Genomic DNA, 57671 nt, shown 5'->3' with positions numbered 1-57671 from the left:
TTGAACTGCTGATTCTAACGAGCTTAAAAAAGACGAATGCTCATATAGTTTTTTGTGCTTATTTACAGCAAAGTCAAAAAATCTTTCGTAAGTACTTAACAGTGAACCATGGTCGGAAGTCAATACTGGTTTCGGATTTTCAACTTTATGAATTAAATCAGACAATTGTAGTTCATAGGTACGTTTATTGGGTTTAATATGAGAACTTTCAATTCTTAGTTTATTTTTTTCAGCAAATTCAGGGATTAAATTTGATACAACTTGGCGTATTAGGAAATCTTTATTTGATTTACAACCGTAAAACTCTGGGAGAACCATTTCGCAAAAATCACTTACTTCTTTATAGAAAAATGGAGTGTCGATATAGTTCGATATTTTACTTCGCAAATAGTGCTTTAGCCTATCCTTAGTTTCATAGGTTACTTCAGAGAACTCATCAGAAACACCAAAAATAGCATCATCGCCTTCCTCAAAACAATAGTCACTATCATTTTGTATCGAGTTAAGACTGTCTAGTGAAATTTTTTCAAAGCCTTTAATATGATCTTTATCATCCATTTTTTGGACATAGAACTCACCATTGCTCTCAAATATTGGAGTCAAGAATGAAGGAGATACGCGCGCAGGTGAACTAAATCCATATAATTTGTATTTAGTCATTATTGAAATACCCCTTGATCTTCATAATATTTTCTTACTTCAGTAATAATTGTAGAAGTTACTGAACTCGGAGAGCAGCGTGTTGTATGATAAATAATAGGCTCAACGTCATTATCTAATAAAAATGAACTTATCTCAGGATCACTTGCAATTGGTGATGGTAGTACCATTGCTTTTATCCCCCCTGAAGTCAAACCTATAGCTTGATCGGTTTGAATTTCAATTGTGTGACATCTATCATCAAATTCTTCAGTCGTCTGGGAAGTGATCATTTGATGGAGTGTCTGCAACTCAAAAGCCATTGCTGGCAAATTACTATTACTAATTGTTGAAACCCCATCATAATAGCTACTATTACTTGAATAAAAATAACCCACAAATTTTTGGAGAAATTCCAACTCACCAACTAATTTATAATCTGAAACCTCCGCTTTGGGATGAACATATCGAGAAAACATACCAGCGCTAAAAGCTCCAGTATCAAATGGGTAAGCATCACTGATTGAAGTAATTTGATTCGGTTCAAGAATAAAACATATAGGAAACATGCTCATTGAATTAGAGGTGCTATCCGCACTGCCAACTCGATAGGAAGGTCTACCATAAAAGAAGTAACTGAGCTCCTTGTCAAACACTTCACAAAGTGTAGGAGCAATCACACCAGTAGCTAGGATTTTTCGAAAAGTGAAACAATCACACACATGCACTAACGGCATTGCTTCCAACATACGCTGTGAATCTTCTATGTGCTTGTGGTAATAATTATCTCTTACAGCGTCCACGCAAACTACTCCTAAGCTATTGATTGAACAAATTATATAGAACCACAAACTACAATGCTATCGAATTGCATATAATAGTATATTCTTACTTTCGCGCAAAAATATACTCATGAAATACCTTAACCATACTCGATATAATCGTTGCATATTATGAACTTGCTAGCATTTTCTTACATTCACCGATTTAAAAGAGGATGTAAAAAAGTAAGAAATGTAATTAATAAGTCTTATTAATTACAGAACTCATGCAATAAAATCACCACGGCTCATTAAACTGTTTATATATACAGTAAATAAAACTAATCCAAAATCACGTTAATACGATATGAATGAGCTTTTACTCTGAATGATAAAGGGGCAATTACTAGTTAGCAGAGACGCTAACTCATATATACCTCACCTATCTCAATCCAATTCCCTCTCTACCCATAGTTTTAATCAATAGGTTAAAGTTCTGTTCTATTGTTTTGCAGTTGGCAGTCTTTAGTTGATAACCAATATAGTTGTTTTCTAAAAAATAAATTGGTCATCACGTAATGACGCCATAGTTTGAATGTTAAAAGACCGCCTCGTTAGACGATCTTTTAACGTAATCAGATTTTGTGTTCGCTGACAACATTAAAGCAAATATTTAGATATTAGCTATTTAATTACTTATAACTTACTTTAAGCGTTTGAATTTCCTTTGCGTATTTATTAGTTATTTCTTTTATTTCCTTGTCTCTCTTTTGCTCAATTTCTTTAATTTTTTGCTCTAATTCAGGGTTGTTCTTGACCTCTAAGTCACATTTATCAGCAATCAACTGCAATGCCTTAGACGACCCTGATAAACTAAAGGTTGTATCCAATTTTTGAGTGTTATAAACATAGATATGAACAAGCAGTTTATTGCCACTTTTCATATTATTTAACAACTGTTCAGGAATATCACTAATAACACCGGAATTATATGAGTTTGAGTATGTCATTCCTTTTAAGCTATAGACTTCACCATCATCAACACGCATTTTAATTTCGATGTTTGGATTACTTGGTGTAGCTATAGTTTCCTTACTGTCGAAAGTAAGTAAAAAATCTTTTTTTTTGCCTTTTATAACATTACATCTGAAGCCAATAGAACTCCCCCAAAAAGAAGTATATTGTTCATACACTTTTACATCGTTCATTTCATCAGTCCAGTTTTTGGACTTAAACTCAGCCAATGCTGATTGCGGCACTAGTAATGCTAATATCAATACAACTAACTTTTTTTTCATGATTAGAATAATTCCTGAGGACTATAAAAGAAAAGAATGTTAAAACAGATTTAACTACTGATTTTTATACGTTTTTCAGGAGGTCGCATCAATATAAAAGATATGATTCATTTGTAATCAATGTAACAAAAAATATCTATAATTAGTTTTTTGTCTAGAAAATTAGATATACGTCAGGTTTTATAAATCATTGACTATATTATGCGCTACAAGCGGTTTTAGGCTTATAAATTACTGCTTTCGCTTGTCTAGTTGGTTGGAAAGGGAATAGTGGCAGGGCAATTATAAGAGAAATAAACAAAAAGCCAGCATTGTATATGCTGGCTTTTTGTCGTGTTGGAAAGGCGGTGATATGAACGGCTTGGTGTTTTATCCGCGCTATGCTGGCGATATTGCTTAGATGAGAGTGTTTAACATGCCTACATCGTACGGTGTTAGGTTTTTGTTTTGACGTGTTTTTTCAACGTAATCAGGGTTAGCAATTAACGGGCGACCGATAGCCACTAAATCAGCATCGTTATTGAGTAGTGCCTCTCTCGCACTCTCTGATTTATAGCCGCCGCAGGCAATAACGTTGCCATGATAATGTTGACGAATATAGTGTGTAACAGTGCTTTGTAAATGTTCTTGATAACTATCATCGAACATACCGGTATGTACGTACGCCAAGTCATATTGATTTAACTGCTCTAATACATAATCAAAAACGGGTTTATCGCGATCGTCATGTTCAATATTCAAATAAGCAACAGGTGATAAGCGTATACCCACGAATTGAATTTGCTGTTTAACGGCATTGATGACATCAAATAAAATACGGCTCATATTTTCGGGGCTTTGTCCCCAATGATCGTTACGACGATTCGTATCCCAATGGAGAAATTGATCTAATAAATAGCCATTAGCAGCATGTATTTCAACACCATCAAACCCTGCTTCTTTGGCATATTTTGCGGCTTTGGAAAAATCGTTAATTACAGTCTGAATATCAGAAGGTGTCATTTCTTTTGGTTCTTCATACTGCAAATTATCAGTCCGCTTTACACGCCCTGTAAGAGCAACCGCAGAAGGGGCTAATGGCTTGTTTCCATTTAGGTAAATAGGGTGTGATACTCGGCCTGTATGCCATAATTGGGCAAATATTTTACCGCCATTTTCATGCACTTTTTGTGTAACTTGCTTCCAGCCTGCAACATGTTCTTGGTTAAAAATAGCGGGCGAATTAGGGTAACCCTGTGCGGTTGGCGATATCATTGTACATTCAGTAATGATCAATCCCGTATTGGCTCGACGAGCATAATAGTCAGCCATCTCAGGTGTTGGAATGAAATCGTCTGTCGCCATGCACCGGCTCATTGGCGCCATAACAATACGATTTTTTAAGATCAGATCCTGACTAAGTTGATAGGGGCTAAATAAAATATCTTGTGTCATTACAGGTTACCTTTCTCGCTTTTATATCGTTCACAGTAGGCACATCGGTTTTATGTTGGATGATGATTGCGTGTGGTTACTGGGTGAGGGGGTGACTATATACCGACACAGAAAGGAATGTCAGACCGATAAAATGAATACCATCTATTCTATTTTGGAATGAAAAAGAACCAGAAAGTGTGCCATTATGTCTTTATCTTGAATAAGGGTTTAATGCATGGGGTAGGTAATGGATCAATTAGGCGCAATGCGAGCCTTTATTCGTGTTGTACAAACCGGGAGCTTTTCGGCTACTGCGCGTGAGCAAAATACAACTCAAGCAACAATAAGTAAAAAAATAGCTGCGTTGGAGCATAAGCTAGAAGGTAAATTGCTGACAAGAAGCAGTCGAGACCTTGCTTTAACTGAGGTTGGCGCTGAATATTATGAACGATGTGTTGCTATTATTAGTGAATTAGATGAGGCGGAATCTAATGTGCGGGCACATCGAGCATTACCTCAAGGGTTAATTAAAATCGCAGCACCTATTACTTTCGGCAATATTTTTATTGCGCCTATTATTTCTGAATTTTTAGCGCGTTATCCTGATATAAGCGTGGATTTAACATTAAGTGATAAACATGTCGATATTATTAGTGAAGGTGTTGATGTTGCAATTCGAGCCAAAGAATTAGAAGACTCTTCATTAATAGCGAGACATTTATTTGATAACCCTAATATTCTCGTTGCCTCTTCAGCTTATATTGCGAAATACGGAGAGCCCGTAACACCAGAAGATCTTAATCAACATAATTGCATTATTTATTCCCTTTCTTCGACCATGAATAATTGGAATTTTTATAATAAAAAGATCAAAAAATCGGTCACGGTAAGTGGTAATTTTAAGAGCGATAGTTGCGATGCTATTTTACGCTCTGTACTTGATGGTGTTGGCATTGCGTTATTACCTGTTTGGATGGTAGAAAATGAAATAAAAGCTGGTCGATTAAAACAGTTAATGCCGTCTTATAAAACTCAACCATTACCTTTTCATGCTATTTATACTAACAATCGTTATGTTTCATTAAAGATCCGATGCTTTATTGATTTTATAAAAGAGAAGATTGAAAGCTCAGAGCGACTTAATTAATCCTTAATTTTAAAAATGGGGTATGTGTTTTTGTTATTACAGTATTTTACTCGATAAGAGTAAGGTAACGATTAAGTCACCAATAGCTAAATAAACAAAAAGCCAGCATGGTATAGGCTGGCTTTTGTGAGGGTAATTTCGCTTAAATAGTAAATCTATTTATTTGAACTTACGAAGTAATCATTCAGTACGATTAATTTGTACACATATCACTATCTTTACCCACTATACGCCATACACCCCAATTAGCAGATGCTTCAGGTGTTGGTTCTTCACCTGTGGTATACCATTGGTTATGGTATGACAGGCCATCATGCATGACTTTTTCACATGGCTTATCATAGACTTTAGCTGGATCCCACTCACCTTCAGGTACCGGTGGTACTGGAACGTCTGGTGTGTAATCGCCAATAGAAATCATACAGCTATTGTTTTGGAAATTAACATTAATTTGCTGTGGATGTTCTGGATCAGCCTCGCTTGCAAGCTTAGCAAAAGCACTTTGTGCTTGCGCTGTACAGTCGACGCCGCTGTCTTTCATTTGGTCGATACTTGCGTCAACGGGTAGTGAAATATGGGTATTTGGTGTCATCCAGTTATTAACGATATTTGCTCCTGCTTTAGAAGCAGAAAGGAACATCTGACCCTGTATTTTTGCATCAGTATAAATCTGGATTTCACTTGTTGGATCAATAGGACCTTTATCCGTTACCGCATTAAAATCACTTCCAATCGCTTTTTCAACATTGCCAATCGCAACATCAAGTAACTGGTAAATAGCTTTACGATCAGAATCATTACTTAACGTAAATGAGTCTGTAGACTTAATGTCTAACTGCGCTAGCGCATCTTTAAATGCTCTGTCAGCTTGAGATGCCGTGACAAAAGTCAGTGCTTCTTTGTCTTTATTTGGCTTGTATGACAACTTAGTAACTGCGAATGCAAATACTCGATTAAATTGCCCTGCTAATAATGACACCTGATTATTAATATTTAATCCTGCATCTTCAAGATTCACGCCGAATAATTGGTCGATATAAAAGGAGACTTGGCGTGGGTAACGGTAATAAGTATCACCCGTTGTATCAGAAGAACCAATTGCGTCTCGGTAATCTTGTGGGCTTAAATTGTAGTTATTCCTATAGTATTTAGTAGATTGACAGACATTACGTGATTCCAGTTATCACTAACGGAAGTGAGCATTATCTGATCCTCGATTTTATATATACTCAGAAAGTTCAGCTGTTTTATGTTTTATAAGCAGCGATACCTCCATATTAAATAAAGTCAAATTAAAGGCTCGGTTTCGTATTAATATCGAAACCAAGCCTTATCAGTCCTTAAATTAAATGCTCCATTTTATATGGGCCATTTAATTATATTTTTTGATGTTCTATTAAGCATTATTTAGTTATTAATATTTGAACTATTTAGGGGCTGGAAACCCATCCAAATCATCGAACGGCATTATTTTCCCGTTCCATTTCCCATCTTCTTGTTTTGCGACAACAATGAACTGACCATATGTTGTACCGGGTGATCTGTATTTTAAGGGGACGACAACACCATCATCCATATGAATCGCGCCATCGATCCTTGCAAGCATGCAAATTCCTCTGGTTATATTATCCTGCCTTAATTCAGAAGGTTGTATCTCGCCGAGAAAGTGCTGTTCACAAAATGGTCCTTCTAAAACAAGGTCAACCGTACCTGGCGTACTGTTTAGCACTGTATAGTTTGTATAAGCAGCGAATGATGGAGCTGAAAATAGTAAAAAAGAGAGTGCAACAAAAAGAAGTTTTTTCATCACGTAGCATCCTTAATCAAGATTAGAGAATGGGCGACATGTGTCAAATATACGCAATAAATATAATACATAAATGGCATATAAAATATATGTTTAGGTTTTATATTTGTAGCAAAAATGAGACACCCTAAAGAAAAACGATTGATGAGTGCTATGTTGCTTAGGCTTTTGGTTGTCTTTTGATGATAAGTCGGTGGGGGTGAATCGATGAGGTTGAATCGTTTTTGATGAAAAATTCAATGCGTATTGAAGAAATGGTAACCGATTCATAGCTTGAGAGCGCTGAATCGGTTTATAAATTACCTGCGTTATAACAAGGTTATATTGAGAAGCATAGCTTAATGAGATTGTTCATTAGTCGTGAAAATTTGACTATTAATTATATCTTCAACATTGCCGGTTAATGTTCCCACATGTTTTTTTGCACTCTGAGGATGCCAAAGCTTGCACTCAAGTTGTGACTCCTTAAATAAACCTATTGTGGGTATATTGTAAGCACTCGCTATGTGAATAATCGCGGTATCAACAGAGATCACGCCTTTTGATTGTTTAATCAAATAAATCGCGTCTTGTATAGAATCTACACAGCAAACACGAGAAACGGGCGCTAATTGGCTTTCCCATTCATCTTTATTTTTTATATAGGAAGGCAAAATAAAGACACAGTTAAATCCATCGTTTTTTAATTTTGTAAGTATATCTATGCTTTTCTTTATACTTAGTGATCTACTGTTACGAGAAGCAAATGGATTAAAAACTAAATAGTCTTTAAGGTTTTTACTATTGATCAGCATGTCCATTTTATCGTTTTCTTTAGCAAAAACCTTAAACAGAGCAGGGGGCTGAGCAAAACCATATGCGGCCATTAGTTTTGACCAGCATTCAGGCTTACTTATGTTATCGTTATTAAATTGTATCGGTGGGTTCTGTATACAATTATGCTGGTAACAATCGTGACCGATAGTTAAGTCGGGCTTTAATGTAAAACCGACGATGCTCCGGTGGGGTTTTTCTATAGAAGACACTTCTATTAGTAAATCGACATTACAATTGATCTTCTCTTTTAATATCTTAGGGTATTTATACCATTCTCTTTCTTTGGGTAAGCAAATGTAATTAACCCGAGTGTCATATTTTACAACATCTTCATTTTTCTTCGTACATAAAACAACCACATTGGCTTCTGGCCACTTGGCTTTAACTGCTTCAATAATAGGTGACATTGCGAAGTAGTCGCCTATCTGAAATGTGGCATTAATAAATACATTCGGTTTTTCTGGAAGGCTATTTATTGATGATAATTTGTTTACTCTTCTATTTAGTATGCTAGATATAAGCTTTTTAAGCATAAAATGTTACCGCCCGTAGTAAATATTTATCTACTTCCATTTTGATGACTTTACCTTACTAATGTATATATTGTGCTTTGAAATTTAGGCGTATTCAAAGCGTATTACGTTTTACCAATTTGGGCTTAAATCAGCCAGCTTTTAGCAGCATACGATCATGATGGCCACGCTTTTATCTGCACTTCTAAAATACGCTATTTTAACGCTATGATTCTAAGCATAAAATCATCAATTCGCTCTAAGTATATAGATGATTTGTGATGTACTGCGAAGATTGCTGATTAAATTTGATATTAAAGTTTGTTGACACATTTATAGAGTTGTATTTTTAGACGTTTTAGCTGAATTTTTCTTTCTCTTTACTTCGTTTATTTCTTTCCTGTAATACGACTTCCATCCGATACATTTGATTGTTTTATGAGCGAAATATTTCGTTGTTAATAAAACCATCATGATTACCTTATATGTTGAAATCGTGATTTTGTTCTTGATAGGTATATTTTACTGGCAACATATTCCATTTATTAACACTAACTAAACCTTTGTCACAGAAATTTAATTTGATATCCATACAATCCACTTGTTTTCGCTTGTGAGCGAAAATGTTCGTTTTAAGTAATGTATGGATAACAATGAGGCTCTGATGTTTGGGATATTCAAACCGAAGGCGCATATCGCACCTTTAGAAAATAGTAAGGTCGATAGCACCTATTCTCGCCTGCGATGGCAGTTATTTTTCGGTATTTTCTTCGGCTATGCAGGTTATTACCTCGTCCGTAAGAACTTTAGTTTGGCAATGCCATATTTAATTGATGAAGGCTTCAGCCGCGGAGAGCTTGGTGTTGCTTTGGCTGCGGTGTCTATTGCTTATGGTTTATCGAAGTTCTTAATGGGGAATGTGTCAGACCGTTCTAACCCAAGATACTTTTTAACGGCGGGACTGGTTATGTCCTCGTTGGTCATGCTCTGTTTTGGCTTTATGCCATGGGCGACGGGAAGTGTGGCTGCCATGTTCATTTTATTATTCCTAAATGGTTGGTTCCAAGGAATGGGCTGGCCTGCGTGTGGACGTACCATGGTGCATTGGTGGTCTCGTAAAGAACGTGGCGAAATAGTGTCGGTGTGGAATGTTGCTCATAACGTGGGTGGCGGTTTAATCGGCCCTATGTTTATTCTTGGCCTTTGGGCATTTAATGACGACTGGCGAACTGCTTTTTATGTTCCCGCTCTTTTTGCTTTGCTGGTCGCATTTTTTGTTTGGTTAACCGTGCGTGATACGCCTCAGTCATGTGGTTTACCACCAATTGAAGAATATAAAGATGATTACCCTGATGGATATGATAAGTCGTTTGAAACGGAAATGACGGCGAAAGAAATCTTCTTTAAGTATATCTTTAATAACAAGTTACTTTGGTCAATCGCGATTGCTAATGCCTTTGTTTATCTGATCCGCTACGGGGTGCTAGATTGGGCGCCAGTATATCTAAAAGAAGCGAAAGGCTTTTCTGTCGATAAAACATCATGGGCTTACTTCTTGTATGAGTGGGCTGGTATTCCGGGCACCTTATTGTGTGGTTGGATTTCCGATAAGTTCTTTAAAGGACGTCGAGCACCAGCCGGTATCTTGTTTATGGTGCTGGTAACGCTGGCGGTATTGGTTTACTGGTTTAACCCAGCAGGCAACCCAACGGTTGATATGTTGGCGCTTATTGCTATCGGCTTCTTAATTTATGGCCCTGTTATGTTAATTGGTTTGTATGCGCTTGAGCTTGCACCGAAGAAAGCAGCAGGTACTGCGGCAGGGTTAACGGGGTTATTTGGTTACCTTGGTGGCGCGGTTGCAGCAAATGCTGTGCTTGGCTATACCGTTGATCTTTATGGTTGGGATGGCGGCTTTATTATTCTGGTTGGTTCTTGTGTGACATCTATTGTGTGCTTTGTTTATGCACTATTAGGTGAGCGCGCACTTCATGAACGTAAAGCAAAAGAAAAAGCAGCATTAGCACAATAACCGTATTGAGGGGCGGATTGTCCCTCACTATTTATCAAGGATATATGATGAAAACAATCTCAGTTGGCTTCACTTTTTTAGTACTTAGCTTATCAGCAGGGGCAATTGCAAAGCCGCTGGTTATTGCTCACCGTGGCGCGTCAGGCTATTTACCCGAACATACACTTGAAGCCAAAGCGCTCGCTTATGCCATGAAACCTGATTTTATTGAGCAGGATGTGGTGATGACGAAAGATGATCAATTAGTGGTACTGCATGATCACTATTTGGATCGTGTGACTGATGTTGCTGAACGTTTTCCTGATCGCGCGCGTAAAGATGGACGTTATTACGCGATTGACTTTACGCTCGCTGAAATTAAATCATTAAGGGTGACGGAAGGGTTTAATATCAATGATAAAGGCGAGAAAGTCGCGGGCTTCCCACAACGATTCCCAATGTGGAAATCACACTTTACTGTCCCTACGTTTGCGGAAGAAATTGAATTAATTCAAGGCTTAAATAAGACCTTAGGTTATGACATTGGTATTTATCCTGAGATTAAAGCGCCTTGGTTCCATCGTCATGAAGGGAAAGACATCTCTAAAGCGGTACTTAAAGAATTAAAACAATACGGTTATACCTCGCAAAGCGACAAAGTCTACCTGCAATGTTTTGATGCCAATGAGCTAAAGCGTATTAATGATACTTTACTGCCTGAGATGGGGATGGATTTAAAACTTATCCAATTAATGGCTTATACCGATTGGAACGAAACCATGGTTTATGACGGTGATAAAGCAACGCCGTATAGCTACGATTGGATGTTCAAACCAGATGGTATGGCAAAAGTGGCGCAATATGCGGAAGGGATTGGCCCTTGGAAACCGATGTTAGTGGATGATAAATCAACCCCATCGAACATTATTATTAAACCGTTAATGGCGCAGGCAAAAGCGGCGGGGTTAACAGTGCATCCTTATACTTTCCGTGTTGATGAAGGCCGTATTCCGCCATACGCAGAGAACTTCAATGGCATGCTTGATGTGTTCTACAATCAGGTAAAAGTCGATGGTGTATTTACTGATTTTCCTGATAAAGCCGTGACGTTTCTTAATAATAATAACTAGTGCTACATAAGGGATTGGCCCTCTCAAATGAGAGGGCTTTTTTTTGCTGATCTTATTGTGGCAAATGGCTTTGTGCGTAATGAATGATCGCTTGTGATATTTCTTTTAATACGCCCGTTTCTAATTGCCAGTGATGCCAATAAATTTGGTTAGATAAGGAAAAATTCGGTGTTATGTTCACCAGTGTGCCTTTTTCTAATTCTTCGATGATCTGTAATTTGGGGATTAAACAGTAGGCGATGCCGGCAAGAGCCATTTTGATAAAAGCTTCTGAGCTACTGATTTTATGATGGACGGTATTATCAAGATTTACATTAAAGTGCTGGGTAAGAAATTTCTGGTGTAGATCGTCAAACTGATCGTAAGACACCGCTGGTGCTTTGGCGAGTGTTTGGTTATTGACACCGTTTTTGAAGTAGCGCTGGGTAAATTCAGGGCTCGCGACACACACGTAATCAATACAACCTAAATAGTCGGCTCGACAAGACGGGATCGGTTGCGATTCGAGGCTAATTGCGCCAGCCACTTCTCCGCTTTTCAATTTCTCAATCGAGAGGTTTTCACCATAAATGCTTAATGTGATTTCAACTTGTTTTTGTTTCATCACATCTTGCAGTGACGGCAATAACCATGTCGCTAGGCTATCGGCGTTGGTCGCAAGTGAAAGTTGAATAGGGCGTGCGCTGGTATCGTTTTCTAACTCTGGCAATATTTCATGTTCAAGTAATCTAACACGACGATATAAACCCAGCAGTTTTTTGCCTATTGCTGTGGGTTTTGGCGGTTGCTCTCTTATCAGTACAGGTTGAGCTAGAAACTTTTCTAATTGTTTTACCCGTTGTGAAATGGCTGACTGTGAAATGAAGAGGTATTCAGCGGCACGTTCAAAACTCCCTTGATGAATAATCGCATCTAAGGCTTCAATCCATTTGTAATCCAATCCTCGCACTTCACTCTCCTTGCTTATGAGTCTCACCACGTTATATAGGTAACACCACAGTTATAAGTATCTCTAATGTTATATTAAAATCATTAATTATACTTATCCATCTAAACCTTTTATCTTCTCGGCTCTTTACGAATATTATTTTGATGCTGCTGAGGTGAATGATGAGTTTTTGGGTTTTATTACAAGGGTTTGGCTTAGGGGCATCAATGATCATCCCTATTGGCGCCCAGAATGCTTATGTTCTCAATCAAGGTATAAAGCGTAATCACCATTTAACGACAGCAACGATTTGCAGTTTGCTAGATACGCTGTTTATTTCCATCGGTATTTTTGGTGGTGGTGCCATTTTGGCGCAACATGACATGTTACTTACCGCTGTCACAGTAGGCGGCATTGCTTTTTTAACCTTCTACGGTTTGTTGTCATTAAAAAGCGCGTTTAAAAAACACAATGCTGATGAACAAAATGGTGAAGTGGTTGCTCGCGGTCGTCGTGCTGTTATTTTAGGAGCATTGGCAGTGACGGTGTTAAATCCGCATTTATACCTTGATACCGTGGTGATTCTTGGTTCACTCGGTGGTCAGTTTGAAGGAAATGATCGTATTGCTTTTGCTGTGGGTACCATAATGGCATCGTTTGTTTGGTTCTATAGTCTGTCTTTAGGCGCGGCAAAGCTTGGGCCTGTTCTATCACAGCCAAAAGTGAAAAAAGGCATTGATCTGTTAGTGGCAGCAATGATGTTTACTATTGCGATCATTCTTGCTAAAGAGTTGATGGGTAAGTATTGGTAAAAGTAAAAGGGATAGTGATATATGCAATCGTTACAAAAAATATATGCGTTTAATACCCAACGTTTAAAGTCATTGGCTATCCCTTATCGAGAATGGGAACACGAAAGTATTCTTGACTTTGAAACCGATCAAAAAGTAGCAGCGAGACTGGGTTGGACCGGAGTACATACGAAGAGCATCTTTATGAAATTTAAAGATCATGGCTATGCGTTGTATTTGACGGATAAAGATTCGCGGATGGATTCGAAAAAAATAAAGACGTTAATCGGTAAGCGGCCTTCTATATGTACTGGTGAAGAGATGACTGCCCAGTTAGGGTGTTTACCCGGTGCCGTTTGTCCTGTCGGGCTACCTGAACATGTCGCTATTATTATCGATTCATCCTTGTATGCGTGTGAAGAGTTACTGTATACACCCGGTATACCAGAAATCACGTTTGGCGTGGCAGGGAAGTACTTAAAACAGTTATTAGGATCTGAATCTAATTCTATTTATGAACTGTAAATCACAGACTAAGATAAATAAATGCCAAGGGCTTTGAGTTTAATATTCAAAGCCCTTTTTCTTTATTTGAAAAAGGGAAAGTGATTGATGTTTAAGTGTGTGGTTTATTTTTATATAACATCGTTAATTTCCCTAAAAGTAATACTTGGAGAGTGTATTAGTTTGCTCAATATAATATTGCTTCTCATATCCTGAGTTTATGACTAATATTCTTTAGTTATTTAAAAGTGTATACCTTTTAAGCGATAAAATAGTGTCGGTAATTTAACAACGAAAGATTATGGGCTTACTTCAATATTTAAAAAAATCTCGACATTTCATTTTAGACAATCAATAACACATTGATTTTAAATGTTTTGTTTTTAAAGACAAATGCATTGCGCAGGTACATTTCATCATTATCCCTTTTTCTTTAGGTTATATAAATTCTATTTAAGTATTTAAATGTCTTGATTATAAACATCTTAATGATTACCATTCTCATTAAAGGTAAACCGTAGGTTTACTATTCTATTTTTTAAATTAAAAGTGGTCGGTAATGAAAAGGACAGCTTTATTCTATGGCGCGTTATGCGTGTCATCGTTTGCAAGTGTTGTAAATGCGGCATCCATTTACGCTGATGAGGGAACAAGTCTTGCTATTGGCGGGCGTGTTGAAGCTCGCGCTGAACATCGTGATAGTGACATCAGCGATCTTAGCCGTGCGCGAGTGAATATTAGTGGTGAAACACTGATCGGTGATGGTATTAGCGGCATTGGTTATTTCGAGCAGGAATTCAAAGCAAGTGAAAATAAAACACGCTATCTCTATGCCGGTATTAAAGCGGCGTTAGGAGAGGGAGAAGCGCAAGTCGTTTACGGTAAAACGGCGGGAGCGATGAGCCTTGTTACGGATATGACTGATATTCAGGCAGCATACGGCGCAATTGCCGCTGACAAGTTTAAAGTCGGCAAACGTATTGCGAACAGTATTGCCACTTTTTATACCAATGATTCGGGTACGTCATTAGGCATTAACTACTCGGGTAAACATACAATCAAACAAGATACCTTTAAACAGGGTTTCTCTGTTGGGGCATCCCAAGCTATTGGTGATACAGGGTTAACCTTGGCAACGGGTTATGCCGATCAAACCATGATCAAAAAAGGCAAAGAGAAAGAAAAGTCACAGTTTGATGTCGGTATGGGATACCAAATTAAGCAGTTTTATTTAGGTGCTTTATACACCAATCAAAAATTAGGCGGTAAGGATGCTGACGGTTATGACGTAGTGGCTGCTTATAAGATCAACAGTATTTATAAAGCCACGCTTGGTTTTGGTGAGTTACATGTCGAAGGTGGAGATGACACTCGAGCTGTGAATGGCGACATCACCGCCAAGTGGAATAAACATTTCAGAACCTATGCTGCGGTGAATTACGACACGGTAATTGATGATACACAAGCCATGCTTGGCGCTCGTTACGATTTCTAATCTCAAAAGGTCTAATATGAAAACGCAATTTAAACTTCTTACTCTTGCTGTTGGTGTAATGGCTTCATGCTCTGCACTTGCTGGTGATTACCCGATGACAATCACGGATGTATCAGGCCAAACAATCACGCTTGATCATCAGCCTCAACATATTGCACTTGGTACTGCTCGTAACTTCCCATTATTAGAAATCGTTTACGGAAAAAATGCTGGTAAACATGTTGTTGCTATGCGTGATGATATGAAGATTTCAGCCCCTTCTATGTATGAGTTTTATACCAATAAATACCCAAATCTTAAAACAGTGCCAGAGATTGGCAAGATCAGTAAAGGTCAGTTTGATGCTGAATCATTCATTCAAATGAAGCCTAAACCTGATGTGCTGATCATCGGTACTAGCAGTATGAACTCTGCCAAAGAGAAAGGCTTAGTGAAGAAGCTTAATGATGCCGGTATTCAGGTGATCACGGCAGATTTTCGCGAGCAAACCATCAAAAACACAATGACATCAGTAACTTCTGTAGCAAAAGCATTAGGTTATGAAGAACGCGGTAAAGCATTTGCGGATTACTACACTCAACATTTAAACGTTATTACTGATCGCATTGCTAAGGCGAAAGATTTAAAACCCAAAACCGTGTTTATGGAAACGGCGGCAGGCTACACCCTAGATTCCTGTTGCAACACTTATGCTGGTGGCAATATGGATGATTTTATCACGCTGCTAAAAGCGATAAATATTGCGACCAAACCGTTAGGTGGTGCTCATTCCGGTAATATGTCACCTGAAACTATTGTTGCGGAAAACCCTGATGTTTACATCATGCAAACGGCTGGCTGGGTTGATAAAAAAGGTCATTCTATGAAGGGGATTCCTCTAGGTTACGCGGCTAATGACGCTGCGATCAAAGCGGCAACGAAAACCTTGATGGATCGTTCTTGGTTGCAAGCGACCAACGCAAATTTAACCGGCAATGTTTTCTCTATTTATAAGCCGTTTTATAACTCGCCGTATAACCTTGTGGCGCTTGAACACTTTGCGAAGTGGATCCGACCTGAGTTATTTAAGGATTTAACCCCAGAACAAACCTTCGTTGAAATGAATAAGACTTTAGCTAACAGTAACGTAAGCGGTTTATTTGGTATTGATAACGTTGATATTATTCAATAATAAAAACAGAAGGGCGTTTATCGCCCTTCTATTTTCCGTTCAGCAATGTTTACTTTGTACTGCCACTTTTTGAACATCACCACGTAACTCTATACGATTGCATCTATTGACGATATCTCTCAGTAATTTTGTTCCTGTGACAAAGAGAAAATCTTTCTAAAAATCATTTTCAACGAGCAGTTTAAGAGAATAATAATCCTACAAAGCATTATTGTTGTTTAAATAATAAGCAATCAGTCGTAAATGAGAATAGTTATAACTTACTGTAATTCCTTATAAACCCTCTTTTTTGTAAGAGATATAGGGGCTAAATTCCACATTTACGGTTGTAAACTATAGGTTTACCCATTACCATTTGTTGCGACTATTGCGGTTTTTGATTTACAGTGTTTAGATCCAAGCGCAATTAGGCGCGATAAAATGATCAAGGTTATTTTAGTAAACCATTGTGGTTTGATTTTTTATTGGGGATGAAAACATCACGCTACGGATTAGCGATAAATCTATTTTTATAAGACGAGCGTTAATATGAAAAGTTACAGAATAATAGTGAGATTAAAGCGAGCTATTGATGGTAAAACGAATGTGATGTTGTTCTTTTTGGCATTGGGTAAGCATTATGGCTAAGTGTGGAACAAGAGTTAAACGAACCAATGTTTATGGGCATACATGTAAAGATCCAAGGTTATGTGTGCTGTGTTCATCTGTGGTTGTTTTACCCAAAGTGTATGGCACTAAAAAACCGTTTCTAAAACGGTATAAGTCTATATTTAAACTACTTAAATTAGCCAAGGTTTTACTTTTTATTCCTGCTTTTATTGGTATTGGTGCAAGTCGAGCAGATAGCCCTAATTATAGTATTCAGTGTGTGTTTGATGGTGCGAAGAATAAAAATGGTGATTTTAGAAAGCCATTTTTTCAATCTTATAAGTTTGACGTTGATAAAGAACAAGTGATAGTGGTGGATGATTCGCATCAATCGTTAGCGCAAAAGGTTTATGGGTTTAATAACATTACGCTTTTAGAGCAAACCGCAATGGGAAATATGGTCTCAACAACTATTGTTTTTAAGAAAGAAGGGCGACAGATGGAAGCGGTACAAAGCCGACATGAAAGTCTGAATCATCACGTAATGCCTTTTCAAACATTAGGCCTTTGTGATTATGCCTAAATATATTTCTGTTAAATAGAAAGTTAATATATTAAATATTTATTATTCTTTTTATTTTTAAAAACATTATTAATTTTTGATATTAGAAATAATGTCATGCGTATCTATTTAACTTATTTATGGACTGTTATATCTGCAGGGATCGCTTTTATTACATGAAAGAGAGAAAATATAATGAAAAAATTAATTATCACCAGCCTTATCTCATCGACAATTTTATTAACTGGTTGTAACGCTATTAAAGAACAAGCGGCTGGCATGGTATTAGGTGATAAATTTGTACAAGCTAATGAGCAATTAAATCATTGTGATCTTTCTAGCTTAACGTATTTAAAAAGTGCGGCAGCTGATGATAAAAACCCGATTGTTCAAAATGCGGCTTTACTTGTTTTGGGTGCACATTTTGCTGCTGATGGGAACATGCGTGCAGTAGATACTATGGCGCAAAAGATCTCGAATATGTCAGATACAACAACGTTTGCAGAGCAGCGTAAAGCGATTATTGAAAGTGGTAAAGAAACGGCGAAAGATCGTATTGAAAATGGCTTCACTGCAAACTGTAAATAATTACCTTTCTAATTTTCTAAATTTGACAGGCTCCAAGGAAGGGGCTTATTACGTCATTTAAATATTATGTTGAGTTAATTTTAAAGAGGTGTGTATGAGAAAACTGCTCATTGCTGCACTATTGGTTTCACCTATCACTCATGCTGATTCGTTAGCATTTTCTCGTCCTATTGTGACGATGCATAGCGTTGTTAATGCTGCACAGTGTGCTGATAAAATTATCGAATATCCTGAAAATGAAGTGATTGGTTTGTTTAATTTTGCTGTCGATGTCCTTGATGAAACAGCAAAACGAATTGGTTATAACAAGGTCGAAAAGTTTTATGCTGCCGCAGAGAAAAACTCAACGTTTGTTATTGATAAAGCTCACTGTGATGCGCTTATAGATAATGTAGTGATGCCTTATTTATTTAGTGCACCGATTACACTTTATCAGCAGGAGTCGGTGTCGTGAAAAACGGTTTTTTAGCGATATCAATAATATTACTGTTAGCTACGGGGTGCTCTGCCGATAACAAAGCTTATCCTAAAAATGCAGCGCCACCGATGCTTACGTTATCAGTACCACCACCGACGTTATTAGAGATGGCTCACCACCAAACCTCGGACAAGGTTTGCGCTTTAATGGGGATGGCACGTGAACAAGGGAATGATGAACTGGTGAGTCAACTAGGTTTTATTTTTTCTTCTCGTCGCGATATTTCATTGATAGATTGTATCCGCTTTGCTGATCTTGGACAGAAAGAACAACGCGCGGCTAACTTTTGAAATGAAGTGATTAAAAAAGATAACGTAAAGGGACATTTGATGTCCCATAACGGTATGCTCACACTAATCTTTTGTCATTTTTGCTATTTTTTCCGCAACAATTGAAGGGACGGATGACGGCGGCATAATAAGAAAAGAGGTATTGGCGGCAATCTGGTTAAATCGCGCTGCTTGTTGATTTTCTTCTGGTAAATGAATAGCGATGACTAATCGAGATCGGGTTGGGTATTCAAGAAGATTCTTTAATAGTTTTATGCACATTTCTGCATTGCCGTCATTGAGATCTGGCAAGGCGATAAAGCTATAAGGGCGAATATCGAGTTTTGTGTCCCCAATTAATTCCATGTAGCCGATTAATATATTGCCGATATATTCTGTGGTAACGCCAGTGAGATCGGCATTATAAAATTGCTCATCAATACGGGCTAACATGGATCGTGTTTTATTATTACACTCCCACTCGAAATTTTGCTCATCTTTCAGGTTCGCATTTTCAACGTAAGATAATGCATCAACCGCTTCGACCATTCCTGTGATCAATTTTATTTGAATAGGGTTTGTCTTTTCATCATCTAATCTTTTTATGATTTCTACGGCTTTACGCGCGTTAGAAGACCATGCGTATGATAAAGGGTTAACCGGTGCATGGTTTTCTTTATCTGCGATCAAATCTAATGGTGGTACGGTTTTAAAAAAACGAGAACAAATAATTAAGTTTTCTTTAGAGACGATACCTGTGGTGACCCATTTATGGACGGCTTGTCTTGATACATCACAGTAGGTTGCCAACGCTGTTTTTGAAACACCATTAGCATTCATGTTGTAGGAAAACCAATCCATTAATTTTGTTTTTACATTTCTTTCTTTACGTTGAAGTTGTGCGTTTTTTTGCTCTGTCTTGCTATTGTCTTGGGTCATTATTGCGTAACCTGATGAGTTGACACGCTCTATTATGCAAATCTTAAGTTAAAAGCGAATTGTTGTAATAAGTATATGCTTCAGGTAACAGGTTAATAAGCTAAATATGGAAAGTCAAACCTAGGTAATTAGAAAAATAGAACAACTGAAAGGGGCTAAATAAGCCATTTTATACGCTCTTGTAATAAGTAATACATGTTAACAATTGAATGTTATTCGTTTGGATTTTGTAAGAGATTAACGCCGACTATAACCGATAGTATTGATAAACAATGCATTATCGTTTTAATGGTTGATTATTAACCTAAGGTTTCTTATTACACATTGTCACCTGAGAGTTTACTTTGGCCAAAGGCTCGATAAAAGCAAGATTTAGATATCGATGCTTTAGTTGCGTTTTAGTTAATAGAAAAGAGGGGGAATAAGTGAGTTACCCGTTTTTTTATTTTTATCGAAACGTTTCGATGGCTAAAGTGTGACCTAGTATTCTTTTTTGTCTTTATATTGATGATCAAGACCGATCATTCTCACATCTTATCGAACCAGGGATAGTCAAAAAAATTAGTCGGATTATCATGCTATCGAAACGTTTCGATGGTGTTTTCTAAAGCGGTAATTTTAACCGATTAGCAGATGCTTTTAGTAAGAAAACGTATAACCGAATGGTCGATAACATGAAAAAAAGTACCCTCATTAATTCAGAATTGTCTTACCTCGTTGCCACACTAGGACATACCGATGAAATCACTCTTTGTGATGCGGGCTTGCCTATTCCAGATCACGTTCAACGTATTGATTTAGCATTAACGCATGGTGTACCGAGCTTTTTAGAGACGGTGCGTGTGATGCTCTCTGAAATGCAAATTGAAGGGGTGATCATGGCAGAAGAGTTTGCCCAAGTGAGCCCTGAACATCACCAAGCCTTGCTGGTTGAACTTGAACTAGAGCAAGCGAAAACGGATAAAAAAATTCATATTCAATACGTTACCCACGAGCAGTTTAAACAGCGTACGGAACAAAGCCGAGCGATAGTAAGAACGGGCGAATGTACTCCGTATGCCAATGTGATTTTTCAATCCGGTGTGGTGTTTTAGTCAAGAGCGACGTTGAGGATAAATTATGACTCAGGCCATTCTACAATTGAATGATATCGAGAAAGCGTTTCCCGGTGTGAAAGCGTTAGATAGAGCCAGCCTTTCTGTGTATGCGGGTCGTGTAATGGCTCTTATGGGCGAGAACGGAGCGGGCAAATCAACCTTAATGAAGGTGCTTACTGGGATTTACCAAATGGATGCAGGAAGTATTCATTATCAAGGTCAACCTGCTGCATTTAACGGCCCACGTGATTCACAAGAAGCAGGCATTAGTATTATTCACCAAGAGTTAAACTTGATCCCTGAATTAACCATTGCCGAAAACATTTATCTTGGGCGTGAATTCACAGGCATGATGGGACGAATTCAATGGGGAAAAATGTATGATGAGGCTGATAAGCTGTTAAAACGCCTTAACGTGAAACACTCCTCAAAAACCTTATTGGGTGACTTAAGCCTTGGCGAACAACAAATGGTTGAGATTGCCAAAGCCCTTTCGTTTGAGTCTAAAGTCATCATTATGGATGAGCCAACAGACGCGCTGACTGACAAAGAAACAGAATCGTTATTCACCGTCATTAATGAACTTCGTGAGCAAGGTTGCGGCATTGTTTACATCTCTCACCGTTTAAAAGAAATTTTTGAAATCTGTGACGATATCACGGTATTGCGTGATGGGAAGTTCATTGGTGAATGCCAAGTTAAAGAAACCAATGAAGATGGGCTGATCGAGATGATGGTGGGTCGTAAGTTGGAAGAGCAGTACCCACGTATTGCCGTAAAACATGGCGAAACTTGCCTTGAAGTATCGGGACTCACAGGCTCTGGTGTTCATGATGTTAGTTTTTCTCTAAAGCGCGGTGAAATTCTTGGTATCTCAGGGTTAATGGGCGCGGGGCGTACTGAATTGATGAAATTGATTTACGGCGCGCTACCTATTGAAGCTGGTGTTATTAAGCTGAATAACCAAGTTATAAAGCCTGTTACACCACAAGACGGTTTAAATAACGGTATTGCCTATATCTCTGAAGATCGAAAAGGCGATGGCCTTGTTCTGGGCTTATCTGTAAAAGAAAATATGTCTCTTTGTGCTTTGGATAAACTCACAAAAGGTGTGCAAATTCAGCATAAAGAAGAAGTGATTGCCGTTGATGATTTTATTAAAATTTTCAATATCAAGACGCCAACACACAACCAAATTATCGGTAACTTATCCGGTGGTAACCAGCAGAAAGTTGCTATCGCAAAAGGGCTAATGACCCAGCCAAAAGTTCTTATTCTTGATGAGCCAACACGTGGTGTTGATGTTGGTGCTAAGAAAGAAATCTATCAACTCATCAACAAATTTAAAAGTGAAGGTATGAGTATCATTTTAGTCTCTTCTGAGATGCCTGAAGTGCTCGGTATGAGTGATCGCATCCTTGTTATGCATGAAGGACGAATTACTGGCGAATTCGATGCTAAAGAGACGGATCAAGAAAAATTACTCGCGTGTGCCGTTGGCAAAAATATGAATGAGGAAGCAGCATGAGCACGAATACGATGAATAAACCCACTGAACAAAATCGCCAAAAGTGGTTTAGCAAAGAGTGGTTAATTGAACAAAAATCATTAATTGCATTACTTTTCTTGATTGTTGTTGTGTCCTTTTTAAACCCTAACTTTTTTACCGTCGACAATATCCTCAATATTCTTCGTCAAACCTCTGTTAACGCGATTATTGCTGTCGGTATGACCTTGGTTATTTTAACCGCAGGTATCGATCTAAGTGTCGGTTCAGTGCTTGCGCTATGTGGCGCATTGGCTGCCAGTATGATTGCTTTAGAAGTTCCTGTCTTAATTGCGGTGCCAACGGCTTTGCTTGCTGGCGCGTTATTGGGGGGGATCAGCGGGGTAATCATTGCTAAAGGTAAGGTTCAAGCCTTTATCGCAACCTTAGTGACAATGACATTACTGCGTGGTGTCACCATGGTGTATACCGATGGTCGTCCTATCTCTACAGGCTTTACTGATACTGCAGACGTGTTTGCATGGTTCGGTACAGGTTATGCGTTAGGTATTCCTGTTCCTGTATGGCTGATGGTTATTGTCTTTGCTGGTGTTTGGTACCTTTTAAATCACACTCGTTTTGGTCGCTATATTTACGCTCTTGGGGGCAATGAGTCTGCGGCTCGTCTTTCTGGTATCAATGTTGATCGTGTGAAAATTGGTGTGTATGCCATTTGCGGTATGTTAGCAGCACTTGCAGGCATTATCGTGACTTCTCGCTTATCTTCTGCGCAGCCTACGGCAGGTATGGGTTATGAATTAGATGCCATTGCAGCTGTTGTATTAGGTGGTACGAGTTTGATGGGAGGCAAGGGACGTATCATGGGTACGTTAATTGGTGCTCTTATTATTGGCTTCTTGAATAACGCACTGAACCTACTGGATGTTTCTTCTTATTATCAAATGATTGCTAAAGCTGTTGTTATCTTGCTGGCGGTGTTAGTGGATAACAAAAACAAATAATACGCTACGAATTATTACAGAAAACAAACGAGCCAGATGACGTGAACTGGCTCGCCCCTACAAAAGGACTAGAACAATGAAAAAAATCGCAACGCTTATTTCAGCTGCACTTATTTCTTCTACGGTGTCTTTCGCGGCACAAGCGCAAGAGACTATGGCTATTGTCGTATCAACGTTGAATAACCCGTTTTTTGTATCAATGAAAGATGGTGCGGAAGCGAAAGCAAAAGCGCTTGGATATAATTTGATTGTATTGGATTCACAAAACGATCCAAGTAAGGAGCTGTCGAATATCGAAGATTTAACAGTACGTGGAGTGAAAGCGATTCTGATTAATCCGACAGATTCTGATGCGGTATCAAATGCTATTCGTATTGCAAATCGCGCCAATATTCCGGTATTGACCCTTGATCGCGGTGCACGCCGTGGTGATGTTGTTAGTCATATTGCTTCTGATAACGTTGCGGGTGGTGAAATGGCAGGCCGTTTCATTATGGAAAAAGTGGGGGAGAAAGCAAAAGTTATTCAGCTTGAAGGTATTGCAGGAACATCTGCCGCGCGTGAGCGTGGTGAAGGTTTCATGAAAGCGGTAAAAGACAACGACATGGATCTTTTAGCAAGCCAGCCTGCAGACTTTGATCGCACTAAAGGTTTGAACGTAATGGAAAACTTGCTGGCTGCAAACTCGAATGTACAAGCTGTATTTGCACAAAATGATGAGATGGCACTGGGGGCACTTCGTGCGGTTCAAGCATCAGGTAAAAATGTCCTAATTGTGGGCTTTGATGGAACTGAAGATGGTATTGCTGCTGTTAAGCGCGGTAAATTAGCGGCGACGATTGCACAACAACCTGATTTAATTGGTGCGCTTGGTGTGGAAACGGCTGATAAAGTACTGAAAGGTGAAAAGGTTGAAAAGAACATCCCTGTGCCACTTAAAGTCGTTACAGAATAAGATCTAACCCCTTTTATTGTTATTTCTTCATCACGATACAGAGTAACCCATTCTCTTGTTTGGGTTGCTCTTTCATAAAGCTAACAATGTTGCACAATAAATGACAAAGCCCTAATAGGTTTAAGTTTTTGATAGATCTTAAACCCATTACTCCTTTGACGTTAAAGGGTTAACAGAACTAAGGATTAAAGAATGAGTAAGTTAGTAGTATTAGGCAGCGTCAATGCTGATCATGTTCTTCAAGTACCTTCATTTCCTCGCCCAGGGGAAACGTTGCATGGTCGTAACTACCAAGTTATTCCTGGTGGTAAAGGGGCTAACCAAGCGGTTGCCGCTGCGCGTTTAAATGCTGACATTGGGTTTATTGCGTGCGTAGGTGATGATGCGTTTGGCATGTTGATGCACGATAATTTCATCAAAGATGGAATAGATGTGCGTGGTGTGAAAACAGAAGTGGGCACACCGACCGGTATTGCGATGATCCAAGTTTCTGACTGCGGTGAAAATAGTATTTGTCTCTCGGCTGAAGCGAATAACAAGTTAACAGAGCAAGCGATTGAATCTGATTTAGACACGATTCGTCAGGCTGAATATTTACTGATGCAATTAGAAACACCGATGTGTGGTATCGAAAAAGCAGCAAAAGTAGCGAAATCAGCCAATACGACAGTGATTTTAAATCCAGCGCCTGCTCGCGAATTATCAGATGAGTTGTTAGCGTGTGTTGATGTGATAACGCCCAATGAAACCGAAGCTGAAGTGTTAACTGGCGTAACAGTAACGGATAACCAATCAGCACAGCAGGCGGCGGATATTCTGCATGGTAAAGGCATAAAAACCGTAATGATCACTTTAGGTGCGAAAGGGGTATGGTTAAGCCAAAACGGTTCAGGCGATATTATCTCAGGGTTCCGTGTTGAAGCAACAGATACGACGGCGGCTGGCGATACCTTTAATGGCGCGTTAGTGACTGGTTTATTAGAAGATTTGGCTTTAGAATCAGCTATTAAGTTTGCTCATGCTGCCGCTGCGATCTCTGTCACTCGCTTTGGTGCGCAAACGTCTATCCCTACTCGTGAAGAAGTGGATTTGTTTTTAGCGCAACACGCCTAATTAAGGAGAAATAACTTGGCAACGATGAAAGATGTCGCGAAACTGGCAGGGGTCTCTACCTCGACAGTGAGCCATGTTATTAATAAAACCCGCTTTGTCAGTGATGAAATTGCAGAGCGGGTAAATAAAGCGGCGAAAGAGCTCAATTACTATGCACCTTCAGCCTTGGCACGTAGTTTCAAAGTTAACCGTACTAAAACCATTGGTATGTTAGTGACAACCTCTACCAACCCTTTCTTTGGCGAAGTGGTTAAAGGGGTTGAGCGTCATTGTTACCATAAAGGCTACAGTTTGATTTTGTGTAATACGGAAGGGGATCACCAACGTATGCACGAATCAATCAATACTTTGCTGCAAAAGCGTGTTGATGGATTAATTTTAGTTTGTGCGTCGCTAGAGGGTGAGCGTTTCGATATTTTTGAGCACTATGCTGATATTCCTGTCGTGGTTATGGATTGGGGACCGATGCGGTTCACTAGCGATAAGATTCAGGATAACTCGCTGCGTGGTGGTTATATGGCAGCGAAACATTTGATTGATGCTGGGCACAGCGATATTGGTTGTATCACAGGTCCGCTGGAGCGAAACCAAGCTAAAATGCGTTATAACGGCTATTTAGAGGCGATGGATGAAGCTGGCTTTATTGTTAATCCATCATGGGTAGTGGAAGCGGATTTTGAATGTGAAGGTGGTTATAACGCTTTTATTCAATTGCATGAAAAAGGAACATTACCCAGCGCTTTAGTTGTTGCCAATGACATGATGGCAATGGGGGTGATTAATGCTGCGAATGAGCTTGGTATTCAGATCCCTGAACAACTTTCTATTATTGGTTACGACGATATTCATATTGCGAAGTTTATCTCTCCGTCCCTTACAACCATTCACCAGCCTAAATATCGTTTAGGCCAAGCTGCTGTTGAGGCGTTACTTAAACGTTTAGATGCCCCTGATAGTTTCCCGCAAGTGATTGAGCTAGAGCCAACTTTAGTTGAGCGAAAGAGTGTGCGGAAGTTAGGTTTAGTTGATTGATTGTTTCGTCACTTTGAAAAAGAATAAAAAAACACCCAGCATAATTTATGCTGGGTGTTTTTTTATTTATGAATATTGGATAACAGCCATCACGAGTACGACAACCATACTGCTTAACATAGGCACAGATGTCCGTTTAACGACATCGATAGGTGTTAAGTCAGACATACCTGCAACGGTAATAATAACGCCAGCCACAGGTGACATGGTTCGACCGATACCAGCTGCAAATAAAATTGGAAGTAATGGTAATAGAGGGTTTACACCAAAGTTTGTCGCAATTTGCGGAACGATTGGAATAAATGCCATTACTGGTGCGTTGCCTGAACCCGTTATAAAAGCGGTTAATAAAATAAAACCAGAGAAGACAATCACAATACCTGCAGGACCAAGATCAAAAGACTTAGCATTGCTAATTAGGGCGCTAATTGCGCCAATGTTGGTTAAACCTGCAGAGAAATATTCAGCTGCGATCATTAACGTTAGCACGCTCGCAAAGATCATACCTGTTCCTTTCAACCAAGCTTCAAAGTTATTGAAAGCACGTTGAACCGAACGGAAACAAATCGCTTCAATGAGAACACAAATTGTAATTGTCGACATCATTGCGATTGGAATCGTCATCGTTATTGATTCCATCACCATACTTGAAAAGCCGAATAAAAATACGAAAGGTAATACGGGTAGTAATGCGTAAAAGCCCGGTACCACATCGGTATTATCGTGTTCTTGTTCTAGTTTCTCGAGGTATTTACCGCGATCATCTGCGGGGTTATAGCCATCCTTTCGATCACAGTATCGCTGCCAAACAATATTTACAACAGGGATAATAAGTAATAGTAACGCTTGGAAAATTGTTTGGTGGTGTACAACAAAATCCATAATTTCTACATTAATGGTGTTGGCACCAATGACGGCATTAATTTGTCCTGGGCCGTACTCCCATGCAGTTGGAATAACGATGGTCGCAACCGCTGTTTTAGCACTGACACCCGCGTTTCGTAATACAGGATATAAAGTGCCCATTAGTAGTAAAGATAGCGATGTTGCACCTGTAATAAAGACATACATGATAGAGACAAATAGCAACACAAGGATCAATAAGATATATGGGTTTTTTACAGCCATCACCGGACGAGATGTTGCTTTTACTAGGGCTTGAGATGCGCCAATATGGTTTAAGTAAGTTGAAACACCCGCGATAGAAACGAGTGTTAAACCGACTTTTCCTAGTCGAGTGTTGGTTATTTCAGTAAATTTTTGCCATAAGTCGAAGAATAGAGCACCTTGTGTTTGGCCGTCAGGAAGAACAGGGTTGATGCCTGAAAGGGAAGCATAAGCTAGAAGGAATAAACCTGCGGTGATTAATGTTGCTTGAGGGTTAAACTTTTTTAGCATTGAATAGGCAACAAGCCCAACAATTGCAATCGTAAATATATATTCCATTTTAATCTCATTGTCCGATGATAAACAGGAATATTATTGATACTTAAAGAGAATAAATATTGATCGTGAATAATTAATGCTATATCTATTACTATGCGTTATTAAAAATGGAATGATCATCACTAATCTTGTAAAAGCAGAGTATGAGATTAGATAATCTTTTGTTTTAAAAAATTATTCTGATGATTTTTATTAGGTAACTTTAAACTTTTCTATATGATTAAGGTGTAGGTGATGCTGTCTAATTATTTTTTGATCTTGATCTAAAAAACACATTGTAGTCTTTAATATGAAAAGCCATAGAAACAGTACTATCAGTGATGTTAAGTTCACTGAATATATAGATTTAATATTGAATGCATTCTGATATAAATACAATGCAGAAAGAAATCCAATAGCAATAAGAGAAATATCTTTATAAGTACTTAATATTTTATAAGAGTTATCATTACGAAACTTATGGCTAAGTAATTCTTCGTCAATGGTTGTGGATAATAAGTGATATATTTTTGTTAGCGCAATGTATAGTTGCTGGTTATCAATATGCCTTAAAGATTGTTGCTCAATTTCATCTATTAAATCTATAGCAAAATTTATAGGTATATAATTTTCACCTACTTTCTTGATCAAGATTTGAAACTTACACACTAACTCTTTTTCTTCTGAGTATTCTTTTTTTAGGGGAATTTTCAATTGACAAAAAATATCTTCTATTTCAGTAAGTGTTTTAGAAGGAATGTTTATCATCAACATAACGTTTACCTGTCGTACTATGTGAAAGTGATAGCTGTATTCAATATAATTGTTTACTTGAATACAGCTATTTTTATTTCATTAAATAAATGCTAAGAGTGGAGAAATACAAAGTAAAATACCTGTAATGATAATCAAGTTTGTTGATAATCCTTTGTACTTGTGGAGGTGAGGAACTTTATATACAAGATAAGCAGGAATTAGACACCCTACAATACCAAAGATAGGCGAACAAATTGAAGTAAAAGATAAAATCGGTAAGTTTAACGCAACGGCTCCCCATGCGATTAAAATAGTAAACAAGATCGTTAATTTACTTACTAATTGTTTGTTTATATTTTCTCGCTTATATTTTCGTTCCAGAACATTCATTGCCATACCACTGCACGCTTCTTTGAATGCGAGGAAAACACCAAAGAAAGAGGTCACAACAGCAAAAATATTAATGATGACACCTACAGCTGTTGCCCAACTACCAGGGAAAAAGTGTGCGATCATGGCTAACGCAGAGATGTTTTCTTGTTTTGCATGCATTGCTTCATCTTGGCTAATTGCAAAAGTAAACGAAAGAGCAAAGAAAAAAACAGAAACGAAGAGTACGGTAAATGCAACTTTCATTGCTCTCAAAGCCTTATAACGCGCGACTTCGATGGATTTTGCATGCGAACGATAGGAGATAACCATTGGGCTCAATGATTGGATAAATAGAATAGAGGTTAATGTAAAAGGCAGTGTAATGATGGCATTTTTGATTAATGGTTGCCAATTTCCAATTTTAGGCACATTAGCAAAGTCCCATTCAGGGATCATTAATATCCCCATTATTGCAACTAAACTAATGACTGTAACCGCCATTACACCAGATATTTTAAAAAGAATTTTTTCACTTTTTGAACCAATGAAACATAACAAGCAAATAAGCCCTAAACCATAAAATATATTATGATTTAAATGATGTTCTGTTATTCCAAAAGAGTGTAAATATGAAGCACTGTCATTAGTCACTGATAATGCATAAACTAATACCCAAATAACAAGCATAAGGAAATAAAGCGCACCAAGACATATTCCCCAGTTTTTTCCTAAATATCCAGAAATAACACCTGGGTAATCTGTACATTCTTTTGATTCAGCTAGTGTATTAATAAATAACTTTTGAAATAAATACATTGCAGGGTAACCAATCACAGATGATAGTAAAAATACCCACAGCCCCATGACGCCTACTTGTACTGGAAGAAATACAATTCCTGCGCCAATTGCCATTCCAATACTCATTACAATCCATCCAATATCTACATTATCGAATTTTATTGCTTCCTTCCATTCCTCTTTTGTCATGTTTGCTTTTTGGTGTAATGGAGTATTTATATCATTGGGTAGGGGAAAAGTATTAACTATCATTGCAATATCCTGTTATTAATTTTATGGATTATTCCCCGATATTATTAATGTTTTTTAAATTATATTTTTTGCTTATTGGTTAGGGTGTAAGTCATATCACATAAAAAACTCGGCCATATATGACAAATGTGAGTAATATATTAAAAACATAAAATATAACATTTCATATATAAAATGTTATTTTTATATTATAACTTTATATACTTTTAGAAGTGAGACTAAATTCAAAGCAACTAAAATTAATCTATGTAATAAGATCCTCTATTCATATTTTAAACAATCAATTGCACAGTGTTCGATTGTGTTGTATGGTAAATAAAAATAAAATTATGCAATGACACGAGGTGTGTATGAGTCAATTATCTTTATTAAAAAAGCAATCCTTCCTGCCGTACTTTATTACGCAGGCACTGGGTGCTTTCAATGATAATCTATTCAAAAATTTTCTATTACTCGTGATTGTATTTTCATCACTGTACAACCAAGCTGAAAGTGCCATGCTGGTGAATCTTGCCGCTGGTTTGTTTATTTTTCCTTTCTTTATTTTTTCACCGTTAGGTGGGCAGTTAGCGGATAAATATGAAAAATCACGGTTAATTCAGACGCTAAAATTGATCGAAGTAGGCGTAATGGCATTAGGTGCATGGGCGATACAAATGCAATCGATCCCTTTGCTCTTGGGGCTATTATTTTTGATGGGAGCCCAGTCTGCTTTTTTCGGACCGGTAAAGTTTGCATTGATGCCGCAACACTTAAAACAAAAAGAGTTACTTGCTGGTAATGCATTAGTTGAGATGGGGACATTTCTTGCGATCCTTGGTGGGACCTTATGTGCTGGCTTTATTTTTCATACTGAAGACCGCGCATTTACAGCCTCTGTTTGCGTTGTTGTACTATCTCTTCTTGGCTTTGTCAGTAGTCTTTTTATTCCAAAAGCATTGCCGAATAACGCTGAATTAGCGATTAATTGGAACCCTATTAAACAGGTTGTAAAAACAATCCGTATTACTAAACAAAACCGCACCGTCTTTTTATCAATTTTAGCCATTAGTTGGTTCTGGTTTGTGGGAGCGACCTATTTAACTCAACTTCCACACTTTGCGAAAACATTTATTAGTGATGATCCTCAATATGTCACAATGCTACTGACTATTTTTTCAGTTGGCATTGCGCTAGGAGCGATTGTTTGTGAGAAGTTATCTGGCGATAAAATTGAATTAGGTATTCTCCCGCTTGGGGCTTTAGGCATGAGTGTGTTTGGCTTTGATCTGTATTTTTCAAGCCAAACTATCATCACCTCAAATTCAATGACTGTGGTTGATTTTACGCTTAACAATTATCGTTTACTGCTTGATTTAATGTTACTTAGTGCTTCAGGAAGTATCTTTGTTGTGCCGTTAAATGCGTTAATTCAGCAACGAAGCGAAAAAGAACACCGTGCTCAAGTGATTGCTGGTAATAATGTTCTTAATGCATTGTTTATGGTTGGCAGTGCGTTATTCTCAATTGTGATGTTAACAGTCGTTCATTTATCAGTTCTCGAGCTGTTTCTTTCTATCGCGTTACTTAATGTGATTGTATCTATTTACGTATTTAGTCAAGTTCAAGAATTTTTAATACGCTTTATCGTGTGGATTATTTCCCGCGTTCTCTATCGAGTGAAATCAACGGGGCTTGATAATATTCCTGAAACGGGACCTGCTGTTTTAGTGTGTAATCATGTTAGCTTTGTTGATGCAATCTTAGTGGGTGCAGCCAGTCGTCGACCTGTTCGTTTTGTCATGGATAAAAATATCGCGAATTTACCTGTGATGAAGTATTTCTTTAAATGGGCGAAAACGATCCCTATTTGTTCACCAAAAGTATCAACTGAAATTTATCAACAAGCTTTTGATCAAATTGATAAAGAGCTTTCATCTGGCGAAATTATTTGTATCTTTCCCGAGGGGAAAATTACACGTACAGGTGAAATAAATGAGTTTAAACGTGGTATTGAACATATAGTAAAACGTAATCCTGTCCCTGTTATTCCGATGGGATTAAAAGGGGTATGGGGTTCTATCTTTAGTCGTAGCGGACGATTTACGATTATGCGCGCGATAAAACGTTTTCGCTCTGAGCTTGAAGTTGTTGCTTCTACACCGATACCGGCAGAACAAATATCAGCTGAAAAATTAGAAAAAGTGGTTTATCAATTAGTGAATAATTAGTATTCGCCAAGCTGGAGTATCTCAGTTTAAGCATTTGTGAGTGAGGACTGGTATTTGAGCTAGCTGAGCGAACGAGGAAAAAACGCTTCTTATCTTCAATGACGTTAGGAGAGTTACGCGCGGTATGAACAATATCTGTGTCCGTAATCTGCCAACGAATCGGTTGTTTAAGATAGCCGTGTTGATGTAATCGTAAGAGTAAAAAGTACGTACACTGCATTTAATCTCCTTATGGAATTTTTCAAGCGTAGTCTATAACTAGAATTGTAAATATAATTTATAACTTTTTGTTATAGGTATGTTTGATGTTTTTAGGAAATAAAAAACAAGAGGGACAAAATGATGAATAAGACAAAAACTTTACTCTTCACCGCTCTCGCTTTGGGGGTATCTCACCAAGTGTTAGCACAAGATCTCACGGTTAAAATGACTGATCTACAAACAGGTAAACCTGTTGGTACGATTGAACTAAGCCAAAATAAATATGGGGTAGTATTTACACCTGAACTGGCAGATTTAACACCAGGAATGCATGGTTTCCATATTCATCAAAATGGTAGCTGTGCTTCATCAGAAAAAGACGGCAAAGTTATTTTAGGTGGTGCAGCAGGTGGGCATTACGATCCGGAGCACACGAATAAACACGGTTTTCCATGGACTGATGATAATCATAAAGGTGATCTGCCAGCACTGTTTGTGAGTGCAAATGGTTTAGCAACTAACCCTGTTTTAGCGCCACGTTTAACGTTGAAAGAACTAAAAGGTCACGCAATTATGATCCATGCGGGTAGCGATAATTACTCTGATACGCCAAAAGCATTAGGTGGCGGCGGTGCACGTGTTGCCTGTGGTGTGATCCAATAAAATAGTGAAAACCAACAGCAAGGTTGTCGCTGTTGGTTTTATTTTAATCAGATTAAGTTTTTTATAGACAGCCAGTCAATTGTAAAATATGTAAAAATGTGAAATTAATGGTGATTTTGAAATATTCCCTTCATAACCTTTAATAAAATGTGGTCTTAATCAAATTTAAAAATCTCACAATAGCGTAATTTCTCGCTCGCATTCGGTCTTTGAGTGTCTATTGCTTATATGGATATGCGAGTATCATGAAACTAAATAAAACAACCCTTGCCGTAATTGTGGCATCTAGCATCGGTATTGGCTGGCTGACGCTAGGGGGAACACAAGTCATCCTTGATAAAACATCTAGCACTGAGTTCTGCCTTTCTTGTCATTCAATGGAAACCCCATACAAAGAGTATTTAGGCTCTGTGCACTTCAGTAACGCGAAAGGCATCCGAGCTGAGTGTTCTGATTGCCATATTCCACAAGAACCAATGGAATATTTATGGACTAAGATCCGCGCGACCAAAGATGTTTATCATGAGTTTGTGACCGGTAAGATTGATACTGACGAGAAGTATGAGCAGCACCGTGCAGCCATGGCGGAAACGGTATGGGAACAGATGCGCGGTAATGATTCTGCGACTTGCCGTAGCTGTCATGATGAAGATGCAATGGAAACTTATGATCAGTCGGAAGATGCACAGAAAATGCACTTGTATGCGGCGGAAAATGATCAAACCTGTATCGATTGTCACAAAGGCGTTGCACACCTTCCACCTGAAGCCAAAATGGATTCAACCGCGCTTGATCACCTGTTAGATGAAGCGCAGACAACCCCAGCAGATGCAAAAGTGGTGTATCCAGTACAAACCATTGCGATGGGGGATTTAGGTTCTATTAACCCAGCGACACCGCTGAAAAACCTTAAAGATGAAAATGGTAAGCGCCAAGTTGAGCTCTCGGGCTACCAAATGCAAGGTGCCGAGCAAGTGCTGTACATGGGCGAAGGTCAACGTGCCATTATTGCGACCTTAACCAAAGACGGTGAATCAGCATTAAAAACGGGTGAATTTAAAACCGATGATTATGGTAATCAATGGCGTCCAGTATCGCTTGTGGCGACGATTGAAGCGCCAGTGCTTGATAGCCAACAACCGCTTTGGGATTACGCAGAGCAGCTCGATAACGTGTTCTGTTCAACCTGTCACGCTAAGATCCCTGCAAACCACTTTACCGTAAACGCATGGCCTTCAATAGCGAAAGGCATGGGCGATCGCACGTCTATTTCAGCAGAAGATCTTGAAATATTAACGAAGTTCTTCCAGTACAACGCCAAAGATGTGGTAGGTCACTAAGCATGAATAAGGAAATTACCATGATGTCATTATCACGCCGCCATTTTTTAAAAGGCGCGACTGCTTCGATTGGGGCATTGACGATTGCTAAAGCGATGCCTGTTTGTGCAACGACCACCGAACCACAAGGAAAAGCGGTGTTATCGGCAGCTCACTGGGGCGCAATGCTAATTGAAGTGCAAGATGGCAAGATTGTGTCATCGAAAGGCGCATTGCCAGCAACAGTTGAAAACAGCTTACAAACCACAGCGAAAGATTACGTTCACACCAAAGCTCGTGTGAAATACCCAATGGTACGTAAAGGCTATTTAGACAATCCAACGGCGCCACAAGGTAAACGTGGCAGTGATGAGTTTGTACGTGTGAGCTGGGATCAAGCATTAGATTTGATTCACGCCCAACATATGCGAATTCGCCAAACTTATGGCCCTGAATCCGTCTTTGCTGGGGCTTACGGTTGGCGTTCAAGTGGTGTATTACATAAAGCCCAAACGCTATTGCAACGTTATATGAGTATGGCTGGCGGTTACTCAGGCCATATGGGGGATTACTCAACAGGTGCTGCACAGGTGATCATGCCGCACGTGGTGGGCTCGATTGAAGTGTATGAGCAGCAAACGACTTATCCTGTGGTGTTAGAAACCAGTGATGTGGTGGTGTTATGGGGTTTGAATCCGCTTAATACCTTAAAGATCGCGTGGAGTGCGACTGATGGTGCGGGGCTTGAGTTTTTCCATCAACTGAAAAAATCAAACAAGACCATTATTGCTATCGATCCGATGCGCTCTGAAACCATTGAGTTCTTCGGTGATCGCGCTGAGTGGATTGCACCGCACCCAAGTACTGATGTGGCTATGATGTTAGGTATCGCTTATGCATTGGTTGATAGCGGTCAGTACGATAAAGCTTTCTTAGATAAATACACCGCAGGATATGACAAGTTTGAAGATTACCTCTTAGGTAAGTCAGATGGTGTTGCTAAAACACCGCAATGGGCATCTGATATTTGTGGTGTACCAGCAAAACAGTTAACGATTTTGGCCGATATCTTTAGTAAAAATCGCACTATGCTAATGGCTGGGTGGGGGATTCAGCGTCAGCAATACGGTGAACAACGTCATTGGATGTTGGTGACGTTAGCGGCAATGTTGGGGCAAATTGGTTTACCGGGTGGGGGATTTGGTTTCTCTTACCACTATTCTAATGGTGGTAACCCAACGCGTGATGCTGGTGTATTACCTGCTATATCTGCAGCCATTGATGGTGCCTCTTCTGCGGGGAACGACTGGGCAGTATCAGGGGCTATTAACAGTTTCCCTGTTGCACGTATTGTGGAAGCGTTAGAAAATCCGGGACAAACTTATCAGCATAATGGTCATGAAAAAGTGTTCCCTGAGATCAAAATGATCTGGTGGGCTGGTGGTGCCAACTTTACTCACCACCAAGATACTAACCGTTTAATTGATGCGTGGCAGAAGCCTGAATTAATTGTTATTTCAGAACCGTATTGGACGGCTGCAGCAAAACATGCCGATATTGTTTTGCCTATCACCACCTCGTTTGAGCGTAATGATTTAACCATGACGGGGGATTACAGCAATCAACATCTCGTGCCAATGAAACAAGTGGTTGAGCCACAATTTGAATCACGCAATGATTTTGATGTGTTTGCTGATATGGCTGAGCGTTTAAAAGTGGGCGGTCGCGGTGTGTATAGCGAAAATAAAACAGAGATGGAATGGCTAAATGGCTTCTACAAAGAAGCACAAGCAATTGGTCGTCAAAACCGTGTTGCAATGCCAAATTTCACGTATTTCTGGAAACAAAACCAACTGCTGGAAATGAAATACAACGCGCAAAACGCCAAGTTTGTTCGTTATCAAGCTTTCCGTGAAAATCCCATTATGAATCCACTCGGTACACCAAGTGGTAAAATTGAGATCTTCTCGAAAACCATTGAAGGTTATAACTATCCCGATTGTCCCCCTCATCCAACATGGCTTGCGCCAACGGAGTGGGTAGGTAATGCGAAAGATGGCGAATTACAGTTAATGACCTCTCATGCGGCGCACCGTCTTCATAGCCAATTAAATTATGCAGAACTTCGTAAAGAATACGCGATTGCTGATCGTGAACCGATCTCAATTCATCCTGAAGATGCAAAACAGCGAGGGATAAAGCAGGGAGACTTAGTGCGTGCTTACAATCACCGTGGTCAAGTACTAGTAGGCGCTTACATTACAGATGGCATTAAGCAAGGCTCAGTCTGTATTCATGAAGGGGCATGGCCTGATTTAGATCCTATAACTGGGATTTGTAAAAATGGTGGCTGCAACGTATTGACGGGAGATATTCCGACTTCACGCTTAGCCAACGGCTGTGCAGGTAACTCTTCTGTTGTGAAGATTGAAAAATACACTGGACCAGTATTGCCACTGACAGCGTTTGATGAGCCCGCGATAGCGTAATAAGCGTTTAAGGCCATAAATATATATAAGCCGTAACTATTATTTACGGCTTTTTTATTTGTTAAAGTTTTTGATGATCGGCCGATATAGTTTAGGTATTCGGTTAATAAAGATCGTTATTTGAACTTATTTGATATAGATCTTGAAATTATCGAAAAAATGTAACTAAATTTAAATTTCAACTATAATCGAAGAAAAGCACTAGGTGTATAGGGATACTGGTTATGTTTAATTTATGGAAAAAGCAACAAATTGATAAGCCTGTATTAGGTACCGCATCTATCGCTAAGCAACGCTTACTTGGTGAACTGCGTACTAATCGCATTCCGTACAATGTTCAAATGATGAAAGATGAGCTATCGAGACTACTATCTCAATGGGCTGATATAAAAGATAATAAAATTGAGATTGTGAAAACAGCTGAGTCGAAATCATTATTGAAGATAAGATGCCGTTGTTCGTAATTTGAGAAACGTTAAATATACCTCTTTTTTGCTTAAGTCTTTACTTAAGCAGAATTTTCACATTATTCGTATTAAGTATTTTTGCTTTTAGCTGTCCTATCTCTTGTACTTCTTATTTTTACAAATATCTTTACTATTTTTTGCCATTCCTAACGATTTTTACATATATTTGTTATCTTCTTCTTAAATATGCCGAATAATTGTTATTGATATATTTAGTTGTTTGTATGATTTATGTAACCGCAAGAAAACGTATGGGATAGTGTAGGTATGCAGGGATGGACGTTTTTCAAAAATAGAACAATAAGCATTAAATCAATTGTTATTTTTCTTTTTATACTAGTTGCACTTATTACTTCATCGATCGCGATTGGTTTACAATATTACCATAGTAAGCAAATGGCGCGAGATCAGGCAAAGGTTAAGTATCAAATGTTAGCCGAGTCTGTCTCTGATGCTGTAACAGATGTTAGTGATGATGCCATAGCAACGGTAAAGTACCTCTCACACTTAGGCACTATTCTTGATTCGCCATCTAAAGATGTTATTCGTCGTATTTTCACTAATGTTTTAAAAGACAACCCAAGTTTTTATAGTGCCTTTATTGGAACGGATAAAAACTATGCCTATATCATTATTAATTTAGATTCTATGTCTGAAGTAAGACGCAAAAATAATGCATTAAAGCAAGATCGCTGGCTGATTATAGAACGAAGTGCTGATTCAAATGGTATGACACAATATGATTCTTTTTATGATGCCAATTTTAATTTACGAAAAAAAATAAAACGTAAAAATGTTTTTTCACCAACATTACGCTCTTGGTATATAAATGCGACACGTGGTTCAGTTTTCCGTACTGAGCCTTATTTATTTTTACCTGAAGAGGTTACAGGCATAACTTACTCAACAGAAGTGCCTACTGATAAAGGCAAGGTTGTTGTTGGTATCGATTTTACACTGTCGCATTTTAATAAATTATTACAAGAAAATAGTGTTAGCGATGTTAGTCATAATTTCCTTTATTTACCATCAGGAGAGTTAGTAGCAAGTAGTGAGCCTTCTTTTAGACAACAGCCATTACCCAAATCTAAACCTTTAGTACTAACGCCAGAAGAGCAAAAATTAATTAAAAATACCCCTATATTGCGCGTATCAAATAAAGAAAACTGGGCACCAATAGATTTTACTATATCGGGGCGTCCTGCCGGATTGATCCCTGATTTACTTTATATGGTGGGTCAATCTACAGGACTTGAGTTTGATTTTTTTAACGGTGCGGGATCACTAGGATTACAACAGGCATATTCCAGTGGAGGGTTAGATATTCTTACGTCTGTACCTGATATTCCAAGTAATCAGGGATTAGGTATTTTTAGTAAACCTTTATTTAAATCTCCCTTTGCCATAGCGGTTTCAGATAGTAAGCATTACGAAAAGTTACAAGATCTAAATGGCAAACGCTTAGCATTATTAAGCAACTGGCCAATTATCTCAGTGATCAAAGAAAAATACCCTTTAATTGATATTGTGACGTACTCACATGTTGATCAAGCTTTAAGAGCAGTAAAAAAGGGAGAGGTTGATGCTTTCATTGATTTAGAAGCTGTACTTAGCTATGTTTCTGAACAATTTATGATTAATGATCTGACTTATCATACATTAAATATTGAAAACAGCTTTCCGTTATCATTGGTTCTGGCTCCTGAAAAAAAGCCACTTTTAGATATTATTAATCGCGCGATTGAATCATTGACGCCTCAGCAGCAACATTATTTACAGCAGAGATGGTTAAATTCTGATGTGGAAGTGAATCGCACGGGTGTCGTACCTTATGTAGAATTAATCGACTTTGCGGCTGATGAGTCTTACCAGAACCAACTGATAGAAAAGAATAGTAATGACGATGACTATTTTTATTATGTACGCGATGTAAGACGTGGTGGACATGATCAAATATTTTTTGCTTCGATGGTACCTAAAGCATCGGTTTATGCTGCCAGTGAAGAAAGAATTCGTACATCTATTTATACATCAGCACTATTATTACTAGTGTTACTTCCGCTAGCAGGATTTTGCGCAAAACCCATAGTTAAGCCAATTTTACTGCTTCGTAAAGAAAATAAAAAAGTGAAGCTGCGACATTATAGTGATGTCGCTGTGATCCCGACTCGAATCAAAGAATTTCATGATCTTTCGATGTCAATTTACACTACCGCTGAATCTCTTCAAGAGCATGAAAAACGTCAAGATGAATTTGTCGAATCGTTTATTCAGTTAATTGCTCAAGCAATCGATGATAAATCCCCTTATACCGCAGGGCACTGTAATCGCGTGCCTGAAATTGCGTTGATGTTTGCCCGTGAAGTGGAAAAATCAAACCAAGGTCAATTCGCCGATTTCCGTTTTAAAAATGCAGCAGAACGTCGAGAGTTTAAAATTGCAGCGTGGCTACATGACTGCGGTAAGATCACAACGCCTGAGCATATTGTTGATAAAGGAACGAAATTAGAAGCAAACTATAATCGTATTCATGAAATTAGAATGCGTTTTGAAGTGTTATGGCGTGATGCGGAACTTAAGTATTTACAACATATTATTGATAATCCGCATGAACAAGAAATAGCATTGGCGACATTAAAACAGACGCAAACACAGTTACAGGATGACTATAAATTTGTGGCTAACGCCAATGTTGGAGGGGAGTTTATGAGTGATGAGCATATTGCTCGTATACATGAAATCGCCAATAAAACATGGTTACGCCACTTTGATGATCACTTGGGTTTATCGCCATTAGAAGAATTGAGTGTATCAGCAAAATCGGAAACGTTACCTGTTGAAGAACATTTGTTGGTCGATAAGCGAGAACACTGTATCAAGCGTATTAATGAGCTAAATTTTGATCCAGCGTTTGGAATAAAAATGCAGGTACCTGAGCTTCAATACAACCTGGGCGAGATTTATAACCTAACGATTAAACGTGGTACGTTAACAGCAGAAGATCGCTTTAAGATCAATGAACATATGATCAGTACAATTAAGATGTTAGAAAGTCTACCGTTCCCTGATGATCTCGCGCGTGTACCGCGTTACGCCTCAACCCACCATGAAACAATGAAAGGCACAGGATACCCTCGTAAGCTATCTGCAAAAGATCTCAGTACTCCTGAACGTATTTTAGTGATATCTGATATTTTTGAAGCACTAACAGCGGCAGATCGCCCATATAAGAAGGCAAAACCGTTAAGTGTTGCGATAGATATTTTGCACAAAATGGCATTAGATGAGCATATTGATATGGATCTATTTAAATTGTTTTTATCAAGTGGCGTTTATATGCAATATGCTGAAAAGTTTTTACCTTCTAAGCAAATTGATGAAGTTGATATTGATAAGTATCTTTCTAGTTAGTCATTTTATGTAACATTTTTTTGATGGTTTTTTGATGGTTTTTTGATGGTTTTTTGAATATTAGCCCACATTTTTAATGTGGGCTTTGTTTTTGATATTTATTCTCATTAAACAGAGGTGTCTATTTTTTGGCTGATGTAACGCTATTTAATAACAGATAGAGTGTCATAATTTAAAAGTTAGATTTTATATTTGATACATAACGGCAACTTTAAAATAAAAAACAGTGTGGACTTAGTGTTATTAATAATCTTAATAACTTTAACTGTATGATTACTATATCAATACTGGTCATTTTTCTTATTTAACTGAAATATATCGATATATTCATTTTTATATTGTGATTTCATCCATTAAGTCAAGAGAAAAATATATCTTATATTTTTACTCTCGTCTGTGTTTATATACGCGCACCTTTAATACTTATATTGGTCGTAAGACTATAAGCATTGCTGATTTTTAACATGAATCAAAATCTAGATATTCAATGTCAAAAAACTATTCAAAACTATATTGATGACACATCAATATGGGGAAAAGGGTCAAACCGCTTTTGCCTGTCAATGACAAAGGTACAGTGGCGAATTTGGTTATTGGCGACATTTGGAAAGTTTTTCGAAGGAATGATCGTGTTTATGATGGGGCTAACTTTGCCCTTGATCACGCTGCAATTTCATTTAACAGAATTTCAAAAAGGTACCCTGAGCTCTTCAATACTGTTCGGCATATTAATTGGTGCAAGTGCGTTAGGGGGGTTATCTGATCTCTACGGACGAAAGAAAATGTTTATCATTGAGATGGCATTACTTTCTGTTTGTTTAGTCGGTATGGCATGTAGCCAATCTTACTTTACTATCTTACTGTTTAACTTTGGTATCGGATTAGCATTAGGGTGTGATTACCCGACCGCGCATTTAATGATCTCGGAAAGTATTCCGACTAAAAATCGCGGTAAGTTGGTACTTGGTGCTTTTGCTTTTCAGTCGATTGGTGTTTTGGTAGGGATCCTCACAGGCATTATCGTACTGACTTATGCTGAAGATATTAATGCATGGCGCTTAATGTACATATTGGCATTGGTTCCGTCATTGGCAATAACGGTTGCACGTTTCTTTATTCCTGAAAGTGCACACTGGCTACTGTCGAAAAAACGTGAGAAAGAGGCTGAAAAATCACTGAAACAATTATTAAATCGTGATCCTCAATCTGATATGACATTGACGGTTGTGCCATGCCCTGAAGGTGAAGAGCACCATTCATGGTTAGGCGGTTACAAGAAATTATTTAAGCAAAAGTACCGTGCAAAAACGATTTTGGCTTCTGCTCCTTGGTTTATCCAAGATTTAGGCACATATGGTATTGGTATTTTTACTCCTGTTATTTTAGCGTCGGTGCTTGACCCACATGTCGTTGTTACGGGAGATGTGCTTCATAGTACGATAGCAAGCATTGTATATTCAGCGAAAGGTACGGCATTGATTGACTCCTTGCTTATTATTGGGGTGATCTGCGCAATTATTTATTCTGAATCGATTGGTCGTATGAAGTTGCAAATTTATGGCTTTATTGGCTGTGCGGTCGGTTTGGCTTTAGCTGCTGTGTCGATAAAGCTAAGTAATGATTATCAAATATACCTGCTGTTTTTAGGCTTTATGTTGTTCAATTTTATGAATAATCTTGGCCCTAATGCGCAGACTTATTTAATTTCAGGCGAAGTATTTCCGGTTAAAATTCGTGCTAAAGGCGCTGGTTTTGCTGCATCGATTGCAAAGTTGGGTGCGATTTTAGCTGCGTTCTTATTCCCTATCTTAATGCATGAAATAGGGGTGTTTAATTTATTACTTTGTCTTGTTGCTACATCACTATTTGGTGCATGGGTAACATATAAATATAGATTTGAAACATCAGGAAAAAATATCGAAAATATTTAGATTGATTACTAAAACTGGATAATCATTAAAAATAGATATTGAAAAAGAGCGTAAGAATATTTCTTACGCTCTTTTTTTTATTTACGAATACTGTATTTTTAGCTTTAAATATAAACAAAGTTTATGTTTTCTTTATATTTTTCTTCGTAAATATTCCCCTTTATTTCCCTTCGCCTTGTTAACCTGTGTGCCTCTATTTCGTCATAAGGTACAGTGTTTCCCCAATATGGGATGTACATGATAGTCAACGATACAAAAGTAAAAACAGTCTTTATGGGGACTGACGTGCCTATCTATTGGGGCTGTGTATGGTGATATTGGTACCAGTTCACTGTATACCTTTAAAGGTATGTTTGAAGGTGAACACTCAATAGCCATTAACCAAGCAAATGTTTTTCTTTCATTAGTCTTTTGGACCTTAGTGATAACGGTATGTATAAAATGTTTAGCGTTAGTCACACGCGCTTCGAATAAAGGTGAAGGTGGTGTTTTAACATTAACCTCTCTAGCGCATAACGTAGCGCCACCGCATTTTAAAAAAGGTTTTAGGTCTGTTGGCGGCTGGTTTCTTTTTTGGTGAAGTCTTATTACTCCGGCGATGTCAATACCGTTTTGGTGATGTATTACTTGATATGGCAATGCAAACAGTAATGTATAACGGTGAGAGTATTAAGCTCACGCCTAAAGAATATAAAATACTAATATTACTGGCAAAAAATATGGGTAAGGTTTTGACTCATAAGCAAATATTAAAAGAAGTATGGGGCGGTAATTATACTGAACATGCCCATTATGTTCGTATTCATATCGCTCAACTGCGTCATAAAATAGAAAAATCACCGGCTCAGCCTCAATATATCATCACTGAAAATGGGGTGGGGTATCGCTTGATCAATGGAGAGATAGTTGATAATTAAATGGGGTCGATTTTGCTGAATATCGTTCTTTATAAAAACTTTATATGACGTAATGTATTTATTACATAAACCTTAGATCAAACTTTATACCATGGGATAAAGCGTTGAAGATAAGGTGGATATATGTTTTTTTATATTGAAATGACAGCAGCAGTGGTCTTTTTTATAGCTATGCTAACTCGTACTTGTTTTTTAAAATCAACGTGGCAGCAACTGACGACTGTTGCGCTACAAGTTATTTCTGTGTGGTGTCTGATCCATCTATTTTTAACCCATGTTTATCCTGAATTTTTGTTTGCGAAAAATGTGATTAGTGTGTGCTTTTCTATGGTATTTATCCTTTCAGGGTTAAAAGAACACTATGAATCATATGCTTACCTAATCACCAACCCGACACCACGACGAAATAATAGGAACCAACATCATGGGTGAAATCAGTATTGGCAAACTACTTATTGTTGCTGTTATTTTCGTATTGTTATTTGGTACAAAAAAATTGAAAAACTTAGGCAGAGATTTAGGTTATGCATTAAAAGGTTTTCAAAATGCGGTTAAAGATGAGCCCGCTAAAGAGAAAACTGCTGATAAAAACGTGGTTGATGAAACGACTCGTTAGTATTTTTACGATGTAAGTGCATAGTGTCAATTGCTTGAAAAACTCAATATTATTTTGTCTCTCTGTTTAAATTTTATTAATTCGTTATGGTAACAGCAGAATTTTTGAATCGGTATTTATCATGAAACGTGGATTGATAATTGATAATAATCTTACAGTGAATAAAGCAGCGATCTTGCGTGTTGAATTTGATAGTTCATTTATTATGTTGTTCTTCGCAGATCAAACGGTTATTAATATTTGTCTAAAGCAAGATGAGCTACATTTTTCATCAGACCAAGCTTATTATCTCGCTGAAGCTGAGTTTGAGCGTGTTCAAACTGAAATTCAGGCGTATTTTAATAGTGAGTTATAGAAAATAGCGACGAGCTTTTAGTATGCGTTTAAACAGCAAATTGCACTAATTCTTATGAGCTGATGTGTAATTCTTCGCGCTATCGTTTGAATGTATAAAAGTTACGCATATGGTTTATACGGCACTTTACAATGTAAAATGTGATCGCTATCATACGCCGCACTTACGGAGAGATGGCTGAGTGGTTGAAAGCACCGGTCTTGAAAACCGGCATACGTTTATAGCGTATCTAGGGTTCAAATCCCTATCTCTCCGCCATATTTAGTTGTTAAGCTTAGGCTTGATGATAAAGCGAAATTTTAGTGCCGACTTAGCTCAGTAGGTAGAGCAACTGACTTGTAATCAGTAGGTCACCAGTTCGACTCCGGTAGTCGGCACCATTAAATTTCGGTGGGGTTCCCGAGTGGCCAAAGGGAGCAGATTGTAAATCTGCCGGCACTGCCTTCGAAGGTTCGAATCCTTCCCCCACCACCATGACAATTCCTCCTTAGTTCAGTCGGTAGAACGGCGGACTGTTAATCCGTATGTCGCTGGTTCAAGTCCAGCAGGAGGAGCCAAATAAAAAAGCCCGCAATTGGTTGCGGGCTTTTTTATTTCTGCAATTTTAAACAAATCTATAAAAAATAAGATTATGCAATCACTCCAATTCCTGGGAGCAATTTTGCTGGGGGAATTGTACGGTTGGTTCTTCCTGAACAAATCCTTTCAACAACCTACTGAAGCTGTGCCATCCATAGATATGTGGCTACCATCCCTATATCAGCCTACTGAGGTTGTCCCCTCCATGGGGAATTCCGTTGTCTTCAACCGTATAAAGATAATATCAATTGCGAGTGATATTGCAGCAGAATGAAAGCAAAATTTTGAGAGCGCACAATATCTTTATCACGCTTTTATATGCAATGAGTTGTTTTTGTCTTATTTCTATTTCATTTCACATCTGAAAATATTAAATGTGATTTAAATCATGTAGTTATATTTATGTTGCAATCTGTTCTATCGGTAATTAGTTGTGTTTTTAATGATGAGTTTTAAGCATTATTGTTGGTAATGTGAGCGAAAATACCTCAAAGGTTGAGAAATTGTTTGTTTTTGTTGCTGTGTTGTTTTTGCTATTTTATTTTTATTAAATATGATTCATTCAGGAATGTGTTGTTTTAATTATAAATCTTATAGAGAGAGAGGTTGCATGCACGACTTAATAACAGTCGCTATTACTGTATTCATGGGTTTTTTCGCGATGATGAATCCCTTTGCGAATACGGCAGTATTTGTGGGAATGACAGGTGGAATGCCAGCAAAACAAACAAGAGCAATTGCCGTTAAGGCTCTGGTTACGGCTTTTTGTATTATCACAACGTTCTGTTTTTTAGGAAAAGGGATCTTTAGTGTATTTGGTATTACGCTACCTGCATTACGTTTAGCGGGGGGAGTTTTAGTCTTTCTTGTTGGTTATCACATGCTGCAAGGTAATACATCAAGTATGCATGAAACAAAGGAAGAAGAAACATCTGGTAGTGGGGCTGATATTGCGATTTCTCCATTGGCTCTACCGTTACTTGCAGGCCCTGGTACGATTGCGACAGCGATGAACTACTCTGCAGCAGGGGGGATGTTTCATATTCTTGTGACGGTTTCTGCCTTTGCTTTACTGTGTGTTATCACGTTTTTTTGCTTTATTTATGGCCCTAAACTGATAGAAAAAATTGGTCAAAGTGGGATCAGTATTATTACGCGCTTAATGGGATTAATTTTAGCCGTGATTGGTATGCAGATGGGGATCCAAGGGGTTCACGATGCAATCGTGTTATTCTCTAGCGCTAAGTAAGATTCAGTTATATTTATAAACGAATGTGATGATTTATTAGACTAAGCCCATACATAGATTTTATATGTATGGGCTTAGTTTTATTAGACGAGGTATTGACCTTCCCTTTACTGGAACCTTTATGCTCATGACTCTTATTATTTTATGAATAGACAATGTATGAGCTGTTGTAACAAAGCCCCTAAAGGTGGCGCTTATTTAGGTTTATTACTGAAATTTATTGGCGTTATTTTTTTATTGTTACTGGTGGTTGCGTGTTTCAGTCACTAGCATGATAGTACCGTTTATTTATTGTGTCTGTTGTTATGGGCGTGAGCATAAATAGAGCCCCCTTCTTTAAGTAGGTCTACGATTTCTGGCGTGATCTCTCGTGATATCGCCGGACATCCCCAACTTCGGCCTAGCATCCCAATAGCATGAATAACATTTGGCTCAGCGTAGCTTGCACCGTGTAATACAATTGCACGTTTTCGCGCATTTGAATTACTAGGGCTCATGCCATCTAATCGTAAAGAAATACCGTATTTACCATAATAAGCTTCACCAACACGGTAAGTACCTAAGCTGGTTTGTCTACTGTTCACCGTGTTGGAAAATTGGGTAGCATACAGTTTGCCGCTGTTTATACCGTGAGTGACAAAAGTTCGATGGAGTAGGGCTCTTTTCTCGATATCTATGATTAAAAATCTTTTAGAGTCAGAAGGTTGAGAGTAATCAATAATCGACATTATAGGTTTGTTGGCAACCCGTAAATGCTCACGATAAGCATTGAGAAATATATCAAATTCAACGTAATTTTGGAGCTGAGCATGGTCGTAAACCTTCCAAGCGTGTGTTGCTCTCATTGCGTTAGCGTAAGGACTACTAAAAAGTAAAGATGCGATAATGAGATATTTGAGTTTTAGACGGAAAAAAAGTGAAAACATCATAACCCCCTCCCATATTGAACGTGCTTATTAGATCGGTGATGGTATATAGAAGAGATGTATGAATATTCTGTGCCAATTATCTAAAAGACAATACATTGTTTACACGACTCAGCGTGGGCTTGGTTGCAGTATGTGATGGTCGAAAAAAAGAGATATCTCAGAAGTGAATAAAGAAAACTCGTGCTAAAACGAGCTTTCTAAATGGCATTTTGCAAACAATAAAGCGAATTATGATCGCGCATGAGCGTAAATTGAACCGCCTTCCTTTAACAAGTTGACGACTTTTTTGGTTAACTTCATTGGAATGGCTGGACACCCCCAGCTACGTCCAAGCATACCTAATTTTTTAATGGTACTTGGCTCTGCGTATTTTGCCCCATGCAGCACAATCGCACGTTTTCTTGCATTAGAATTTGATGGACTCATCCCATCAAGACGTAAAGAAAGTCCATACTTACCATGATAGGCCTCAGCAACACGATAGGTGCCTAAGCTGGTTTGTTTACTGTCAACAATATTAGAGAATTGTGTAGCATAAAGATTGCCGCTATTGATGCCGTGTGAAACAAAAGTACGGTAAAGCAGTTTTTTCTTATCGGTATCAATAATAAAAAATCGGCGGTTATTCGATGGCTGGCTGTAATCAATAATCGACATAATCGGTTTATCTGCAACACGAATATGTTCTTTATAAGCCGTCATAAAAATATTGAAGTCTAAGTGCTTCTTAAGTTTTGTTTCTTCATAAATAACTTTGGCTTGCTGTTGTAATGAGATCTTTGCATATCCGCTAGAACTAAAACTTAACAGTAAAACTATAAAAACACTCGTCCATACCTTCATCATTGCTTCCTGCAAAAATTTAAAGTGCGACCGTCAGTTTGATATTTGATCGGATTTTAAATAAAGCTATGGCTATTGATTTTTGGCTCAATAAGACAAAAAAATACTTTGGTTAATATTTTTTGATGCAAATATGAATCATTTTTAATGGTGAAATCTATAAAATGTTTAAATTTTGACTTATCGGTGATGTAAATATGACGTTATCAGTTAATCATCAGGTTTTATTATTGGCATGTATGGCATGCTGATCAGTAAACGATGATGTATTAATCGATAAGAGGAATGGTTCAATGGTGATTCAACCTGAAATTCAAGGTGTTGTGGCACGAACAGCACATCCTTATGGTTGCCAGCAAGCAGTACTACAGCAGATTGATTATGTACAGTCTGCTGCGCCGATCACACAAGGTCCTCTCCGAGTATTAATTTTAGGAGCATCATCTGGATTTGGGTTGGCATCACGTATTGCGTTGACCTTTGGTGGTGCGCAAGCGAAAACCTTGGGTGTCTCTTATGAACGAGGTCCAAGTGATAAGGGGATAGGCTCTGCGGGTTGGTATAACAATATTTTCTTTAAGCAAGCGGCTGAGCAGCAAGGCTATACTGCCAAAAATATTGTGGGTGATGCATTTTCAGATGAAGTGCGTCAACACGTAGCGCAAACAATACGTGATGAGTTTGGCGGACATGTTGATTTAGTGATTTATAGCCTAGCAACCGGTATTCGTCCCGATCCTGAAACGGGTAAGGTATGGCGTTCATGTTTAAAAACCGTGGGTGAAAATTTTTCTGGTTATAGTGTTGATTTAGAAAAAGATAAATTAGTCCCTGCGGAACTAACTGCTGCTAGTGACGAGGAAATTTTCGCTACAACAAAAGTGATGGGCGGTGAAGATTGGCAACAATGGATAAACTTTTTGTTATCTGAAAACCTGTTAGCTCCAAAAGCTAAAACTTTGGCTTACTCATATATCGGTCCTGAGTCGACATATCCTATTTATCATCATGGGACGCTTGGTATTGCCAAGCAGCATTTACATCAAACCGCGCACGCAATTAATCAACAATTAGTTCAGATGATCAATGGTCAAGCTAACGTAGTGGTGTGTAAAGCATTAGTGACAAAAGCCAGTGTCTTTATACCGACATTTTCGCCCTATATATTGGCGTTATTTAAAGTGATGAAGCAAATGGGAAATCATGAAGGGTGTATTGAGCAAATGCAGCGTCTTTTTGCACAAAAAATTTATTCATCGGCTGATACTGAAACAAAACAGCGTAATGATTCAGACGAGCAATCAGATCAGGCTCTGATCAGAATGGACGATTGGGAACTAAAACCTGAAGTACAGTTGCAAGTAAACAAATTAATGGCAGAAATGAACGCTGACAACTTTAGACAGGTTGGCGACTATGCTGGATACAAGTCAGCTTTTTTAGCCCTTAATGGCTTTGGTTTATCATCTGTTGATTATACTCAGCCTGTTGATATTGAAGAGTTATCAAAATTAACGCCCTAATTATTGTAGGGTAACGGTCAATGCCTATATAAAGGATAGATATGCGCCAATTAACGACTTTATTAGAACAATGGCTTAATAGCTTTAATAAAGTGATGGATGAAACCATTGCCAGTGGTATTCCGTTTACCGTACCAACGGTGAGAGAAGGTCTTGCTGCCATTACTCGTGAGCTAGTCACCGAGATTCCCGATATTGCGTTAATTGAGAACTTAACGATTAAAGATAAAGTGCCTATTCGCATTTATCATCCTCAACCAGAGACGGCACTCCCCGTATTAGTTTTTTTTCATGGTGGTGGGCATATGTCGGGTAGTGTCGAGGTTTACGATCCTATTTGTCGGAAATTAGCACAACATAGTCAGTTTATTGTTGTATCGGTTGAATATCCTCTTGCTCCCGAACACCCTTATCCTGCCGCGATTGATGATGGTTATTTGGTTTTACAATCGCTGTTTCAAACTTTGATCCGTGCTGAGTTAAATTTTGTACCGCAACTTTCTATTGCTGGAGATTCAGCGGGTGGTGCTATTTGTGCCACGTTAGCACGAATGGCACAATTTGATGATGAGGTTGAAATTACCAAGCAAGTACTCATTTACCCAAGCCTTGATTACACATTAAGTTTTCCATCTGTTAATCAAAACGGTATGGGGTATTTGCTACAACAGTCTCGTATTGAATGGTATTTCTCGAATTACTTTCAGCATAATGAAGATAGACGTAAAGCATCACCTGTGTGGGGACCCTATAGTATGGCGCTGCCTGAAAGCTTAGTGATCACGGCTGAGTTTTGCCCACTAAAAGATGAAGGTATCGCGTATGTCGAAGCGTTAAAAAAGCAAGGTGTAGAAGCAGAGCATATCCATTTTGACCAAATGATCCATGCCTTCTTAAATATGGAAAACATAGTAAAGAGAGAGTGTGAGCAGGCTTATACATCTATAGGAGTCTTTCTTAATAAATAATTATGAATACATCTGAAAAAGAAAAGCCGTAATACTGAATTACGGCTTGATACTCGAGATGATTGTATTGCTTGCGTTATTCAAAGAACGATTCAAGTAGTGAATATAAGCCACGAAGTAAATCCATTTAACACCTTCCATAGTCAAAAATTGGCAACAGTAATCTGTGCGACATGCATCTCTGTTGCTCTATTCCAGAATAGATTTATTCGCTTTTTAGTCAATATTTGTTAGCGGGAATATCTCCGATAGTGAAGCTTGATCACGATATTTGAAACTTTGCATTAGTGGTAATACTTATCAGTATTTTCCTTCCGCTACACTTAGAAAATAGTGAGATAAGGAGATGCGAAATGTGGTTGAGTTCGAACTGTAGATATCTGTCTTCTTTTCTTTTTATCGTGGCTTTTTCGCTATTACTTACCGCTTGTGATGATAATCACCAAGAGATAGAGCTACATGCGGAAGGGTACCCTGATCTCAGTAGGGTTGCCGCACACTCTGCTACGACACCAAAACAGTACCTTGCGTGCGCTAAAAATTATCGAAATAGCTGTTTAGTCAGCCAATTCCCACCGATAGGGTTAACGTTCAACACTGCAGTGACATTGACGGATATTGAGCAACGAATCTTTGTTTCTCATCCTTGGATGGCCGAGCAATTTTTATCTACTTTAGCGTTGCTTTCGTCTGACGTCTTGCCTTTATTTCGCTCCGTCAGTGCTATCGTCATTGCTGATGATATTCGTCCTTCTTTTTATAGTGCTAATACTGCAACCATTTATATTGATCCTCGTTATTTATGGCGCAACGAGCAGGAGTGGCTAACAATTATTGCTAAGCCGGACTTTCGTGATCAATTTCAGGTTAATGTACCGTTTTTGGCGGTAAGGCAAAGTGTCGATAGTGAGGGAAATTATGCGCCTTGGGTGAGCAATGAGTATGCAGAAAATAATACGATGCGTACTACTGATCAGTTATTACCCGCCTTATTTAGGCTATTGGTGCATGAATTGGCGCATGCGGTGGATGCGATTCCACCTGCTTCCCTAACATCACTCGATCCTCATCGGACTATTTATCAAAACATCAACGCGATGACCCCATTAAATCAGACTCTCTATGATCGGTTTCCACTGCAAGATGGGCTTTTGTTTGATGCAGCCAATGTACTGTATGACGGTGTTACGCCAAGCTATGAGGTTAGTACACTCACTGCTTTACAAGCTGGTGCGCATTTTGAGGTAGAAGGTGCAAGTGATTTATATGGTTACAGTAACCGCAAAGAAGATATGGCAATGTTATTTCAGTCTTACATGATGTATGAGCACTTTGGCTTGCAGGATAGGTTTTTATTTCTTTCACAAAATGAGGGTATAGCACTGGGTTGTGGTCGTTATACCGTGGAATGGGCACAAACAGGGCGTATGTTTGATCCGTTAGTCTATGAGCGAATGGTGTTAGCGGCTGGAGCAATATTGCAGCGAGATCTCTCCGTTAGCTCTACCCCAGAGCGTAAAGCCATGCAGATCCCCACAGGAACATCTTGGTGTGAAATGATTGATGAATAGGTAGGAAATACGAACACTGTTGTATCTAACAGCATTCGCAAAGCATCATCATAAAACCCAATGTGATGATGTGCTTTATTATATCTAGTCAAACGAAGCATGATAGGGCTAGTCCCAATCCCAATAACTACTTTCATGCTGTTGAGTAAATAACATTCTGTAGCCACTAATTGTATGATGACTGATGTTGGTCATGACTTTTTTAAATTGCTCGGTGGTGAGGTGAATAAGATTTTCATGATCACCCGCTTCAAGGTAAATGTCGTCGATATCAAACAGTATGTTATCGACGATCATATCCAGATGATAGATCTGCCCTAGATTGGGGATCGCGCCGGGGCTACAGTCTTGGAATAGCGATGACAGTTCGTGTTCACCAACTAAATAGTACTTTTTACCCGTAATTTTACTCACCTTATCTAACATAACGTGACGATTTGCCGGTATTACAGCCATGAGGTAGTTGTGTTGTTGATCTTTTAAGATGACAGATTTAGCCACCTTCGTTGTGGGAACGTGTGCTGACATTGCGGAATTAAAGGATGAGTCGGTAGGACGATGGTGAGTTAGTTTAAGTTCAATATTATGGTGTGATAAATATTGTTCGACAGAGATTGCTGTGGCCATCATTGCCTCCTCATATCTTCGCCTTGGTTTATTTTAAAACGCCGATTCTCTTTTACTTATATGCTACTCATAAACGCGACATTTAACAGTAAGTATGGCAGGTATCTGCTGTTGTAGATGAGTTTATCAATAGAAAAATATAGTCAGAGTGGGGGCATTTTATTATTTAAACTGACTTTCTAGTGCGAGTAACTGTTGCTTAATATGATTTCCTCCCGCATATCCTCCTAAATTACCACTTTTAGTGATCACTCGGTGGCACGGTACAATAACGGATAAGGTATTTTTACCGTTAGCGCTACCGACAGCACGACACGCGTTTGGATTATCAATAGCATTTGCTAATTGTTGATAGTGCCATGTCTGACCATAGGGAATTGTCGTTAATGTTTGCCATACACGTTCTTGAAATTGTGTGCCTTGAAACGATAAAGGTACTGAAAATTGTTTTCTATCACCTGAAAAGTATTCAGCTAATTGTTCCTCACATTGCAGCAAGATAGCATGGTCTGGTTTGAGTATGGCGTGATGTAAAGAGGGGATAGTATGGCTTTCAAACCAAACAGAAAGCAGTGCATTATCGTTTGCCGTGAGAGTCATTTTCCCTAATGGGCTATCAATGTGTTTGAAAAAGATATCCATATCGGCTTGCCAAATTCGAGGTGAGTGATGGCTTTATTATGGGGAATATAAATCTGCAATTCAAATGTTGGTATTTAGATGTTAAAAATAACAAAACAAAAGATAGAAAACGCTAACCTTGCATATAAAATAACAAGGTTAGCTGAACATTATTTATTATTTAACGTGTTGCTTTAAATAGTCTAATGCACCTTTAATTGCGGCAACTTGCGCCATATTACATTCTTTTTCTGTCACGCGCGGGCTATCAGGATAGACTTCGGTCGTCGAGGTATACAACGCATCTGTTACGCTTGCACATAATCCTAATGCTTTTAATGGGTAGTTAATTACGCCTTCTTGGGTAATCGCTTCACCAATAATATTCCCGTTGTCATCAGGTGGCGCTATATGGGTAACGTGGCGTACTTCATCAATAATTGCAGTTTGGAAAGCATCTTGAGGGTTTTCGGTATCACCAACCACATAGAAGCCGTCAGGTACACTGTCTTCAATATATTCTTTACCGTCACGCGCTGCTAGTGCAGGACGAAACTCGGACTCGTCGGTATCCGTCGTTTCATGAAGATCAATATGCGCTAGAAATGATGTTTTTTGCTCTTGAACTAAGCGCATTAAAGCCGCTGATTCTTCTGCTGGGCTATTGGGGATGAATGAGCGGTTAGGATCAACAGCGTTAGGGTTCCAACGGTTGATGGTTTCATAGCCCCAAGGGCTCACACAAGGCGCAATCAGAATATTAAAATCATCACTGTAGTGTTTAGCTTCTAAAGCGGCAAATGCAAGTGCGCCGTGGACACCGCTCGTTTCATAACCGTGAATACCACCGGTGATTAAAATTGTTGGTTTATTGCTATCCCAATTACGCGATTTTATCGCAAAAAGAGGGTATTTATCAGGGGCATAAGACAGAGCACCATACTGAGTGACATCAAAATCATTTTTCAATGCATCAATTTTTGTCACAACTTGCTCAAGGTAAGAACGTTTAATGGTTGTCTGTGCTAACCATTGTGCTTTTTCGTCGCTTCCCCAAGCTTTACCTGCTTCACCAATGTGGTAGGTAGATGACTGCATTATTGCCTTCCTATTTTTATTTTTAAATTAAATAACTTTTTACATTATGCTTAAGTTTTTGGCAAATATGGTTTTATTTATAACGAATACTGTTGCTGTAGATATAAGGTAATTTTATATCGAAAAATATTAGATGAATATTATTTATTAAATTCAATCAGGAGCTTGCAGTAAATTAAATATTATTGATTTTTGATACAAGTAATTAAAGGCTCAATATTAAGTTGCAATAACAACCGACAAAAGAATATTGTCATACAAATTAAAGGGGATATAGTGAATTCGTTGTCACAAATAACATACTAGGAAAAGACGATGAGTACTATCTTGAATGAATCACAAATTGAAGATGCAAAATTACACCTTACTCGTCCTCTAGCCACACCTACAGATTTAAGTGTAGACGCGACTAAAGAGATCAGTGGTGCACTAACAGCGATCCTTGCTGATGTTTATGCAATTTATATGAAGACCAAAAACTTCCATTGGCATATGAGTGGTGCACATTTCCGTGATTACCACTTAATGCTTGATGAGCAAAGTGTTCAATTGTTTGCAATGACCGATGACATTGCTGAACGTGTGCGTAAAATTGGTGGAAAAACTTTACGTTCTATTGGTGAAATCTCACGTATGCAGCGTATTTTAGACAATGATGCTGATTATGTTGAACCTGCAGATATGCTTGCTGAACTTTGTAGTGATAACAAACAATTAGCTGCAGAACTTCGTGCTGCGCATACTTTATGTGATGACTGTGGAGACTATTCATCAGTGAGTATGATTGATAACTGGATCGATCAAACCGAGCGTCGTGTTTGGTTCCTTTATGAATCATATCGTCATTGATAATGAATCTCTGTCTATTACGATAGAAAATGAAGCTTCTCTATAAAATTTAATAGAGAAGCTTTTTTATTATATTTGTAGCAAGATGCATTGATTAATAAAGAATAAAAAGAGAAGCATCATATAATAACGATGAAACAAAGCGTTATGTTTGAAAAAAGTTGGTTTATTTTTTGCAGATATTCATTCTTCACAGTGGGAGAGATGAATGAGTATTGTTGCAGGTGTGATTTCAGAAGCTTGGACTTCAGATTTATTGCTCATAAAAAAAGAGATCGCTCAACATTTATCGCGTAATCCAACCGATATAAGGCATGAGTATTTCGATAATCATTTGTACTTTTGCCGAGTCGCCATTGATTGTCATCGCGAATCGAGCTGGGCTGAAAATCATTTACGCTTTTCTATGGTTCTTGGACATACCTTAATGTCTTCTTCACTGACTCAAGACGTTAATACGCTTTTGCAGCAGAGCCTTTCGAATTTCCCACAATTATTGGCTAAGGCTCAAGGTACGTATTGCGTGCTAGATTATAATAAACAACGGCGTGCATTAACTATTTTTGCCGATAGTTTGGCAATACGTCCACTTTATTATATGAAATATAAAGGGAGCGTAATTTTTAGTTCCTGTTTACGTTTGTTCAATGAATTGAGTGTGACGTTAACGACCAACTTAGCAGGGGCGACTGAATATGCGGTAATCGGTTATTCACTTGGCAATAAAACCCACTATAACGAAGTGTACTCTATCCAACCGGGAGAAAAATTAACCTTAACAAGCACTTCACTTGTTAAAGAGCGGTACTTTCGATGGTCTGATATGCCGTTTAATTGTATTGATGATAGTGAGGGAGCACTTCAGTTGGATCATGCCTTTAAGCAAGCGGTCGACCTAGCAATAGGTAATGATCTTCATGCGATCAGTACACTGTCGGGGGGGTTAGATTCTCGTGTTATTGTCGCTGAGTTGTTAAAGCGCGGAATAAAATTAGAATGCATGAACTTTTCCTATCAACGGTCGCAAGATGAGGTTTATGCCGAAGTTTTTGCACAATGCCATGATTTTCCACTGCATATTGTGAATGTCAGTGATACTCAAGAGCAGACTGTTGAGCAACGTCTAGGACATTATTGGCGATCGACACAGTATCCATTTTATCTGCAAGTGGAGAGGCCTAGGCTAGTATGGTCGGGTAATGGTGGCAGTGTATGTATTGGTATGGTGTTTTGTGATGATCAGATTCTTGCCGCATGTGCCAGTGGCGATCCTTTTGCTGTGGCAAAAGCATATTTAAAACATCAGCATGCTTATATTCCTAAACGAATGGTAAAACAAGGGGCGAAATTGCAGCAGCAGTTAGAGCTAAATATTGTTGAATGCTTATGTCAGTACTCACACTTACCATTAGATAAAGCATTTCAACTCTTTTTATGGGAAAACGATCAACATCAACACATCGCTCCTGCACTAGAAGATATGGATAAATTTCGATTAGATTTTCACTTACCGTTTTACAGTAAAGCGATGCTGGAAGTGATGTTCGCGTTACCGGTATCTTCAGCGGTAAAACATCAACTCTATATGAAATGGCTTAATCAGTCATATTCAGAAGCGTTACTTACGCCGTGGCAAACCTACCCGGGACATTTACCTTGTCCGCTAAAAAATAATCTATTACCGCCGTTAAGCCAGTGGCAGTTAGCGTCGAATGTTAGAAATAAACTGGATTTACTGAAAATAGGTGTCAGCACCTTATTTGATGCAAAAGGTGAGTTTTATAATCGTCATTATCTAGGGGCTAATTGTATACTGACAGCATTAGGCTTACACCGTGGTGAATCAACATTGAATGTTGTTAAGCGTATGAATCAAGTCCTGAAATCCCCTCATTAGTAATCATAGGCAGAGTTAGCTAAAATACGCAGCCTAGTTATCGACAGTGATGAGTTCTGTGTTATATGCGATTTTTAAAACTATCTGTTCACCCTGATCTTGCCAATATTGACTTTAATACAACTGACTTAGCAATATTTCAACGCGATGCCGCAAGAGCCATTGTATTAAATGGTGAAG

Annotated in this window: 52 protein-coding genes, 4 tRNA genes and 1 pseudogene (2 of these 57 running past the window's edge); 40 read left to right on the top strand and 17 right to left on the bottom strand. The window is 38.4% G+C overall.

Annotated elements, in window-relative coordinates; translation table 11 throughout:
- The 4 genes from C9J38_RS10940 to C9J38_RS10925 all read right to left on the bottom strand — a co-directional run.
- On the bottom strand, positions 1 to 660 hold the 5' portion of the coding sequence (locus tag C9J38_RS10940) for a hypothetical protein (protein WP_107207111.1). It extends 297 nt beyond the left edge of the window; only the first 660 of its 957 coding nucleotides appear in the window; its start codon is at positions 658 to 660; its stop codon lies off the left edge, out of view.
- Complete coding sequence (locus C9J38_RS10935; RefSeq protein ID WP_107207110.1) at positions 660 to 1442, bottom strand: hypothetical protein; 783 nt, start codon at positions 1440 to 1442, stop codon at positions 660 to 662. Before C9J38_RS10935 ends, C9J38_RS10940 begins: the two co-directional genes overlap by 1 nt.
- Before the next feature lie 650 nt (positions 1443 to 2092).
- Positions 2093 to 2698, bottom strand: coding sequence for a hypothetical protein (locus C9J38_RS10930; RefSeq protein WP_107207109.1), 606 nt, complete (start codon positions 2696 to 2698; stop codon positions 2093 to 2095).
- Positions 2699 to 3094: 396 nt separating this feature from the next.
- Positions 3095 to 4132 (bottom strand): alkene reductase, encoded by a 1038-nt coding sequence (locus C9J38_RS10925; RefSeq protein ID WP_107207108.1) that lies wholly within the window; start codon positions 4130 to 4132, stop codon positions 3095 to 3097.
- Between the two features lie 229 nt (positions 4133 to 4361).
- Between C9J38_RS10925 and C9J38_RS10920 the strand changes: the two genes are divergently transcribed.
- The gene (locus C9J38_RS10920) at positions 4362 to 5261 is read left to right on the top strand and encodes a LysR family transcriptional regulator (protein ID WP_107207107.1); all 900 of its coding nucleotides are present in this window, start codon (positions 4362 to 4364) and stop codon (positions 5259 to 5261) included.
- A 193-nt stretch (positions 5262 to 5454) separates the two neighbouring features.
- Here C9J38_RS10920 and C9J38_RS10915 read toward each other — a convergent pair whose 3' ends face one another.
- The 3 genes from C9J38_RS10915 to C9J38_RS10905 form a co-directional block, all read right to left on the bottom strand.
- Positions 5455 to 6279 (bottom strand): hypothetical protein, encoded by an 825-nt coding sequence (locus C9J38_RS10915; RefSeq protein WP_107207106.1) that lies wholly within the window; start codon positions 6277 to 6279, stop codon positions 5455 to 5457.
- A 408-nt stretch (positions 6280 to 6687) separates the two neighbouring features.
- Positions 6688 to 7068 carry a hypothetical protein gene (locus tag C9J38_RS10910; RefSeq protein WP_107207105.1) on the bottom strand — a complete coding sequence of 127 codons (381 nt, stop codon included), beginning with the start codon at positions 7066 to 7068 and terminating at the stop codon, positions 6688 to 6690.
- Between the two features lie 338 nt (positions 7069 to 7406).
- Positions 7407 to 8291 (bottom strand): glycosyltransferase family 9 protein, encoded by an 885-nt coding sequence (locus C9J38_RS10905; RefSeq protein WP_158259504.1) that lies wholly within the window; start codon positions 8289 to 8291, stop codon positions 7407 to 7409.
- 769 nt (positions 8292 to 9060) lie between these two features.
- Between C9J38_RS10905 and glpT the strand changes: the two genes are divergently transcribed.
- Both glpT and glpQ read left to right on the top strand, forming a co-directional pair.
- A complete protein-coding gene (glpT, locus tag C9J38_RS10900) occupies positions 9061 to 10428 on the top strand; it encodes a glycerol-3-phosphate transporter (protein ID WP_107207103.1) in 1368 nt (455 codons plus the stop codon).
- Between the two features lie 47 nt (positions 10429 to 10475).
- The gene (glpQ, locus tag C9J38_RS10895; RefSeq protein WP_107207102.1) at positions 10476 to 11537 is read left to right on the top strand and encodes a glycerophosphodiester phosphodiesterase; all 1062 of its coding nucleotides are present in this window, start codon (positions 10476 to 10478) and stop codon (positions 11535 to 11537) included.
- Between the two features lie 52 nt (positions 11538 to 11589).
- On the opposite strand, the gene C9J38_RS10890 is transcribed toward glpQ, so the two are convergent.
- Positions 11590 to 12486, bottom strand: a complete 897-nt coding sequence (locus C9J38_RS10890; RefSeq protein WP_107207101.1) for a LysR family transcriptional regulator ArgP — start codon at positions 12484 to 12486, stop codon at positions 11590 to 11592.
- A 161-nt stretch (positions 12487 to 12647) separates the two neighbouring features.
- Here C9J38_RS10890 and C9J38_RS10885 point away from each other — a divergent pair, with 161 nt between their 5' ends.
- From C9J38_RS10885 to C9J38_RS10850, 8 genes are all read left to right on the top strand, one after another.
- Positions 12648 to 13277 (top strand): LysE/ArgO family amino acid transporter, encoded by a 630-nt coding sequence (locus C9J38_RS10885; RefSeq protein WP_107207100.1) that lies wholly within the window; start codon positions 12648 to 12650, stop codon positions 13275 to 13277.
- 21 nt (positions 13278 to 13298) lie between these two features.
- Positions 13299 to 13781 (top strand): YbaK/EbsC family protein, encoded by a 483-nt coding sequence (locus tag C9J38_RS10880; protein WP_107207099.1) that lies wholly within the window; start codon positions 13299 to 13301, stop codon positions 13779 to 13781.
- A gap of 538 nt (positions 13782 to 14319) precedes the next feature.
- On the top strand, positions 14320 to 15255 hold the full coding sequence (locus C9J38_RS10875; RefSeq protein ID WP_107207098.1) for a porin: 936 nt from the start codon (positions 14320 to 14322) through the stop codon (positions 15253 to 15255).
- Between the two features lie 16 nt (positions 15256 to 15271).
- Positions 15272 to 16426: an ABC transporter substrate-binding protein gene (locus tag C9J38_RS10870; protein WP_107207097.1), complete on the top strand. Its 1155-nt coding sequence runs from the start codon at positions 15272 to 15274 to the stop codon at positions 16424 to 16426.
- 691 nt (positions 16427 to 17117) lie between these two features.
- The gene (locus C9J38_RS10865) at positions 17118 to 17597 is read left to right on the top strand and encodes a hypothetical protein (RefSeq protein WP_107207096.1); all 480 of its coding nucleotides are present in this window, start codon (positions 17118 to 17120) and stop codon (positions 17595 to 17597) included.
- Between the two features lie 174 nt (positions 17598 to 17771).
- Positions 17772 to 18164 carry a hypothetical protein gene (locus C9J38_RS10860; RefSeq protein WP_107207095.1) on the top strand — a complete coding sequence of 131 codons (393 nt, stop codon included), beginning with the start codon at positions 17772 to 17774 and terminating at the stop codon, positions 18162 to 18164.
- A gap of 94 nt (positions 18165 to 18258) precedes the next feature.
- Entirely contained in the window at positions 18259 to 18618 is a 360-nt protein-coding gene (locus C9J38_RS10855) for a hypothetical protein (RefSeq protein ID WP_107207094.1), read from the top strand.
- Positions 18615 to 18932 carry a hypothetical protein gene (locus tag C9J38_RS10850; RefSeq protein WP_233217785.1) on the top strand — a complete coding sequence of 106 codons (318 nt, stop codon included), beginning with the start codon at positions 18615 to 18617 and terminating at the stop codon, positions 18930 to 18932. Before C9J38_RS10855 ends, C9J38_RS10850 begins: the two co-directional genes overlap by 4 nt.
- A 63-nt stretch (positions 18933 to 18995) precedes the next feature.
- On the opposite strand, the gene C9J38_RS10845 is transcribed toward C9J38_RS10850, so the two are convergent.
- Positions 18996 to 19850, bottom strand: coding sequence for a hypothetical protein (locus C9J38_RS10845; protein WP_107207093.1), 855 nt, complete (start codon positions 19848 to 19850; stop codon positions 18996 to 18998).
- A 674-nt stretch (positions 19851 to 20524) separates the two neighbouring features.
- On the opposite strand from C9J38_RS10845, the gene rbsD reads away from it, so the two are divergent.
- The 6 genes from rbsD to C9J38_RS10815 all read left to right on the top strand — a co-directional run bounded on the left by rbsD (position 20525) and on the right by C9J38_RS10815 (position 26555).
- On the top strand, positions 20525 to 20944 hold the full coding sequence (gene rbsD / locus C9J38_RS10840) for a D-ribose pyranase (protein WP_107207120.1): 420 nt from the start codon (positions 20525 to 20527) through the stop codon (positions 20942 to 20944).
- A gap of 25 nt (positions 20945 to 20969) precedes the next feature.
- Positions 20970 to 22475: a ribose ABC transporter ATP-binding protein RbsA gene (rbsA, locus tag C9J38_RS10835; RefSeq protein ID WP_107207092.1), complete on the top strand. Its 1506-nt coding sequence runs from the start codon at positions 20970 to 20972 to the stop codon at positions 22473 to 22475.
- Positions 22472 to 23455 (top strand): ribose ABC transporter permease, encoded by a 984-nt coding sequence (gene rbsC, locus C9J38_RS10830; RefSeq protein WP_107207091.1) that lies wholly within the window; start codon positions 22472 to 22474, stop codon positions 23453 to 23455. Before rbsA ends, rbsC begins: the two co-directional genes overlap by 4 nt.
- A gap of 76 nt (positions 23456 to 23531) precedes the next feature.
- Positions 23532 to 24410, top strand: a complete 879-nt coding sequence (gene rbsB / locus C9J38_RS10825; protein ID WP_107207090.1) for a ribose ABC transporter substrate-binding protein RbsB — start codon at positions 23532 to 23534, stop codon at positions 24408 to 24410.
- A 192-nt stretch (positions 24411 to 24602) separates the two neighbouring features.
- A complete protein-coding gene (gene rbsK / locus C9J38_RS10820) occupies positions 24603 to 25523 on the top strand; it encodes a ribokinase (protein WP_107207089.1) in 921 nt (306 codons plus the stop codon).
- A 15-nt stretch (positions 25524 to 25538) separates the two neighbouring features.
- Positions 25539 to 26555: a substrate-binding domain-containing protein gene (locus C9J38_RS10815; RefSeq protein ID WP_107207088.1), complete on the top strand. Its 1017-nt coding sequence runs from the start codon at positions 25539 to 25541 to the stop codon at positions 26553 to 26555.
- A gap of 66 nt (positions 26556 to 26621) precedes the next feature.
- On the opposite strand, the gene dcuC is transcribed toward C9J38_RS10815, so the two are convergent.
- The 3 genes from dcuC to C9J38_RS10800 form a co-directional block, all read right to left on the bottom strand.
- The gene (gene dcuC / locus C9J38_RS10810) at positions 26622 to 28001 is read right to left on the bottom strand and encodes a C4-dicarboxylate transporter DcuC (protein ID WP_107207087.1); all 1380 of its coding nucleotides are present in this window, start codon (positions 27999 to 28001) and stop codon (positions 26622 to 26624) included.
- Positions 28002 to 28193: 192 nt separating this feature from the next.
- Complete coding sequence (locus tag C9J38_RS10805) at positions 28194 to 28754, bottom strand: hypothetical protein (RefSeq protein WP_107207086.1); 561 nt, start codon at positions 28752 to 28754, stop codon at positions 28194 to 28196.
- An 81-nt stretch (positions 28755 to 28835) separates the two neighbouring features.
- On the bottom strand, positions 28836 to 30158 hold the full coding sequence (locus tag C9J38_RS10800; protein WP_158259276.1) for an amino acid permease: 1323 nt from the start codon (positions 30156 to 30158) through the stop codon (positions 28836 to 28838).
- A 350-nt stretch (positions 30159 to 30508) separates the two neighbouring features.
- Here C9J38_RS10800 and C9J38_RS10795 point away from each other — a divergent pair, with 350 nt between their 5' ends.
- The 17 genes and pseudogenes from C9J38_RS10795 (at position 30509) to C9J38_RS10710 (ending at position 46565) form a co-directional block, all read left to right on the top strand.
- A complete protein-coding gene (locus C9J38_RS10795; RefSeq protein ID WP_107207085.1) occupies positions 30509 to 32368 on the top strand; it encodes an MFS transporter in 1860 nt (619 codons plus the stop codon).
- 342 nt (positions 32369 to 32710) lie between these two features.
- Positions 32711 to 33232, top strand: a complete 522-nt coding sequence (gene sodC / locus C9J38_RS10790; RefSeq protein ID WP_107207118.1) for a superoxide dismutase family protein — start codon at positions 32711 to 32713, stop codon at positions 33230 to 33232.
- Positions 33233 to 33477: 245 nt separating this feature from the next.
- Positions 33478 to 34572, top strand: coding sequence for a NapC/NirT family cytochrome c (locus C9J38_RS10785; protein WP_107207084.1), 1095 nt, complete (start codon positions 33478 to 33480; stop codon positions 34570 to 34572).
- 20 nt (positions 34573 to 34592) lie between these two features.
- Positions 34593 to 37040 carry a molybdopterin guanine dinucleotide-containing S/N-oxide reductase gene (locus C9J38_RS10780; RefSeq protein WP_107207083.1) on the top strand — a complete coding sequence of 816 codons (2448 nt, stop codon included), beginning with the start codon at positions 34593 to 34595 and terminating at the stop codon, positions 37038 to 37040.
- Between the two features lie 224 nt (positions 37041 to 37264).
- Positions 37265 to 37504, top strand: a complete 240-nt coding sequence (locus C9J38_RS10775; protein WP_107207082.1) for a hypothetical protein — start codon at positions 37265 to 37267, stop codon at positions 37502 to 37504.
- Positions 37505 to 37936: 432 nt separating this feature from the next.
- Positions 37937 to 40918 carry an HD domain-containing phosphohydrolase gene (locus C9J38_RS10770; protein ID WP_233217716.1) on the top strand — a complete coding sequence of 994 codons (2982 nt, stop codon included), beginning with the start codon at positions 37937 to 37939 and terminating at the stop codon, positions 40916 to 40918.
- Positions 40919 to 41481: 563 nt separating this feature from the next.
- Entirely contained in the window at positions 41482 to 42849 is a 1368-nt protein-coding gene (locus C9J38_RS10765; protein WP_233217717.1) for an MFS transporter, read from the top strand.
- Between the two features lie 304 nt (positions 42850 to 43153).
- Positions 43154 to 43429 carry a KUP/HAK/KT family potassium transporter gene (locus tag C9J38_RS10760; protein ID WP_233217718.1) on the top strand — a complete coding sequence of 92 codons (276 nt, stop codon included), beginning with the start codon at positions 43154 to 43156 and terminating at the stop codon, positions 43427 to 43429.
- Between the two features lie 10 nt (positions 43430 to 43439).
- A pseudogene (locus C9J38_RS10755) lies at positions 43440 to 43766 on the top strand (winged helix-turn-helix domain-containing protein); the annotation flags it as partial.
- A gap of 123 nt (positions 43767 to 43889) precedes the next feature.
- On the top strand, positions 43890 to 44198 hold the full coding sequence (locus C9J38_RS10750) for a hypothetical protein (protein WP_233218498.1): 309 nt from the start codon (positions 43890 to 43892) through the stop codon (positions 44196 to 44198).
- Positions 44191 to 44382 carry a Sec-independent protein translocase subunit TatA gene (locus C9J38_RS10745; RefSeq protein ID WP_107207079.1) on the top strand — a complete coding sequence of 64 codons (192 nt, stop codon included), beginning with the start codon at positions 44191 to 44193 and terminating at the stop codon, positions 44380 to 44382. The genes C9J38_RS10750 and C9J38_RS10745 overlap by 8 nt, the downstream gene beginning before the upstream one ends.
- Positions 44383 to 44503: 121 nt before the next feature.
- Positions 44504 to 44737, top strand: a complete 234-nt coding sequence (locus C9J38_RS10740; RefSeq protein WP_107207078.1) for a hypothetical protein — start codon at positions 44504 to 44506, stop codon at positions 44735 to 44737.
- 167 nt (positions 44738 to 44904) lie between these two features.
- Positions 44905 to 44995 (top strand) — tRNA-Ser (locus C9J38_RS10735).
- Positions 44996 to 45041: 46 nt separating this feature from the next.
- Positions 45042 to 45117, top strand: a tRNA-Thr gene (locus tag C9J38_RS10730).
- A gap of 9 nt (positions 45118 to 45126) precedes the next feature.
- Positions 45127 to 45211 (top strand) — tRNA-Tyr (locus tag C9J38_RS10725).
- A 7-nt stretch (positions 45212 to 45218) separates the two neighbouring features.
- A tRNA-Asn gene (locus tag C9J38_RS10720) sits at positions 45219 to 45294 on the top strand.
- Between the two features lie 632 nt (positions 45295 to 45926).
- The gene (locus C9J38_RS10710) at positions 45927 to 46565 is read left to right on the top strand and encodes a MarC family protein (RefSeq protein WP_107207076.1); all 639 of its coding nucleotides are present in this window, start codon (positions 45927 to 45929) and stop codon (positions 46563 to 46565) included.
- Positions 46566 to 46849: 284 nt separating this feature from the next.
- Here C9J38_RS10710 and C9J38_RS10705 read toward each other — a convergent pair whose 3' ends face one another.
- Both C9J38_RS10705 and C9J38_RS10700 read right to left on the bottom strand, forming a co-directional pair.
- Entirely contained in the window at positions 46850 to 47494 is a 645-nt protein-coding gene (locus C9J38_RS10705; RefSeq protein ID WP_107207075.1) for a murein L,D-transpeptidase catalytic domain family protein, read from the bottom strand.
- A 228-nt stretch (positions 47495 to 47722) separates the two neighbouring features.
- Entirely contained in the window at positions 47723 to 48337 is a 615-nt protein-coding gene (locus C9J38_RS10700) for a murein L,D-transpeptidase catalytic domain family protein (protein WP_107207074.1), read from the bottom strand.
- A gap of 293 nt (positions 48338 to 48630) precedes the next feature.
- Here C9J38_RS10700 and fabV point away from each other — a divergent pair, with 293 nt between their 5' ends.
- The 3 genes from fabV (at position 48631) to C9J38_RS10685 (ending at position 52399) form a co-directional block, all read left to right on the top strand.
- Positions 48631 to 49860 (top strand): enoyl-ACP reductase FabV, encoded by a 1230-nt coding sequence (gene fabV, locus C9J38_RS10695; protein WP_107207073.1) that lies wholly within the window; start codon positions 48631 to 48633, stop codon positions 49858 to 49860.
- Positions 49861 to 49901: 41 nt separating this feature from the next.
- Positions 49902 to 50828 carry an alpha/beta hydrolase gene (locus C9J38_RS10690; RefSeq protein ID WP_107207072.1) on the top strand — a complete coding sequence of 309 codons (927 nt, stop codon included), beginning with the start codon at positions 49902 to 49904 and terminating at the stop codon, positions 50826 to 50828.
- Between the two features lie 353 nt (positions 50829 to 51181).
- Positions 51182 to 52399 carry a hypothetical protein gene (locus C9J38_RS10685; RefSeq protein WP_107207071.1) on the top strand — a complete coding sequence of 406 codons (1218 nt, stop codon included), beginning with the start codon at positions 51182 to 51184 and terminating at the stop codon, positions 52397 to 52399.
- 108 nt (positions 52400 to 52507) lie between these two features.
- Here C9J38_RS10685 and C9J38_RS10680 read toward each other — a convergent pair whose 3' ends face one another.
- From C9J38_RS10680 to C9J38_RS10670, 3 genes are all read right to left on the bottom strand, one after another.
- Positions 52508 to 53029 (bottom strand): YbaK/EbsC family protein, encoded by a 522-nt coding sequence (locus C9J38_RS10680; protein ID WP_233218497.1) that lies wholly within the window; start codon positions 53027 to 53029, stop codon positions 52508 to 52510.
- A gap of 159 nt (positions 53030 to 53188) precedes the next feature.
- Positions 53189 to 53668, bottom strand: a complete 480-nt coding sequence (locus C9J38_RS10675; protein WP_107207069.1) for a methylated-DNA--[protein]-cysteine S-methyltransferase — start codon at positions 53666 to 53668, stop codon at positions 53189 to 53191.
- A gap of 156 nt (positions 53669 to 53824) precedes the next feature.
- On the bottom strand, positions 53825 to 54745 hold the full coding sequence (locus tag C9J38_RS10670; RefSeq protein WP_107207068.1) for a M14 family metallocarboxypeptidase: 921 nt from the start codon (positions 54743 to 54745) through the stop codon (positions 53825 to 53827).
- A 315-nt stretch (positions 54746 to 55060) separates the two neighbouring features.
- Here C9J38_RS10670 and C9J38_RS10665 point away from each other — a divergent pair, with 315 nt between their 5' ends.
- From C9J38_RS10665 to C9J38_RS10655, 3 genes are all read left to right on the top strand, one after another.
- Positions 55061 to 55594: a Dps family protein gene (locus tag C9J38_RS10665; protein WP_107207067.1), complete on the top strand. Its 534-nt coding sequence runs from the start codon at positions 55061 to 55063 to the stop codon at positions 55592 to 55594.
- A gap of 208 nt (positions 55595 to 55802) precedes the next feature.
- Positions 55803 to 57491 carry an asparagine synthase-related protein gene (locus C9J38_RS10660; protein WP_107207066.1) on the top strand — a complete coding sequence of 563 codons (1689 nt, stop codon included), beginning with the start codon at positions 55803 to 55805 and terminating at the stop codon, positions 57489 to 57491.
- Positions 57492 to 57556: 65 nt separating this feature from the next.
- Positions 57557 to 57671, top strand: partial view of an NUDIX domain-containing protein gene (locus C9J38_RS10655; RefSeq protein WP_107207065.1) — the start only. 428 nt of this gene lie beyond the right edge of the window; the window shows 115 of its 543 coding nt (coding positions 1–115); the start codon lies at positions 57557 to 57559; the stop codon falls past the right edge of the window.

It is taken from the genome of Photobacterium sp. GB-210 (assembly GCF_003026075.1).
Lineage (GTDB): Bacteria > Pseudomonadota > Gammaproteobacteria > Enterobacterales > Vibrionaceae > Photobacterium.
Note: the sequence above shows the minus strand (reverse complement) of the source record. Positions and strands in the feature narration are given on the sequence as shown.

Excerpts from the sequence above, each read along its gene's own strand:
- C9J38_RS10785 (WP_107207084.1), top strand. The coding sequence starts at position 33,478 with ATGAAACTAAATAAAACAACCCTTGCCGTAATTGTGGCATCTAGCATC.
- C9J38_RS10780 (WP_107207083.1), top strand. The coding sequence starts at position 34,593 with ATGATGTCATTATCACGCCGCCATTTTTTAAAAGGCGCGACTGCTTCG.
- glpT (WP_107207103.1), top strand. The coding sequence starts at position 9,061 with ATGTTTGGGATATTCAAACCGAAGGCGCATATCGCACCTTTAGAAAAT.
- C9J38_RS10910 (WP_107207105.1), bottom strand. The coding sequence starts at position 7,068 with ATGAAAAAACTTCTTTTTGTTGCACTCTCTTTTTTACTATTTTCAGCT.
- C9J38_RS10660 (WP_107207066.1), top strand. The coding sequence starts at position 55,803 with ATGAGTATTGTTGCAGGTGTGATTTCAGAAGCTTGGACTTCAGATTTA.
- C9J38_RS10860 (WP_107207095.1), top strand. The coding sequence starts at position 17,772 with ATGAAAAAATTAATTATCACCAGCCTTATCTCATCGACAATTTTATTA.
- C9J38_RS10710 (WP_107207076.1), top strand. The coding sequence starts at position 45,927 with ATGCACGACTTAATAACAGTCGCTATTACTGTATTCATGGGTTTTTTC.
- C9J38_RS10770 (WP_233217716.1), top strand. The coding sequence starts at position 37,937 with ATGTTAGCCGAGTCTGTCTCTGATGCTGTAACAGATGTTAGTGATGAT.
- rbsB (WP_107207090.1), top strand. The coding sequence starts at position 23,532 with ATGAAAAAAATCGCAACGCTTATTTCAGCTGCACTTATTTCTTCTACG.
- C9J38_RS10875 (WP_107207098.1), top strand. The coding sequence starts at position 14,320 with ATGAAAAGGACAGCTTTATTCTATGGCGCGTTATGCGTGTCATCGTTT.
- C9J38_RS10705 (WP_107207075.1), bottom strand. The coding sequence starts at position 47,494 with ATGATGTTTTCACTTTTTTTCCGTCTAAAACTCAAATATCTCATTATC.
- fabV (WP_107207073.1), top strand. The coding sequence starts at position 48,631 with ATGGTGATTCAACCTGAAATTCAAGGTGTTGTGGCACGAACAGCACAT.
- C9J38_RS10800 (WP_158259276.1), bottom strand. The coding sequence starts at position 30,158 with ATGATAGTTAATACTTTTCCCCTACCCAATGATATAAATACTCCATTA.
- C9J38_RS10880 (WP_107207099.1), top strand. The coding sequence starts at position 13,299 with ATGCAATCGTTACAAAAAATATATGCGTTTAATACCCAACGTTTAAAG.
- C9J38_RS10680 (WP_233218497.1), bottom strand. The coding sequence starts at position 53,029 with ATGATGGCCACAGCAATCTCTGTCGAACAATATTTATCACACCATAAT.
- rbsD (WP_107207120.1), top strand. The coding sequence starts at position 20,525 with ATGAAAAAAAGTACCCTCATTAATTCAGAATTGTCTTACCTCGTTGCC.
- rbsK (WP_107207089.1), top strand. The coding sequence starts at position 24,603 with ATGAGTAAGTTAGTAGTATTAGGCAGCGTCAATGCTGATCATGTTCTT.
- C9J38_RS10675 (WP_107207069.1), bottom strand. The coding sequence starts at position 53,668 with ATGGATATCTTTTTCAAACACATTGATAGCCCATTAGGGAAAATGACT.
- C9J38_RS10765 (WP_233217717.1), top strand. The coding sequence starts at position 41,482 with ATGACAAAGGTACAGTGGCGAATTTGGTTATTGGCGACATTTGGAAAG.
- C9J38_RS10670 (WP_107207068.1), bottom strand. The coding sequence starts at position 54,745 with ATGCAGTCATCTACCTACCACATTGGTGAAGCAGGTAAAGCTTGGGGA.
- dcuC (WP_107207087.1), bottom strand. The coding sequence starts at position 28,001 with ATGGAATATATATTTACGATTGCAATTGTTGGGCTTGTTGCCTATTCA.
- C9J38_RS10795 (WP_107207085.1), top strand. The coding sequence starts at position 30,509 with ATGAGTCAATTATCTTTATTAAAAAAGCAATCCTTCCTGCCGTACTTT.
- C9J38_RS10920 (WP_107207107.1), top strand. The coding sequence starts at position 4,362 with ATGGATCAATTAGGCGCAATGCGAGCCTTTATTCGTGTTGTACAAACC.
- C9J38_RS10750 (WP_233218498.1), top strand. The coding sequence starts at position 43,890 with ATGTTTTTTTATATTGAAATGACAGCAGCAGTGGTCTTTTTTATAGCT.
- rbsC (WP_107207091.1), top strand. The coding sequence starts at position 22,472 with ATGAGCACGAATACGATGAATAAACCCACTGAACAAAATCGCCAAAAG.
- glpQ (WP_107207102.1), top strand. The coding sequence starts at position 10,476 with ATGAAAACAATCTCAGTTGGCTTCACTTTTTTAGTACTTAGCTTATCA.
- C9J38_RS10805 (WP_107207086.1), bottom strand. The coding sequence starts at position 28,754 with ATGTTGATGATAAACATTCCTTCTAAAACACTTACTGAAATAGAAGAT.
- C9J38_RS10745 (WP_107207079.1), top strand. The coding sequence starts at position 44,191 with ATGGGTGAAATCAGTATTGGCAAACTACTTATTGTTGCTGTTATTTTC.
- C9J38_RS10740 (WP_107207078.1), top strand. The coding sequence starts at position 44,504 with ATGAAACGTGGATTGATAATTGATAATAATCTTACAGTGAATAAAGCA.
- C9J38_RS10855 (WP_107207094.1), top strand. The coding sequence starts at position 18,259 with ATGAGAAAACTGCTCATTGCTGCACTATTGGTTTCACCTATCACTCAT.
- C9J38_RS10925 (WP_107207108.1), bottom strand. The coding sequence starts at position 4,132 with ATGACACAAGATATTTTATTTAGCCCCTATCAACTTAGTCAGGATCTG.
- C9J38_RS10665 (WP_107207067.1), top strand. The coding sequence starts at position 55,061 with ATGAGTACTATCTTGAATGAATCACAAATTGAAGATGCAAAATTACAC.
- C9J38_RS10870 (WP_107207097.1), top strand. The coding sequence starts at position 15,272 with ATGAAAACGCAATTTAAACTTCTTACTCTTGCTGTTGGTGTAATGGCT.
- C9J38_RS10690 (WP_107207072.1), top strand. The coding sequence starts at position 49,902 with ATGCGCCAATTAACGACTTTATTAGAACAATGGCTTAATAGCTTTAAT.
- sodC (WP_107207118.1), top strand. The coding sequence starts at position 32,711 with ATGAATAAGACAAAAACTTTACTCTTCACCGCTCTCGCTTTGGGGGTA.
- C9J38_RS10685 (WP_107207071.1), top strand. The coding sequence starts at position 51,182 with ATGTGGTTGAGTTCGAACTGTAGATATCTGTCTTCTTTTCTTTTTATC.
- C9J38_RS10775 (WP_107207082.1), top strand. The coding sequence starts at position 37,265 with ATGTTTAATTTATGGAAAAAGCAACAAATTGATAAGCCTGTATTAGGT.
- C9J38_RS10885 (WP_107207100.1), top strand. The coding sequence starts at position 12,648 with ATGAGTTTTTGGGTTTTATTACAAGGGTTTGGCTTAGGGGCATCAATG.
- C9J38_RS10845 (WP_107207093.1), bottom strand. The coding sequence starts at position 19,850 with ATGACCCAAGACAATAGCAAGACAGAGCAAAAAAACGCACAACTTCAA.
- C9J38_RS10930 (WP_107207109.1), bottom strand. The coding sequence starts at position 2,698 with ATGAAAAAAAAGTTAGTTGTATTGATATTAGCATTACTAGTGCCGCAA.
- C9J38_RS10905 (WP_158259504.1), bottom strand. The coding sequence starts at position 8,291 with ATGTCACCTATTATTGAAGCAGTTAAAGCCAAGTGGCCAGAAGCCAAT.
- C9J38_RS10700 (WP_107207074.1), bottom strand. The coding sequence starts at position 48,337 with ATGAAGGTATGGACGAGTGTTTTTATAGTTTTACTGTTAAGTTTTAGT.
- rbsA (WP_107207092.1), top strand. The coding sequence starts at position 20,970 with ATGACTCAGGCCATTCTACAATTGAATGATATCGAGAAAGCGTTTCCC.